Raw genomic sequence first — 57,268 nt, 5'->3', positions numbered from 1 at the left:
GCTCGAACTCGGGCGATCTCTCCCACGACGTTGCCGCAGCTCTTCTTGCTGCTCTCCAAGCACAGTCCGACGGTGTCGACGGCGTCATCGATATTGATGTGCGTGAGCCCGCCCCTCGCCTTCAGGACATTGTTGATCCGAAGGCGTTTAGCGACATGGAGATCACCGCCGACTTCGGCTACTGGTTCGATCCGAATCAGGAACTCACCCCCGAAATGCGTGACGCGCTCGAACAGAACCGCGCCGACGTTGTTCCCACCGTTGCAGTGCCCGGAACCGAGGGCATGTACTGGTGCGAAATGAACCGCAACTTCGTCCGCTACGTGTCTGCTGCCCCTGAGCACAAGCTTTTTGATGCACTTGCCCGCTTGCAGGCAGCAGGAAATGCGCGCTTGGGTGAAGGTTCGCGCTTCGTCGGAGCTTTCCGCGCATGCGGCCTGGCAATCCCGGTTTTCGAGCTCGCTGAGGGCGCTTCGGCCGAAGACGTAGCCCCGGAAGCGAAGGCTCTTGCCAAAAACGTTGAGAAGGCGCTGAAGGACACCACCCCGCTGAGTGCAGACGAACGTCGCGCGCGCCAGGGCCTCGTTTCGCGCCAGGTGACGATCCGCTAACCGATCCCGGGGGAAGGTCGGGATAAACTAGCAGGGTGACTCCCGCTCAATCCGTCGAACCCTCACCTTCCCAGAAGGTCGCGGCGATCATCTGCGCCCACAATGTCGGCCGCCAGATCGCCTCGACCGTGCGCGCATGCCGAGCAATCCCGGGCGTTGACCTGCTCATCGTCATTGATGACGGCTCCGATGATGAGACGGGAAAGTACGCACGCGCAGCAGGTGCGGTTGTCGTCCGCCATTCCGTTCCCCGAGGCCGGGCCTCGGCACGCGAAACGGGCGTCAAGGTTGCCGCAATGCGTGACCGCGTTGACGCACCCGGTCGACACATTCTCTTCCTCTCGGGAGACCTAGGGGAGAGCGCCGTGGATGCGGCTTTCCTTGTCGAGGCCATTTCCAGCGGCCGCGCGGACCTTGCCTGCGCTGTCCCCGCGGGCCTCGGCAGCGAGGATCCGAGCAGTGCGCGCAAAGAGACCGCCGCGCAACGCCTCGCACACAATACGATTCGCCGCCAAACGGGTTGGGATTCTCAAGCGCCCCTGTCCGAACAGCTGTGTATCACCCGCGAGGCGCTCAACGCGATCATGCCTTTCGCCAATGGTTATGGCCTAGAACTGGACATGAAGGTCCGGTTGCTCGCCTTGGGGATGACCGCTATCGAATTGCCCTGCGCTTTTGAGCACACGGGTGATGACCACAGCCTGGTCGCTTTGAACCGGCCGACAAGCCTTGCCGATGTCGCGTGGACTTCGACGATGCTTGCGCTGCGTAAAGTTCGCCTCCGTCGACGCTATCGCACTCCTGTTTCGGCCCAGCGCGTGGGCATTCCCTTCCCAGATCCCGAACACACTCCGGTTTCCCAATCACATCCAGGAGAAATCAGTTAATGTCTGAAAAAGGTACCCGTTGGCGCCCCTTAGAGCTGCTTTCGGCTTATCTTCCCGCGGCCCTTTCGGTCCTGCTCGGTGCCTGCTTATACATCACTTTCTCTGTGGGACAGTGGCGCTCGCTTGATGTCCCCTCGTGGGATCTGGCTATTTTCACCGAAGCCGCGAAATCCTATAGTCACTTCCAGGCGCCGATCGTTCCCGTCAAAGGCCCCGGATACAACCTGCTGGGCGATCACTTCCACCCGATTTTGGTGCTTTTGGGGCCGATCTATCGCCTCTTCCCCTCAGGATTGACCCTGCTGGTTGTTCAAGATCTTTTGATTGCGGTTTCAGCGTGGCCGCTGGTTCGCCTCGCGACGAAGCAGGCGGGATGGCTCCTCGCCTCGATTATCGGTATCGGCTACGTGACCGCATGGGGTTTCCAAGGCGCTGTCGCCTCCCAATTCCACGAAATTGCCTTCGCGCTCCCCATGCTTGCGTGGGCCTCGGCCGCTTTCGTTGAAGGCCGTTGGGTGGCAACGATGGCATGGTCTGCGCCGCTTGTTCTGGTTAAGGAAGACCTTGGCCTCACCATCATGATGATCGGCTTGATTCTGTCGTGGCGAGGCAGGGATTCAATCAAGAGCTTCGCGTACCCCCTGTTTTTTGCGGCTTTCGGAGTCATCGCTTTCGTCGTGACGATTAAGCTCCTGCTGCCCGCTTTCAATGCTTCAGGAACCTGGGCGTACAGCCTCGATGGCTCGCAGGGCCGTGGAAACGTGACCCTGATCGAAAGGGCCTTGTGGCCCTCACAAAAGTTCGGTGTTATCGCCATGGCCGTCTTGGGTGCGGGGATTATTGGCCTCGCCTCGCCCTGGTTCTGGGTGATCCTACCGACCATCGCATGGCGTTTCCTCGGTTCCGTCGACTACTACTGGGATTGGAAGCACTGGCACTACAACGCAATTTTGGTGCCGATCCTTCTGGGCGCTCTCTTGGACGCTCATCGCAGGTGGAGTGAGCGCGAGCAATCTGATATTTCACGAGGCCTGGGCTGGGTGATCAGTCGACAGCGTCCCTTCGTCGCCACGGTTGCCTTGGCGATTCCCTGTGCGGCCGCACTCATCACGGCCCCGCAGCTTCCCATGTGGAAGATGACGAACCCTGGGTTTGGAGCAGTGAGCTCTAGGATGGCTCAGGTTCAGGAGATCAATTCATTGATCCCGGAAAACGCCAATGTTGAAACGGACCTGACTCTGCTTGCCTACCTGATCCCCGATCATGAGGTCTACTGGGTGGGATCCGCGAAGGGTGTTGCCGTGGATTACGTGGTTGTTGATCAGCGCGGTGCCGCCTGGGGTGATCAGAAAAACGTTGAAGCAGTCTCCTATGCGCAGGGAGCACACCCTGGTTCGACCTATAAGTTGATTTACAACTCGGGAGGCTTCCAGGTCGCTCAGCGCGTCAACTAGAAATGCTCATGCGGATTGATTGAGCGTCATATCAGTCAAGACACACGGTGCCCCCGCGATTTTCGCGGGGGCACCTGCATGAGAGTGATACTTTTCAGTGCGCGCGACGCAGCCTCATGGAGTTGAGGACAACGCACACCGAGGACATGGCCATCGCCGCGGAAGCGAGCATCGGGTTGAGAAGCCCGAAGATCGCTAGCGGAATCATGATGACGTTGTAGAAGAACGCCCAGAAGAGGTTCTCTTTGATGACCTTGAGGGTCGCACGCGAAATACGAATCGCGGCGGCAGCCATCGTGGGATCTGAGCTCACTAGCGTCATATCTGCGACGGCGATCGCGCTATCCGCGCCCGAACCCATGGCAATACCCAAACCCTGAGTCGAGGCCTGTGCCAGAGCAGCCGCGTCATTCACGCCATCGCCCACCATGGCTACCTGGTGGCCTTCTTCTTGAAGGCGCATCACGGCATCGCGCTTATCTGCGGGAAGAACTCCTGCAATAACCGAGTCAATCCCCACCTGCGAGGCAACAAAACGTGCTGCAGATTCGTGATCACCAGTGAGCAAGGTCGGAGTAATCCCCAAGGCCTTGAGCTGGGCAATCGCATCCTTTGATGACTCTTTCACCGTGTCGCGCACAACGAAGGCACCTAGAAGCACGCCATCGAGGTGCTCGGGAAGTTCACGCGTTTGTGGAGTGAGAGTTGCGGCAGGTGCTTGAGCGGAAGCAAGCCGACGCGAACGAACCTGCGGCTCGTAGCCCGCTGCCTTGACGACCTCTTCAAGCTCAGCGTCACTGTAATCGTGCTTGAGGGTAATTCGAGCACTCTCAGTTGCCAGGTTAACCTGCGCATGAACGCCATCGAGCTTGCCCAGCTTGCGCTCAACCCTGCGGACACAGGAGGCACAGGTCATGCCGCCCACTGCCATGTCGACGATGATTCCGCCGTCCTCGTCCTCATCTGCGGGTTGTGAAGCCTGCGTCGAGGCCGTATCACCGGCGGAGGAAGTTTCCTGCCAGCCCTCAACGCGCGCACTGGCCACGACGGTCGCTCCCGTGGCCTCGGCCTCGGAAATGGCGGAAAGTGCGGACGGGGGAAGGGGAATACCCAGCTCACGCAACCAGCTCACGCGGCCGGCCAGGAGAAGCGCACCGTCCTCGCCAAGCGCGGAAACCCCAAGTCCGGGGTGGTTGCGCAGCTCGCGAACCGGGTGCGAGGAAAGATCGCGCTCGCGGGCGGCAGCAGTGAGCGCACGGGCAATCGGGTGCTCCGAGGCCGACTCCAGCGATGCGGTCACGCTCAGTGCGTCCTCGCTGGACTGGGAATCAGGAGAATTCGCGCTTCCGTCGGGAAGGATGACGGACTCCAATGACATCGCGCCCTTGGTCAAAGTGCCGGTCTTATCAAGGAGGATTGTGTCGATACTGCGCGTACGCTCAAGGACCTCGGCGGAAGAAATGAGGATACCCATCTGCGCGGCCTTACCTGAACCCACAAGAAGGGCGGTCGGAGTGGCCAGACCAAGCGCGCAGGGGCAGGCAACAACCAGCACGGCAACCGCAGCAGTGATTGCGCTTTGAACGCCAGATCCGGCAAGGAGCCAGCCCGCCAAAGTCAGTAGGGAAAGCGCAATGATCGTTGGAACGAAGACCGAAGAAATACGGTCGGCGAGGCGTTGGACGGGGGCCTTGGTTGCCTGGGCCTCAGTGATCATCTGGCCAATGTGCGCCAGCTGGGTCCCAGAGCCAACGGCGGTTGCGCGGACGATCAAGGCACCCGAGGTGTTGAGGGTTCCGCCGGTCACCGCACTGCCGGGGGATACTTCGCGAGGAAGAGATTCGCCCGTCATCAGCGAGGTATCCAGCGCGCTGGTGCCCTCTTCGACGATGCCGTCGGTGGCGATCTTGTCTCCCGGGCGCACCTGGAAGCGGTCGCCCACGGTAAGTTCCGAGGCCGCAATGGTGCGGTAGGTGCGCTCGCTGCCGCTTCCTTCAACGAGGATTGCGTCCTTCGCTCCGAGTTCGAGAAGGGAGCGCAGGGCATCCCCGGAGTGGTAACGGGTGCGTGCTTCCATCAGGCGACCGGCAAGGAGGAAAGTGACGATCGCGCAGGCGCCCTCGAAGTAGATTTCCGCGTGCGTTGCGTGGCTGCGCGCGGGGATCAGTGACATGTGCATGCGCATGCCAAGCATCCCTGCACCACCAAAAACGAGGGCGTACCACGACCATAGGCTCGATGCGATCACGCCGAGGGAGACCAGGGTATCCATGGTGGAAGAGCCGTGGCGGCCCGCCTGGAAGGCAGCGCGGTGGAAGGGGGCCGCACCCCAGATCACGACGGGCAGTGAGGCGAAGGCAACGACCCACTGCCAGCCCGAAAACTGGAGGGCAGGAACCATTGACAGGCCCAGAACGATGACGGTGAAGGGGAGAGTCACAAGGAAGCGGTTGCGCAGGTCCGCGGCGCGGCGTAGCAGTCCGTCCCCCAAGTGTTCACTTTCAGTTTCAGTTGATGCGCGGTGAGTTTCGGTAGTCATTCTGAGCGATCCTGTCATGTGTATTTGGGATATCCGGGGGCACCGCATGCGATGCCCCCGCTTGGTTAAGGATCAGAAGTCGCGGGCGATTCCGACCAGTTCGAAGCCGGCCTCGGAGACAGCGTCGCGCAGGGCGTTGTCGTCGAGTTCGGTGTTGGTGACGACGGTGGCCTTCGAGGTTGCGCCGGAGTTGAGGATGACCTCGACGTCAAGAACGCCGGGAACCTCCTTGAGTTCTTCGGTAACCGATGCGACGCAGTGTCCGCAGGTCATTCCGTTGATGGAGAGCTCAACAGTGCGATCAATTTCCTGTGCCATGATGGCGCCTTTCTTTGGTGGTGGAAATGGGGAAAAACGTGTGGTGTGCGCTCAGGACTTCACCAGTCGCGCGATTGCCTTTGTGGCTTCTTGGATCTTTTCGCGTCCTTCTTCCTCGCTGTGTTGGGCGGCGTGAAGAACGCAGTGGTTCATGTGGTCTTCAAGGAGGCCGAGTGCGACGGAGTCCAGAGCGGACTGCACTGCAGAGATTTGCGTGAGGACGTCGATGCAGTAGGTGTCCTCTGCAACCATGCGTTGCAGGCCCCTGAGCTGGCCTTCGATTCTGCGCAGGCGCTTGAGGTAGTGCTCGGTTTCTTCGGTGTATCCGTGAGCCATGGTGATCCTCCTTGTGCTTCGAAATATACCCCCGGGGGGTATGTGCGTCAAGAGAGGAAAATGTCTGTCCCCCCACTCCGAAACGGTGCCGGAGTGGGGGGACAGCGTGGTTATTGAGCGCCGAGGCCGCGGGCGCCTCGTGCGCGCAATCAGTTATGCGCGCCGACGCGTCGCAGCAACGGTCGCTGCACCTGCAACGGTAAGTAGGCCGCTGAGGGGCAGAATGAAGTCAGCTGCGCCCGTACGTGCCAGAGGGCTCTTCGGGTTCTCAGAGGGAGCCGCGGCGGGGATCGACGGAGAAGAAGTTGCACCCGGAGTGGGCGAAGACGTCTGCTTGACGGTCGGGGCCCACTTCGTGTTGTAGGTGACGCCACCGCAGGCGGACTGGGTGCGAGTCATGCCCGCGTTTGCCTTCCAATCCCACTGGATATCAGCGGTGTCGACAACAGTCTTTGCCGGGCGAGGCAAGTCAGTGACGGGAGCAGATCCGATCGCACCTTCTTGTGTGTACTCCATTGCGGTGATCTCCGCGGGAAGCGCATGTGCCGCATCATCGGAGGAGTAGGTGACCGTGAGTGAGGGTTGCTGCTTGAGCTCGATGGTGACAGGGGCACCCACACCGTTGGTGAAGTTCACGGGGCGCATGCCAGCGAGGAAAGGAACGCCGGCAAGGGCGGGAATATCCAAGCTACCGGTGACGCTGGGAGAGGTTGCCTGAATCGATGAGCTTGCCGAGGCATTCATACGCGCTTGAGAAACTGTCAGGCTTCCTTCGAGGCTTGGGAAGTAGACCTTGTTGGGGCGCATGGAAGCATCTTCCAAGGCGCCGGCAGTGGTTCCATCGACCCAATTTCCGCTGGCATCTTGGTGCATGAGGCGGTAGGTCGCAGAGAAGGTTCCATTGACGACCGAAACACTCTGGACGCGCATGGCCTTTGAGAAAGCCTCGCCAGTTGCGGCATTGGCCTTCTCGAATTGCTTCTGTACTGCCTCGACCGTGTAAGCGGAAGTATCGATATCGACGTCATTCGTATCAACAGTCATGCTGGTCGTCCACTCACCAGTGATGACCAAACGATTGAAAGCAGCGGCATTCGTGAGGCGGCCATAGGTAGCCATGTCTTCGTAATTCGTCCACACATTGGTCATATCGAGAACGCCCTGGAAGCCAATAGCGTAGCTGTCCTTGGGAGAAGCTCCACGGCAGACAAGGGCGGCAGGCTGTGCGGGATCAACATCGGCGGGCAGAGTCACGATGTCGCTTCCGGGAGTGTAGACCTCACCCGAGACCGAAATCGGGATATCAGTAGATGCCTGCGAACTGTGGAAACTGCCGCCGCCGACAAGAATCGCACCGGCGAGTACGGGAACACTGCACAGTGCGAATACACGATATGACGAACGCTTCATGGAGGTCTTCTTTCTACGGACTGCCAAATTTCGCGGAAAAGCGCGAAACATTCTGGAAAATTCTAACAGTCGATACGAGTATGAATCCAGTAGCATGACCTCAAACTATCCCCACCTGCACACATGCGGGTTTAGGCTATCGTGAAGGGAAGGAGGGACTCATGAAAACGCGACGCTATCGCAACTACTACGCACGCAGGCGCGCCCCGCACTCCCTCTCCTCCTTCTACCTGCGCGCAAAACTGATCCCACTTGCCCCCAAGCTCATTTCAGCGCTCGCGGTTGGTGCGGCCTCGGCAATGGGATTTCTCCCCACGGATATCCGCAGCCGGCTGCGCATGCAATCTGACCGCCTCGGCGAAGAAGTATCGGAGCAATCTCAATCGATCTTCTTCCGCGAACCCGGACTCGATGTTCTTTTCGTACATGTGCTCGCCTCAATCGCCGGAACAGCCGGTGCCATCGTTCACGCGGCAGCCGCATTCGATGCGATCGTGGGATGGGATCGAAGCGGGAAGCTCCAGCGCCTCGCTCAAGTCACACCACGCAATGGCTATGAGGCGCTGATGGCAGGGATGCTCATAGCGGGAACATCCCTGGGACAAATGACGGGTGGAGCCGCTCACGCGGACAAGTACTTTGACTCCGAGATGGGGTCGGACATCATCGAGTATCCCGGACACCCCAAATCTTCGGTCCATCGCCTGTGGGCTCCGCACTCCCTTCAGGATATGGCTGCGGACATTGATGACCTGTACTGGGCGGGAACGTACGGGCAATCAATCAAAATCACCAGGGTCGGCGAAGGTGAGCAACGGCGCTGGTTGGTGTCGATCCCGGGGACAAACCACTTTGATACGCCATCGACCCCTAACCCCGCGGATACGGAAACTAACATCCGCGAAGCTTTGGGGCTGAGCTCATCCATGCGAATGGGCATTATTCGCGCTCTTCACCAGGCAATGAGTGAAGACGGCGTTGATCCATCGGACTACGCAAGCGAGCCCATTATCATTGTTGCCCACTCGCAAGGCGGCCTCATTGCAGTCAATCTGGGAAGTTTGCCCCCAGAGGATGTCGGGGTCAATGTCCAGGGGATTTTGGGGCTCGGATCGCCGGGACACCGGGCATGTCTGCGTTCCGATGTCGTCATGGTGGATGTTGCACACGATCAAGATGTCGTCCCATCGACTGATGGAGCTGGCGCACGTATCCGCGATCACCGGGTAATGGTTGGTCGGAACCTCAATCAACCGCGCATGCAACCCCTCTACTATGCGCACTCCTCGTCGACCTACACCGAGACGGTTGGCCGTTTGGAGCGCAGATCAGAGGTGACACGATGGGACCGCGTGGGACAGGCAATCCGCGCACTGCAAGAAATGTTGCCCCATGATGGCGAACCCACGCGCGTTCGTATCTATGACATTTGGCAAGAACTCGATGACCCGCACGGAAGTGTCTGGGCAAGGGTTAATGTCCTTGAAGCCGCTCAATCGCAGGACACCGCAACTGATGGTGACAACAATTCTCACGGGGGGAACTGATGGCGCAGAATCGTTCAATTGCGCGAATCCTTGGGATTGTCCAGCAACGCGCAGAGCAGATTTCACTCCCTCGCGTATCCAACCGGCTTGGCCTTGCCGCTTTGGGCGTGGCAAGCCTCGGGGTAGGGGCAGCACTCACTCGCCTGCGTCCGACGGATCGAAGCGGGCGATCTGAGCGTTTCCAAGCCTTGATTGAAGATGCGCTTGATCAAAGTGCGCAGCCATGGGTGTGCACAAGTTGCCAGGTTCAGGTCAACGAAGGTTTTGGCAAACCGACCATGGTGAGCTTTTCGATCAACATGGAAGCAAAGCAGTCTATAGATGATGATCGCGTTGAATTTGCCCGAAAGCTCCTTGAGGCCGCGGTGCGCAGCGTGTGGAAGAACCCCGAAATTGCACCAATTGGCATCCAAGGACGCATGAGCGTCAACGGCGAAGACACAGTCAATATGCAGGACCTGGGCTACTCTGCGCTCCAGGTACGCCCCGAAGAACTATTTGAACGACTCGGGTCCCCGGCTATCGATCGAGGATGGACACCCGCCTAAATGAGCGGGAAGCCACTCTACTCGGCGCTGATCCACTCAACCATGTCCGGGGCATACCCGGTATAACTCGCGGGAGTCAGTTCCATCAGCCGGTCTTTCGCGTCCTGAGGAAGATCCAGCGATTCAACGAAATCGCGCAGGCGAGTGGCGTCGATATCGTGTCCGCGAGTGAGCTCCTTCATGCGCTCATAAGGGTTCTCCATCCCCTGACGTCCCTCAAGGGAAGCAAGACGCATCACCTGCTGAATGGCCTCGGAAATCACTTCCCAATGCTCATCGAGTTCGGCGGACATCACCTGGGCGTTCAACTCAATACCCTCAAGGCCGCGAGTCAAATTGTCGATTGCGACAAGAGAGTGGCCAAGGGCAACGCCAATATTGCGCTGGGTTGACGAATCCGTGAGATCACGCTGAAGTCGCGAGGTCACCAGGGTTGCCGCAAGCGTTTCAAGAAGAGACGAGGCGATCTCAAAGTTAGCTTCAGCATTCTCGAAGCGAATCGGATTGACCTTGTGAGGCATCGTCGAAGAACCCGTGGACCCCTGAGCACCCAACTTTTGGTGGAAGTAGCCCATGGAGATGTAGGTCCAGCAATCCGTTGCAAGGTTGTGGGCGATGCGGCCAAAGCGCGAAATATCGCTGTAGAGCTCGCTTTGCCAGTCATGGGACTCAATCTGAGTTGTCAGCGGATTCCACGACAGCCCGAGGCGCTCAACAAAGTCCTTCGTGAGGAGCGGCCAGGGGACAGTGGGCAAAGCAACGCGGTGCGCTGCCCAGGTACCCGTCGCACCGTTCATCTTCCCCAGGTACTCAGTGTCTTCGATGCGCGAAATTTGGCGGGAAAGTCGGTAGACAAAGACAGCCAATTCCTTACCGATCGTGACCGGAGTTGCCGGCTGACCGTGCGTTCGCGCAAGCATGGGGATTTCAGCGCCGGCCTCGGCAAGCTCAAGCAAGCGCGCGAGAAGTCCACGTGCGCGCGGCAACCAGACCTGGCGGATTGCGGCTTGAATGTTCAGCGCGTGTGCAAGGTTATTGATGTCTTCGGAGGTTGCGAAGATGTGAACCAGAGGACGCAGCTGGGGAAGGACCGTATCCGGACCAAAGAGGGAGCGCGCCTCCTCAAGTCGATTGTCGATGTAGTACTCAACTGCCTTGACATCGTGGCGGGTTTCGGCTTCGATGTGGGCGAGTTCGGCAATGGAATCAGCGTTGAATTCCCGCGGAAGTGCGCGCAAATAGTCAACTTCAGCGTCAGAGAGCAGGGGCGCGTGGGCAATGACTCCGCGGCGAAGTAGCTCAATCATCCATTCGATCTCAACGTAGATGCGGGTGCGGTTGAGCGCGGCTTCGGACAGGTACTGGGTCAGTTCCTGAGTGTGCAGGCGATAGCGGCCATCGAGGGGCGATAAAGCTTGGCCTGCTGCCGCCAAGTCTGCATATCCGGTCTCGGGTGAAAACATGGATTCCTGCTGCGCTGTCATGTCTTAATCATCTCAGACCTGCGGCATCGCGCCACGCGGGCACTCGCGTCAGAGGGAAGGTCTATCCACAGGGATGCAATGCCATCGGCGTTTTCCACAGATTTTTGGTGCGCTCTGTGGGGGTGGGCCGACATTTTTAGGCTGAGCTCATGTGGTTCATTACGGTGTGCCAGTCACTGAAGGTGATTGAAGACAATTGCGTGGCAATCAGCGAAGAAATGCGTGCTCATTCTTTTGATTCGTGGACGGGTCAGGGAAGCGAAGGGGCGCGCGCAGAAATTGAACAGATCCGCAATGACTGTCGGATGTGGGCGGCGCTGGCAATCGAAGTGCGCGACCTAGCCGAAATTGAGAGCGCGACGTTGGGAGGTCAGACATGAGTGGGCAGTGCGTGTCATGGATGGTGGTTTCTTCGGATACAACGCGCATTGATACCGAGGCGCTTGTCGGCGACGTTCTATTCCTGCGAAGGATTCGCGAGGCCCTTGATAGTCAGCTTGGCGCGGCACATTCGCTCAATCAGGAGTTGTGTGCACATCAGTGTGGGGGTGTTTTGCAGCGTTTGTGTGCCCTCGGTGCACAACTGAGCGAGCAGATTGGTAGTTGTGCGGACAGGCTTGCTTACGTTGCGTCCATCCATGCCGCTGCCGAGGCCGACGCTGCTTCCTATCAGAAGACCGTGCGCAGGCTGGGTGGCAGTATGGGCGAGCTTTCGTGGGCGGGAGGATTGACAGCATCGCGGAAGATCGCAGGCGTGGGGAAATACGTCAATCCTTATGCCCCTTTCCTCTTCGCACCGCTTGGCATCTTTCATGGGATAGCAACTATCAGCGCCCACGGTCTGTCTTTTGTTCGCCAGCCATCGGATGCGTCTTTGGGTTTGCGAACACAAATGGATGTTGCTGAGCTATCGCGACTGGTCAATGAGACTTCAACGCGCTCGGACGTCGAAGTTACTCGAGATGCTGCTGCACAAATGTCGACGCTGTATGCGGCAATGGGTTGGTTGATGTTTGGTCGCCATTCGGGGGTGAGGATTTCAGCGCAGAGCCTTCCCGATGGCGCACCGCCCGGGCCGGCAAGCCGAGTGCTTTCAGGCGTCGCGCAGGGAGGGCGCCCCACCCAATATTGCGGATCTTTCGGTGCGGTCATTTATGCGGTTAATGCTGTGGCGGCTTATCCACCGCATTCTTCCTCTCCTCAGTCGCAAGTCTTGCGCACGCAGACGGATCCTGGGAAGGAAGGGGTCGAAACCCCGCTGAAGGCCTCGGAGGCATTGGAACGTATCGGACAGCTTCGCTCCAGTGCAGACGAGGGGCAAATTGAGATCCTTCAGCACGTGACGGTGGACGCCGATGGGAGGGAACACCGCGCGTGGTCAGTCATGATCAGGGGGACGCAAAAGTGGGGGCCAGGCGAAGACAATCCCCAAGATATGCTGACGAATCTTCAAGCAGTTGGGCAATGCAATTCCGACCAGCTCAGGGCAGTGAAAACTACTATGGATATGGCGGGGATCAAGGCTGATGAGCCCGTTGAATTTGTGGGCCACTCTCAAGGCGGGATTATTGCCGCACAGTTGGCCGCAGATCCGCGGGTGCGCTCGCGCTACTGCGTTGCCTCGGTGCTAACCGCGGGTTCGCCGGTCGCGGGATTCCATCCCGACTCAAGTGTTCCCATGCTCAATATGGAAAACACGCGTGACATCGTCCCCGCACTTGACGGCGGAGCGAATGCTAATCGCGGCCATGCACTGACCTTGCATTTTGATAGTGAGCACTTAGAAAGAAAACAAGGGCAGGACAATCCCATTGCCGCTCACGATATTGCGACCTACACCGAAGCAATTCGAGAGTGCGAATCGGCGGAGGCGGGCCGCTATCGCAATATCGAGGACGTGCATCGCTGGGAAGAAGAAAGAAGAACTCGGCTGGGTATCACAGAGGCGACGCGCACGCGTTCCTACATTTTTGATACCCGCCGAGTTTCTTAAGAGAGTGGCTTAAGGCCAGACGGCGCTGGTGAGTTACTTCTTCTTAGCGCCCGTGAGTCCTCCAAAGAGCGAGGAGACAACAGCGGTGATGATGGCACCGATGACGGCCGCGCCAAGGCCAGACACAGAGAAGGGCAGGCCCATGGAGTCTGCAATCGATCCCGCGACCAGGAAGCCAATGCCATTGGTGATCAGTGCGAAAAGGCCGAAGGTGAGGATGTAGAGCGGGAAGGCAAGAATTTGAATGAGAGGCCGCACAATGGAGTTTACGACGGTGAATACCAGTGCAATCAAACCCAAGATGACGACGGTTTCCGTTAGGGATGTACCGCGCGCAATGGTAATTCCCGGGACAAGAGCAGCTGAGACCCATAGGCCCAGCGCCGTTCCAATGAGACGCAGAATAAAGTTCATACGCCCCATTATCGCCGATCGGGTAATAGTCGACTAGGCGACGATTGCCAGGACCGCCGAGAAGAGACAGGCACAGGAGACGTATTCCCCAAGACCGATGATCAGGGGAGGGATCTTGAGGTGCTTGATCTTACGCAGTGCGGGGATAAGGATCGCGCGCAGGGCGATCACGACGAAAGCCAGAAGTACTCCGCCGGGAAGAACATGCATGAGCACTCCGATCAGGCATGCGACCACAAGTGCCAAGTGCCAGGCAACGGAGACGATATACACCGATGGCTTATTTGCCCCGCGGATGAGGGAGCGGACGTAGACGATAGACCCCAGCATGTAGGCGGCGACGGCTACCGCTGCGCACCACAGTTTGTACTGCGAATAGCTCTCTGAGGTAATCCAGATCGACAGGGGGAGGGTGCACGAACTCGCAAGAACGCTCGACACATGGGAGGCAATGGAGCGGCGTCGCTTGCGGAAGGCCTCGTAAGTCGCAACTGCGCAAAAAAGGGTGATGGGAATGATGATCCGTGCGATGGCATGCGGGCGCATGACAATAATCGGAACCCCGCACACGACAGCTATGCTCGCCCAGGTGAGGAAAGCCGGAAGGTAGGTGCGGCGGCGCTTGGGAGAGGCTGACCAGTACAGGCTCAGAGCATGGAAGCTGCAATAGGCGGCGGTCCAGGCTGCAAGGAGTAGGAATTGAATGGGCTGGGGATGGACGGTGCATATTCCGACAGTGATCGGAAGAACGGTCATGATCCAGGCGCCGTGCTCGTTTGAGAGCCACCCGTGCCGGACCAAGCTTCGCATCTTCGAGCCACGTTGATTCATGGGCAACAGTGTAGTGGGCCTATTCACTTAGGGAAACCTAAGAAATGCGCGGAAAATGTGCCCGCGCTCACCGATATCCCATGCTCTGAGATGAAATTTTCGCGAACTGAATTCTCGGCGCAATGTTATAGGTATGTCAACAAACGATACACGCGAAGAAACCGTCCCATCCTCGGTTGCCGCTAAGCCCGAGCTTTCTCAAGAAGATCGTTCTGCCCGCATTGCGGTTACCGTATTTCCGCTCATCATTATCGCGGCATTCGCCCTGGGTCTGATTTTCCCGACCCATGCAGCAAAGCTCGCCTCGGGTGTGAACATCGGCCTGGGCATCATCATGTTCGGCATGGGCTTGACCCTGACCCTTCCCGACTTTGCCCTTGTCGTGAAGCGCCCCCTGCCCGTCATCGTCGGTGTTATCGCGCAGTATGTGATCATGCCTGGAGTCGCCTTCCTTCTGGCCAAGCTGCTCCACCTCGATCCGGCAATTGCAGCCGGCGTCATCCTGGTCGGTTGCGCCCCGGGTGGCACCGCCTCGAATGTCATCTCTTACTTGGCTAAGGGTGACGTTGCACTTTCGGTGACCATGACATCGATTTCCACTCTTCTGGCGCCCTTCATGACCCCCCTTCTCACCAAGTGGCTGGCCGGTCAGTACATGCCCGTTGATGCAAAGAGCATGGCGCTCGCAATCGTTCAGATCGTTCTGATCCCCGTCGTCGCAGGCATTGTCGTCCGTATGCTTGCCGGTCGCTACGTTGAAAAGATCCTTCCGGCTCTTCCCTGGATCTCGGTTCTTGGCATCTCCTACGTACTGGCAGCAGTCGTTGGTAAGTCCGCCGACAAGATCATGGAATCCGCACTCATCGTCTTCGTCGTGGTCATCCTCCATAACCTGCTGGGCTACTTCTTCGGATACTTCGCAGGCCGTATCTCGGGCGGCGATTACCGTGCAGCTCGTACGACCGCAATCGAAGTTGGTATGCAGAACTCGGGTCTGGCGGCCGGCCTGGCAACGAAGTACTTCAGCCCGGAGGCCGCGCTTCCCGGCGCAGTCTTCTCGGTTTGGCACAACCTTTCCGGTGCACTTTTGGCCATGTTCTTCCGCCGTTTCGGCAAGCAGGGCTGACCTAGATCTCACCAATAATCCCGCTCTTTGCGGGCACGAAAAAGTGGGCGACGCGCGCGAAATGCTGCGTCGCCCACTTTCATTGTCTGCGTTTACTTCCGGTTTCCCGGACGAGGCGAACGTGCCCCTTCCGTCGTGGTCCCAGCTGTCACCTGAGGGGCAAGCGGGCGTCCAGCTGCGGTCTCAGCGCGCAAGTGAGCGACGACGGCCTCGAGACTGCCAGAGCCATCGGCGACCGCTTTCTGACGCTGGTAACCCACGCCGATACTGCGCAGCGTGTGGATGAAATCGAGCTCTTCTTGGCACTGAAGATCATCAGCGATGGGCTCCAGTTCGCGCACGGTCTCATCAAGAAGATCGTCAATATGCCGTTCGTTGCCGTGGATGTCTTCGATGAGGACGGCATCCATTCCATATCGCGCTGCGCGCCACTTGTTTTCCGCGAGGAACCACGGCGATGTCCTCGGCAGTTCTTCGCCGCGGTCCAGGATGCGCGAACCATATTCGACGAGGCAGTGGATCAGTGCAGTGATCGCGCCAATTTCGGCGACATTGGAGGCAGAGTCGCATACGCGAACCTCGAGGGTCCCGAGCCTAGGCGAGGGGCGAATATCCCAGCGGATCTCATCGAACTTTGAGATGATTCCGGTCTTCTTCATGTCCTGGGTATAGCCCTCAAGTTCTTCCCACCTGGTGAAGAGCTGCGGAACCCCAGCGGTAGGCAGCTGCTGGAAGACCATCGCGCGGTTGTCGCAGTACCCCGTGTCCGTGCTTGCCCAGTAGGGCGACGAGGCCGAGAGTGCTTGGAGCCTGCCAAGGTGGGTTGCGAGGAACCCAAGCAGTGGAAGAACCTTTGAGCGGTCCTCGATCCCAACGTGGACGTGGGTGCCGAAGAGCAGCATTTGGCGACCCCAAAACTGCGTGCGATTCACGAGTTCTGCATAGCGCTCAGAGTCGGAAACACGCTGATGAGCGGGATTTGCAAATGGGTGCGAACCTGCGCCGGTCAGGTCCACGCGAAGCGCAGACGTCACGGGGCGTAAAAGATCGAGTCCCTCATTGAGATCTGCAATCGCGTCCCTCACTCGGGTCTGTTTGCGCGAGACCAACTCGATCGTATTGCGCAGCATCTCCCCGTGGATCAAGGTGTCATTGGGATAGCGAGCCGAAATCTCACCGAGGATGGCTTCCGCACACTGGCGTAGATCTTCTGAATCGACATCGATCAGCTGGAGTTCCCATTCCACGCCCAAAGTTGAACGCTCGGACTGAGCAAAAGAAATGGCCATAGCTCCCCCTCGTCAGGCTCGCTTGTAACGGTGGATAAACGATGCCAAAAGGTCGTGGGCGGGTTGTGTATCTGCCGCATCGCAGCGTGCAATAACGGCAGGCTTTTCTTCCGCAGGATAGTAGGTGTCCCCGTAGGTATCAATGCGAAGATGCATACCTTCACGCGTAATTTCGGGATGGAATTGAGTGCCGTAGATATTGTGGCCCCAACGCAAGATCTGAACGTGGCAACGTGAGCCCGTTGCCAAGAGCTCGGCGCCGGCGGGAATGGTACCGATGGCATCCGCGTGCCCGGTATATGCGTAGAAGCTTGGGGGAAGAGTGCCGGTGAGTGGATCCTTGAGCCCGGCCTCGGTCAAAGTGATCTCAGGTGCTTGAAGATCTTCCGAAAATCCTTGAACAAGGGGGGCCCCGGAAGCACGCGCAAGGGATTGGATACCGAAGCAAATTCCAAAGGTTGGGAAATCGCGCTTGAGGAGGATGGCTGCAAGAGCGTCGATCCGTTCTTCCACGCGCAGATGTTCATTAGTTTTTTCCTCGTGCGGATGCTCGAATCCGAAGGGGGACCCCGTGATGATCACGCCCGAGTACTGATCAAGATCAATGTCACTTGCCGGGTGGGGGGAGGCCGCGTCGACAAGGGGAAGAGGGTGAAGATCCCGATCGTCAAGACCGCCGATAGCCTTCATCGAGGCCAGTTCATCGCGCGCAAGAATGCCATCTGGACGGCAGACGGCCACCAGAAAGGGGCGGTGAGCTGGTTGAGAAGCGTTCATGGCGCCACGCTATCAGGGCAGGTGCCAGACGTGCGCGAACAATGAAGAAGTTGGGACTGTGTAACAGGTAAGAAAAAACCCGCAGCATCAAAAGATACTGCGGGAATCACGTCGGGGTGGCGGGATTTGAACCCACGGCCTCTTCGTCCCGAACGAAGCGCGCTACCAAGCTGCGCCACACCCCGTGACCGTATGAGTATAGCCGTCTGACGCTACTGCGCCAAATTCAAATGCGCGGCGCGCGCCAAAAGGGCACAACCACTGTGGTTTGGCGGAGGGAAAGCTTTACTAATCAGTCGTGAATCGTCAGAATCGATACTTCTGGACGCGTTGCAATCCGAACCTTGGCGTAGGGAGAGGTCCCAAGGCCTGCGGAAACATGCAGCCACGAACACTCATTCACTCCGGTTTCCCACACGTGCAATCCCTTGCCGAACTCGCGGGGAAGATCGCAATTCGTCACCAGCGAGGTTACGCCCGGAAGACCAATCTGCCCACCGTGTGTGTGACCGGCAAGGATCAGTTCGGTCCCCAAGTGGGTCATTGAATCGAGGACACGCGTATAAGGAGCATGCGTGACGCCAATACGAATGGCATCGGGGCTCAGCCAGCGCTGTGAGAGTCCATTGATTGAGTCGCGATTGATATGCGGATCGTCGACGCCGAGGAGGGCAAGAGGAGCGGGAAGTACCTTGGGGAGGTCAGGCTCGGCGATCCTTTCGTTTTCCGCCTGAAGATACGCCGAGGCGTTCGAGAGGTCCGCCCACCCCATCGAGCGCAGGTGCGCAGCCAGTTCCGTCCACGGCAAGTCCACCGCGCGATCCACCTTCGCCGATCCCCGAGGCCTGAGGTAGCGCGTCCAGCTCTTGCGCTTGGGGGAGTAGTAGTCATTTGAGCCGAAAACGAAGGCGCCGGGGAAGTCGGCAAAAATCTCATGTGCCTGAATAACCGCGCCAAGAGCATCGGGGCTTCCGAAGTTATCCCCGGTTGAAATGACGTAGTCAAATTCCTCGGTATCGCGAACTTGCTGAAGGAAATCGATGAGGAATTCCTGGCCGGGGAAGAGGTGAAGATCCGAAAAGTGAAGCACCTTCGCCATGCGGGTATGAGAACGCAGCATGGGGGTCGATAGTGCAGATAAAGGAACGTCGAAGTGACGGACTATGGGACGGCGTCGCTCGACGCTCCCCCAGGCGAGAGCAGCAGTACCGCCCAAAGCAAGGGCAGCTACGCCTCGGAAGGCGCTAGTGGCGAGGCGACGCGTACTCATCGGTCAGTCATCCCCTTCATCGTCATCATCCCCAGGCCCATTGCCTTCTCCCTGGTTCTGGGGAGCAGCGGGCGTGGCGCTGGGAGTAGGTGCTTGAGTTGCCCGCGTGACCGCCTGAGGCGCGCCAATGTTTGCATTCGGCATGGGCTTGTTGGGTGTTCCCTCAAGCGCCGTGCTCATGTACGGCGCCCAAATGTTTTGTCCAACGAAGGTTTCACCGAAAATCTGCGAGTAGTAGCGTCCGTTAATGCGAACGTTTTGGACAGGGGTTGTCGAGGCGTTGCCGTGGCCAACCCACGCCGCGGTGGTGAGCTCGGCGGTCGATCCGGTCAGCCACGTGTTTGCTGAGTAGTCGGTCGTACCAGACTTAGCGGCGAATTGGCGACCACCCGACAATCGCGTAGCCGTGTAGTACTGGCTTGCCGACTTCGTCAGGGTCGTTGCGACCTTTTGTGCGACCTGCGAATCAATGACCTGCTTGCAGTTTGCAGAACCTTCCTTGAGAACGTTCTCTTGGCGGTCAGTGACCTTCGCGATCGAATAGGGCTGGCACATCTTGCCATCGTTGATGAAGGTCGCGAAAGCGCGGGCCATGGTCAGAGGCGAAGCAGAACCAGAACCCAAGATGTTACCGGGAACGGCCAAGATCGGTTCGCCGTTTCCGTCATCAATGCCCATATCGGCCGCTACCTGGAAGATATTGCAGAAGTTGAGCTTGGAGGCCATGTTGACGAAGGAGTGGTTCACCGAAAGGCCGGTTGCACCGATGACATTGAAAGCACCGTCCTTGCCCGCCAAGTCGACGACGTTCCAGCTTTCAGTGTGGACGGGCTCGCCATCACACTTAAATGAACCATTGGGGAAGTTCGTCCGCCCATCGATGGTTTCGTAGCCGGATCGACCTTCCTTGTACCATTCGGCCAGGACGAAGACCTTGAAGGTCGAACCAACCTGGAATGAACCATCAGCGGAATAGTTCGACATAGTTTCGTCTTCACCCACGCCATACACGGTGTTTTGGGCCATGGCGACAACTTCGCCAGTCTGGGGAACCAGAGAGACCAAGGCATCGTCCAAACCGGAAGCATCGTTGGACGGAATGGTCTTCGTCAAGGATTCATAGGCCGCGTGCTGCTTCTTGGGATCCAAGGTCGTGCGGATGGTCAGGCCGCCGGTCTTGAGCAGGCGCTCACGTTCAATGGAGGTCTTCCCAAAGGCTTCATCGGCGAGGAATTGGCGCACGGCATAGGAACAGAAGTAGGCGTTCTCATCCCCTGCACCCGAGCAGCCTTCACGGATCTGCGTGGGGTGAAGCATGTCGGAGACACTGACGGCCTTAGCTTCCGCTTCTTCTTGCTCGGTGATGATGCCCTGGTCAGCCATCACGGAAAGCACGGTATCGCGGCGTTCTTGCGCGGCCTCGGGATGCTGAAGAGGGTTGTACTGCACCGGGGACTGCACGAGGCCGGCGAGGAGGGCGGCCTCGCCAGTGGAAAGTTCGCTGGCGGACTTGGAGAAGTAAAGCTTGGAGGCGGCTTCGACGCCGTAGGTGATGGGGCCGAAGGGAGCGATATTTAAGTAGCCAGTGAGGATTTGATCCTTGTCCATCTGCTTTTCGACAGCGAGGGCGTACTTGATTTCGCGAAGCTTACGTTCAGTGGTTTGCTCGGTTGCGGCCTCGACTTGGTCGGCATCGCCTTCCATGTAACCCTTTTCAGCCAAAGCATTACGCACGTACTGCTGGGTAATGGTCGATGCGCCTTGCTTACCGCCATCATCACCGAGGTTATTGACCATTGCGCGGGCAATACCCGTGGGGTCAACACCGTGGTGTTCGAAGAAGCGTCGGTCCTCAATGGCGACGATTGCCTTCTTCATGACGGGTGCGATTTTGTCCGAGGGGATAACAATGCGCTGCTTGTCGTAGAAACGGGCAATCACTTGGCCATTCGTATCGAGCATCGTGGACTCGGTCGCGGGAGAGACAACTTGGATGTCGGTTGGGATCTCGTCGAAGATCTCCATCCCTGCCTTCGCTGTGATTGCACCGGTTCCGACGGCCGGCACTAAGACGCCAGCACTGACCACGCCGATAAGTGCGGACGCGGCCAAGAATGACAGCAAAAGCGCCACCAGCTGTGCGGGTCGAACGAAGCGTGTATGCGACTGAGCCATAGGTACAGGATACGTGCCCGGCGCGGTGAAAGGCAGAGGAAGACAGGCAATGCCTTGAATATCAAGGACAAGGGGGCAATTGGATCGAGATAGTCCCAATTTCACTTATGTGAATTTCATGTGTAATCTCTTAAAGGGAGGTCAATGTTGACCGCAGATGTGGAGAGGGTGGAATCAATGATTGATGACCACAGCTGGGTGGAGTATGCATTGTGTGCCGAAAAAGAACCCGATGCACTATTCGTACAGGGTGCAGCGCAGAGGCAAGTTCGGATGCGTTGCATGGAATGTCCAGTTCGCCTCGAATGTCTTGCTGATGCGCTTCAATCGCGAATGACTTTCGGAGTGTGGGGAGGACTCACGGAACGCGAACGACGCATGATTTTGCGGGTGTACCCGAACGTTGATGATTGGTCGAAGTGGCTTAACTATTCTCCGGACCCCCTTGCCGTTGAGCTGCGTAAACCTAGGGTTCCGCAGAGTTTATCGATGAAAGCTATTCGAGCCTCGGCAAAGGTCCTTCGAGATAAGCCCATTCCAGTACCGCTTGGAGCATGAGCATTGCGGCGAGGGTGTCGTAGTATAGCGCTATGACTACTTGGGAATATGCAACAATTCCGCTTCTGACTCACGCGACAAAGGCAATCCTCGACCAGTGGGGTGCCGATGGTTGGGAACTCGTCCAGGTTGTTCCCGGGCCGACTGGTTCGGATAGCTTGGTGGCGTATTTGAAGCGACCGAAGAACGACTGATCCCGCTCAATTAAGCGGGCGACAAAACGGTGGGCTGAGCAGGTCATGTACCTGCTCAGCCCACCGTCACACGTAGTACTGAATCAGCGCGCGCGGCGTGCCAGGCGATCAACGTCCAGCAGAGTGACGGCGCGGCCTTCCAGACGGATCCATCCGCGGGAGACAAAGTCGGCCAGCGACTTGTTCACGGTCTCACGAGAAGCGCCAACGAGCTGTGCGAGCTCTTCCTGGGTGAGGTCGTGAGGAACGTGGATGCCCTTATCGGTTGCAGTGCCGAAGCGATCAGCAAGATCGAGGAGAGCCTTGGCGACGCGACCGGGGACATCGGAGAAAACCAGGTCCGAGAGCGATTCATTCGTGCGGCGCAGACGCTGAGCCAGTGCACGAAGCATGTGCTTTGCAAGGGTCGGGTTTGCCTCGACGATTTCCATGAGGTCGGTGTGCTGCAGGTGGAGCAGCGTCGCGGGAGAAACAGCAGTTGCGGTGGTTGAACGCGGGCCTGGATCAAAGAGGGTGAGTTCACCAAGAATCTCGCCGGGGCCGAGGACTGCAAGCAGGGACTCGCGGCCATCATTTGAGGTGTGCCCCAGCTTCACCTTTCCTTCGGTGACGATGTACAGGCGGTCGCCAAGATCGCCTTCATCAAAGAGGGTCTCACCGCGGCGCAGCGTCGTTTGACCCATCTTCTGCTGCAGCGATACCTGTTGGGCCTCATCAAGTCCGCTGAAAAGCGGCACTTGGTTGATGAAGTTTGCGTCTCCATACATAAAGCCGGAACTCCGTTCTGTTCGCAAGCGCCGCTAGCCAGCGCCGCCGACTCCTGAGCTGTCCTATTCCTCTAAGACGGCAGCCCAGCACGAAAGAGCCACCGTGTGATAGTCGTAACTATTATGCATGGTGAACGAGCTAAAACACAGATTTGCACACACTTTGCGTAAATTCGTAGCGATGCGTGCCAATTCTCTACTCCAGCGAGGCAGACTCGCGAATAAAGGGAAGGATTGCAGCGACGAGTGCGCGCGGATTTTCTTCCTGCGGGAAATGACCACTCTCAGAAAGCGCGCGCATGGTGAATTCGCCCGAGGTTGCCTGAACATCATCGGCGAAGTCGACGTGTGACCACAGCCCGTCATTACGCGTTTGAATCGACAAAACTGGAACCTCGACCTTGCGCGTTAAAACATCCTTTGACGCGAACGAGGGCCTAAAAGTGGCCTGAAGAGACTGCCACGCAGAGCGAATAGCAACGTGACGCGAAAGCGCCTCACGATACACACCCGCCTGCGAAAGCATGTGGTCCTGCGTGAAAGGCGCTGCCCACTGCGAAATCGAACGGTCTACCCACGCTGACTTTGACGCGAAGAAAGTCAGGCGCGGCCGGCGCGAGAGCAGGGTTGAGAACCAGCGGCCTCGGCCTCGTGAAGAAAGCCCCCGAAGGAAGTGCACACCCAGGGGGTGGGGAGCACACACGGGAACAATCGAGCGCAAACCGGCGGGTTCGAGGGAGCCGAGCATCCACGCGATTACCCCGCCCATTCCGTTACCGACGACCGTGTAGGAAGAAATTCCCAGCGCCGAGGCCACGGCCGCCACATCCGATGCAAGCTGAGTGAGCTCGACTTCCCCGGGAGTAAGATCCGAGGTGCCAAAGCCGCGGATATCCATGGAAATCGTGCGGATTCCAGCCTCGGTGAATGCGGGGATCACTTCGCGCCACGTCCACCACGTCATGGGGAAGGAGTGGAGCAAGATCACGGCAAAAGAGGAGTCCTCGGGACCCGCGTCAGCGACGTGGAATGAGGCCCCCGAGGCCGAAACCCGGCGGTGAACCCACGGGCCGGGCGCCTCGAGAAGGGTGCGAGAAACCTCGGGCTTCACCGCAGACCAGCTGCCTTTGCAGCGCGGCGGCGCTCGCGGGCGGTGTAGTGCGCGCCCGTCGGATTCACACGCTCGACCTGCTCACGCATGGCTTCTTCCGCGCGCCCACGTCGACGTGCCGAGTGAGACAGCGAGGCAATGCCCATCAAAACAATGCCCAGGATGAGGAGGCGACCAGAGTAGCCCGATGCCTGCAAGTGGTGGGCAAGGTTCGAGCCGAAGGAGCCGGCATTTTGCAGGAAATGCAGCAGGGAGACGGTGTGTGCGCTGGTGAAAGCCGGGGCGAAAACCCAAGGAATACCAGCGGCAAGGAAGCAGAGTCCCGCAATCCACGCTCCCAGGGAAGAACGCTTGAATGCTTCAAAAAGCGCGATGATCGCAACGAAAGCGATGGCCAGTTCCGTGATTGCCAGCCAGTTGATGACACCGGTCGCTGCCGGGTTGCCTTCGGGCAGGGTCATTCGGGCACCTGCGTCGGCGACGAGGTACCAGGTGATGGGCAGGGCAAGGATTCCCAAGATGAAGGAGAAGAGGTGCGCACCGGTGCGTGAGGGCATTTCGGGAACGATGGAGGCGCCCTCGAAGAGAACATCATCGAGGCTCTCAGGGGTGTCCTGAGGAACGCTGCGCTCAGCGGCGTCTTCACGAGGCTTCCATGCGGCCTCGGTGACGGGAGATTCTTCTTGCGGGGCAACGAAAGCGCGGCGACGAATGGTTGTGCTTTCGAGTTCGTCTTCTTGGAAATCGTCGGAAACTTCAGCTTGGTCGCCAAAACGACGCGAAAGCGCATCGGGAACTTCACCGACAGGGGCCGAGGCCTCGTCCACCTCGGGTGTTTCTTCGACCGCGTCGCTTGCGGCGGGGATCGTCGTGGTCGTGTGAAGATCCTCGGCTGCTTCTTCGACGGGGGCTTCTTCGGGGGAATCCTGAGCAGTTTCTTCAACTACCGCTGCTTCTTCCGAGGCCGGTGCTTCCTCATGTGAGTCCGCTGACGCTTCGGCCTCGTGGGTTTCGGGTGCCTGGGCGGGGGTTTCCTCGAGCGGAGCATCCTCGTGCTCAACAGTTACGGGCTCACCGTTGCTCTCCGGCTCTACGGGGGATTCGGCGACGGCCTCGACGCTCGGTTCAGCTTCTGCGGGCTCTTCGGTAGAAGCAGCTTCGTGCACGGGTTCTTCGGCGGGGGTCGCGGCCTGGGCCTCGTCGGAGGAAGAGTCCGTGGACTCCTCTGCGGGCTGGTCTTCGGAAGCGTTGTCCTCAGGCTGTTCGTCTTGCGCGCGCGAGGCAAGAACATCGTCGAGGGAAGTGGGGGTGACGCCCATATGAACCGGCTCAACCTGGCTGGTCTCAGTTACCGAGGCGCCGCCGATAATGTCTTCGGTAGCAGATGCTTCGCCCGGGAGAGTGACTTCTTCACCGGTCAGCGGCAATTCTTCGTTTTCGTTGCGGTGAATCGCTTCGTCCTTGACTTCTTCGGGCGATGCTTCGTTGTGTTCCTGGTCAGACATGAGGCCTCCTCTTCTCGTGCTGACGATAACGAGAAAACGATCAGGATGGGGGATTACCCGCCGAGAAGCGCCACATTTAGCGAATTAATCGTTTGAAGATGAGTCGTTTGTCGCGTAGCGGCGCGCCCAATAGATTCCCAGAGTCGAGGCCGCGAGGATCATTCCGTAGGCGGCGATCGTCGAAGCAGCCATGAGGACCTGCGTTCCCAAAGAGTGGCCCGGAGTCACAACGACACCGGTGAGGGTCGTACCCAGGGGGATCAACAAGAACCCGGGAATGATGTAGGTCCATGCGATGAGTTGGGGGCCGATCATTGACCAGCGGGAAGCCAGAGCGATAAGGCCAAGAACTTCAGCGACCGCGGCACTGAGGATTGGCTGAAGCGGAGTTTGCGCGACAACTCCGCTCAGGCCTCGTGCGGCCATAGGAAGAGAATCGGCAGGAGCGCAACGAATGAGCAGCGCCAGGGCACCAATACCCAAGGGTAGGGAAGCAACCGCAACCGCAATGCGCTCGCTTTGGTGGCGCTCGAAGGGCATGAGCTCCTCAACCTCTGGGTTCTTCGCACGGGCGCGGTGGGTCAGGGCCAACGCAACGCCCGAACCTAGAAGGATTGCGGCCACGCACACCGGGTAGAGATTCCAACGCTGAGCAGCGGACATGTCATCGGCTGAAAGGTTTGCCGCAACAAGGAAATGAATGCGGAAATAACCAAAAGTCTGCAGGAAACCGATGATAAGCGCCCAAGCGGCAGCGACGAACATTCCGATGGAATGACGCTCGCAGTTAATTGAAATCATGCCCAAAATGATGGCTGAGAACGCCATACCAATCATGCCCTCGACGGAGGCCAGGGGTACGCCGATAGCCGCACGTGCTTGAAGATCCGCAAGGGACATTCCCATGAGAATCAAGGCAACGGGCGCAAAGATGGCAGCGAAGAACGCTGAACGCAAAGCGGAGCCGGGCGGCAAGGACAGTTTGGACATATGTCAAGTATGCCGCTACTTGCTGGGAATTGAGCGGCGTGCCCAATAACCGATTCCGATCCCACCCACGAGCGCCACGGGAATCATGGCCAGCGTCATGCGCGTGCGCTTTCGACTGCGAATCCGAACGGTCTGGGTGAAAGTGTGGATCGGCCACTCGCGTTCGCGGGCGATTGCCGCAAGGGAACGGTCAGGGTTGACGGCTTGGGGATGGCCGACAAGCTCAAGCATGGGTAGATCCGAAACGGAATCGGTGTAAGCGTAGGACTCGCTGAGGTCCCACCCGCGTTCGTCGGCGAGTTTTCGACAGGCTTCGGCTTTCCCTGCGCCGTGGTTGAAGTGAGTGATCGTTCCGTCGACCAGGCCATCTTGTCCGCGTCCAACAATGGTGGATAGCGCATCGGGAATTGAGAGCAGGTGGGCGATCGGCCGGACAATCTCCATGGGCGAAGCGGATGCAATGACAACATGGTGGCCCAAGAGTCGGTGGTGGTCGATGAGCGCAAGGGCTTGGCGGTAGCACAGAGGCGCGATGCTTGAACTCGTGACACTGTTGACGATTTTCTCAACGTATTGAGGGTCCCAGCCGCGAGTGAGCTCACCGAGCGCATGCATCATCGATCGCATCCGATCATCGTCCGCACCAGTGAAGAGGTAGGGAAGCTGGACGATGGTTGCCCGCAGGGAATCCCAGCGACTCATGACACCCGCGTGGACCAGTGGGCTGCTCAGCGCCATTGCCGAGGCCGTGGCCAAGATGGTCTTATCGAGATCGAAAAATGCGGCGATGTGGCTATCTTCTGCGAGTGCTTGGCGATTTTTCCCCGGAAAAGGAGGTTTCGGGGAATCGATGTTTTCGTTGAGAGTGGACATCATCGGCACCTTCAGTTGGTGTGGATGCAACATTGCTATCCACAGAATTGGGGTTACTCCTAGTTTTCCACAGATTCAGATGGGGCACGTGCGTTCTGCGCAAGGAATATTCACGCTTGAGGAATGACGCGAATGGGAATCGTTGCGTGGAGTGGGCTTGAAGGGCGGGCAGTGGAATCGCTGCGTGCGGTGTGTGTCGTTCTTGGGATGAGCATGTGGCAGGGGAGCCCCCATGAACTCAATGATGGTCGAAACGGATCCTCACGCAGCACTTCGCGCGAGGAGGGAAGAAGGATCCAGGACCTCGTCAGTGTGGTAATCGCGGATCCCTCACAGCGCTCAGTCTGGGAACACTTGGGACTTCATGTCATCTGTGTGGGTGAGAGTGTTCAACTTCCCGGTGGTGAAAAGCTCCTTGGTCAGTTACTCGCGGCCGATATGGCGCGATGGATGGCTGCTCAAGGTTCCATGGCTGGCCGCATGTGCGTGGGGATTGCGGGATGGAGTGGGGGAGCGGGCGTATCCACACTCGCATGGGATCTGTGTCGCGATACTGGCAGTATTTGCGTCAATCTTTCTGGCCCCGGTCCTTTGCGTGCTTCACGAGGGACTCTTCTCACTCCCCCTGCCGAGGCCGCAACCTGGTCTGCGATCAGCGTCCGTGAGCGTTTCTTCCTTCCCTCACTGATCCGAGAACTTCCGGTGAGCCGCGGAGTCCCCTATTTGGGAGGGGATGCACGCGGCGGCGCATACGCAGACGATTCACGGGTACCCGCTGTGATTTCAGCGCTGAAGGGCGAAAAAAGCATCGTCTGTGATTTGGGACTGTGGGGACCAAGATGTGCGGAAATTGGGGAGTCCATCGATGTCCTCATTCTCCTTGGTCACGGTGACGCGCTTGGAGCTGCACGCTTATGTGCGCTCAGCGCTGCCAATCCTCCACCGTGCCCAACGTATGCACTCATTGCTCCACAAGCCTCGTCTTGCTTTTTGGCGCGCAGGGCGAGCATCGGTCTGATTTCGCTTTCGCAAATCACGCGTATCGTGCACACCAGTGCCCGTCCGGTCTATGCAGTGGGGATGCGGCCTCGTCAGGGCAGAAGGGGAAGGAAAGCGCGCGCACAACTGTGGGAACGCATGGAGGCGCAAGAATGAGTGTGGCTGACGCGCTCCTGATGGCGAGCACTGCGGGAGAAGCGCTCGATGAAGCGATTATGCGTCTCAAAGCCCCGGGGAAGGGCATAGGGGATGTCGGATCCGCGCTAGAAGAGCTCGATGCGCGCCTCAATGGACTCGGGGAAATCCTTGCACCCTTGCTTCGTCTTCCGGGAATCACCGATATTTTGGTCAATTCCACTCGGGTCTGGGTCGATTGTGGGCAGGGTGTAGAGCCTATCGACGATGGCTTTTCTAGTGAGGAAGAAGTGCGCGCCTTGGCCATCACAATGGCGGCGATCTGCGGCAAACGCCTCGATGATGCGGTACCGATAGTCGACGGAATCTTGCCTATGGGGGTCCGAGTTCATGCGGTGATTCCGCCTCTTTCTGGTGAGGGAACGATCATTTCTTTGCGTATTCCGGCTCGGGGCGGCCTCACTCTTGAACAGATGCGCAAGGGAGCGAGTATTGATGACACCACGCAACAAATTCTGAGTCGAATGCTTGAAGTGCGTTGCAATGTCCTCATTTCTGGGGCGACGGGGAGTGGGAAAACAACGCTGCTCTCCGCGCTTTTGAGCAGTATTTCGGTAAATGAACGCTTGATCTGTATTGAAGAAATTAGCGAACTGCACCCCGCGCACCCGCACGTCGTGCACCTTCAAGCACGTCAGGCCAACACTCAAGGTCGAGGCGAAGTCAGTCTTTCTGAGCTTGTGCGCGCTGCAATGCGAATGAGACCCGATCGCATCATTTTGGGAGAGTGTCGAGGTGGGGAGGTGCGCGACATTATGAGTGCCCTCAATACCGGGCACCGCGGTAGTTTTGCGACGATTCACGCCAATACTCCCGCGGAAGTTCCGGCCAGGCTCAGCGCTCTTGGAGCACTCGCGGGGATGAGCGCTGAAGCCACACACGTGCAGGCCCGTGCGGCTTTTGACCTTGTCGTACACATGGAAAGGAGCATGGGAAGTTATGGGAATACTGGCCGACGCGTTGCCCAAATTGGGGTTTTCGGGCTCGAGCGCGGGGAGCTCACCTGTTCTTGCGCGTACCGCATTGATCGCCGAGGCCGCGGTTCGACCGGTCCTGCTTGGGAAGAATTGCGTCGCGTGCTCAGTCGGGATTCGTAATGCGAGCGCGGCAGTTCACACGCGTTCAAGCCTGGGATCCGCACCCTGCGGAGAAAGTCGTGCGCTGGCCTCGTTCGGGAAGAAAGAACGAGGGCGGCCAAAAGACATCCATTGACGCCGAAAAGCTTGCGCAGAAACTTCGCAAAGTCAGTGCTTTGCTGCAGGTCGGTATTCCCGCGCAACAAGCGTGGCAGGAAGTGAGCCGAGTGAAGAGTTGCGGGGAAGGGGAGTGCGACGAGTGGGGAATTCCCAGGGAGGTCATCACTCAAGCTGGCGAACACTCTCGGAGTATTCGTGCGGCCTGTGGGATCTCAGCAGTTCTTGGAGCACCTCTTGCTCAGGTTTTGGATTGTCTTGCCGATAGTTTCGATGACCTTCACGAGGCGCAAGAAGCCAGGAGAATTGCGGGAGCCGGGCCCGCGCTCTCGGCAAAAATCCTCAATTTGCTTCCGATTGTGGCTCTGCTTGCGGTGAGCGTAATGGGAGTTGATCCTTTTCCTGTCCTTGCCGATGGAGGTGCGGGGACGGCGTGCGGCATCGTTGGATTGGCGTTTTTACTTGCCGGACGGTGGGTATCAGTGTCGATGATCCGAGCGTCCCAGCGCAGATGGGATCAAGACGGAAGTGAAGATACGGCGCTTGTCTGCGACCTCATAGCGGCAGCTTTGGATGCTGGAGCATCAATTCCTCGGGCATTGGAATGTCTTGGACGCTGCTCAGATCGTGAAGAGTTGAGTCTTGTCTCGAAGCGTTTGACTGTGGGACTCGAATGGGAACTTGCCTGGGAGGACTGCCCAGAGCAATACCTCGAGGTCGCTGAGGTCCTTCGCGAGGCATGGATGCGGGGTGCAGCAGTAGACGAACAATTGCGCCGTTTTGGCGCTACGGCCCGAAAGAAGCGTCTTACAGATGCGCGGGCGGGCGCCGAAGAACTGGGTGTGAGGCTTGTTGTGCCCCTTGGGCTTCTCATGTTGCCGGCATTTATCTGCTTAGGTGTCGTTCCCGTGTTAATCACGCTGGCTCACAGCGCAATCTGACAGCTTTCAAGGAAGTTATCCACAGTATTCGCGTGCTGACGATTCATCCACAGATTTGCGAGGTGGAAGAGATGAACGTGCTGAAAAAGAGCACTCTCGAAGACATGGGACAACACAGGAAGGAGACTCCCATGAAGAAGAACATGACAATGCACAGTGCTGACATGCGGGAAGAAGATTGCGACGCGGAAGAGGGCTCAACGACCGTTGAATACGCGATCGGTGCCCTTGCAACCGCTGGATTTGCCGGTTTGCTTCTCGTCGTACTCAAATCCGGTGTCGTTCAGTCGGCGCTGGAGCACCTCATTTCAACGGCACTGAGTTTTTCATGAGCAGGCGCGCTCAGCTCACCGTGCCTTCACCTGATCGAAAGGGAGATGAAGGCATGGTGAGCGTTGAAATTGCACTGGGAACCTTCTCAATCGTCGTCATGATCGCCATAGTCATTTCGGTGTTTGCGGCATCAATGACCACTCAGACACTGTGTTCTGCACTGGGAATTGGTGTGCGTGAAAGCGCTCGCGGAGGTGACGGTGTGCAAGCTGCCCAAGCAGTAGGTGCAGGACTGAGTAACCTTCACTTCGAATTCACCAGCGATGAGCGCTGGATCTATGGCTCAGCTGAGAGTTCTTATCGGGGTCCTGCTGGAGCACTGGGCTTTCACGCGCGCTGTCGCTACCAAGGCTTGCGTGAGAGCACGCTTGTCGGTGGTGAAGACTGATGTCTGGGGTGGATGAAGCCGCTGGGACCGATAGGACGAAAGGATGGAACGCTGACCAGGGCTCGGGAACACTGATGGTGATCGGAGTTGTCGCGCTTGCCATGGTGCTCGCCTGTGCGGGGATTGTCTGTGCAGCTTTCCTTGTGTCCTTGAATCGGGCTCAAGATATCGCGGATCTGAGTGCTTTGGCGGGTGCGGACATTTCTGCGACTGCTCAGTGGGAGGATGTTCAGGATAAAGCGTGCCAGGTAGCGCAAGAAGTTGCGGAAAGTAACGGTGCGCAGCTGAGTTCATGCCGGTGCGAAGGAGTCGATACCATCGTGAGCCTTCGTCTTAAAGGCGCGTGGGGATGGGTGATTGTGCGCTCTGCTCGAGCGGGTGTTGACCCCGTAGATGCACTTGAGGGGCCTGCCCCCCGGCTGGCCCCTCAAGTATCCCATCAACACAGTGCGAGTTTCCCGAAAAGTCTTTCGGTGTGGCATCCCCGCTTAAGCGGGGTCCAACTCTCGATGACTTAAATATAAGAAACCATGCTGTGTGGATACTATTTTGTATCTGGAAGTTTTCTGTGAATTTCTTCGAAGGGGGAATGCTCACAGAGGAACTCCAAGAGGCGACGTGCACCTTCCTTCGAAAGGGGTTCATTTCCGTTGCCGCACTTCGGAGATTGAATACATCGCGGGCAACCATCGTGGCACTGACACTCTGCGACAGCCTGGTAAGTACGCTCAATCCACTCCCTGGCATGCTTAAACCCAAAATGCGCATAACCCGCGCCACCCGGATACGAATCGTGGACGAAAACTGTCGGTAAGTTCGTATCCGTGTGCAGATTCGTTGACAATCCACCCAAATCCCATCGATCGCAATTCGCACACAATGGCAGTAGGGCGATAGATGCGTGCTCGGCAGCGTGAAGAGCACCCAAGACACTGCCTCGATCAATCCCTAAAGAGGCCATCGTTGATGGGGAGAGGGTGTACCAACACGCTTGGGTACGCAAAGTACGTTCGGGCATGGCGAGTTGAGTATTGGAAATGAACTCCAAGCCGGGAAGCCGAAGCAGGTCGAAATCCGTGACCTGGCGAGTCACATCGACGCTCCCTCGGTACCAATGAACCAAGCTGTCCCCGCTCACCCATTCCTCATCTACATCAACGATGCGAATGGAGACAGCGTCTTGTGCTCTGGTTCGTAAGGGTGTGCGAACTTCTTCAACGTATGCCAGCCTTGCGGGCCCCTCCTCAAGAGAAAGAACATGGAAGGTTCGTCCCTGATGTATGTAAATCGCATCAGGGAACACCTGTGAATCTGCAGAATCTTGGGGGACCGACCCGATGATGCTTCCACTTCGAGCATCAACGATTTGAACATCGCGACCACTGCCACGGATCTGAATGCGATCCCAGGGTTGCTCATCGGAGGTGATATTCCAGCGCCAGCCACCACTGCGGTTTACAAGCTGGCCCTCGGCGCCAAGTTGCGCTAAAAGTGCGGGCGCTCGCGGTCCAAATACTTCGGTGGCTTCCCTGTCAGAAAGAGGAATCTCTCCAGCTGCGGCGCACAGGTGATCGCGCAAAACCCAGGGGTTGTCGGGGTCAAGAACTGCGGCCTCGACAGGGGAGAAGATCTCATCGCTGTGGTGCACGAGGAAAGAATCAAGCGGGTTATCACCAGCAATCAGTACGGAAATACCCTCCGCACCGGCTCGTCCTGATCGACCAACCTGCTGCCAGAAAGATGCTCGCGTACCCGGCCAACCGGCAGTGATCGTGACGTCCAAACCGGAAATATCGATCCCCATCTCCAAAGCGGAAGTGGTTGCCAAGGCTCGAAGCTGACCGGAGCGGAGTGCGGCTTCCAAGGCGCGTCGCTCTTCGGGGAGAAAACCTCCCCGGTATGCGGCAACTGTAGAGGCAAGCTCGGGACTGTCGTGGAGATTCTCGCGAGTTTGAGCAGCGACAGTTTCCGCGCCGCCTCGAGAGCGGACAAAGGTCAAGAGGCGCGCATTATTGCGGACCAACTCGGCGGAGAGCAGAGCGGCTTCGGTTTGTGCAGAAAGGCGCTGAGTAGGTGCTTCAAGAACTGCTTCTTCGCCCGCCTCGGCGGCTTGCAGGGCAGAAAGGAAAGACTCAATTGAAACTTCATCTTCGCGAGGAACCTCGCGCCCCTCCCACATGAAAACGTGGTGGGTGCCGCGCCCCGATGTGTCTTCGGTGATGGCATCAACCTTCTCGCGTCCGATCATTGCTTGCGCAACAGACTGCGGATCTGACAAGGTTGCCGACATCATGATCACCTGAACGCGTGCGCCGAGGTGTCGTGCAATACGCAAGAGTCTACGTAAAACCAAGGAAATATGGCTTCCGCTCACACCGCGCCACTGGTGCATCTCATCAACAATCACGTAACGCAAAGATGCCAACACGCGCATCCAGCGTTCGTGGTTTGGAAGCATGATGTAGTGCAGATAGTCCGGATTCGTCAGGACAATGTCGGCGTGAGCGCGCGCCCAATTCTTGGCCTCGCGAGGGGTATCTCCATCAGCAAGCGCGACGGACAACTGCTCGGGGAGCGCCCCAATGAGCTCATTGAGCGAGTGGAGCTGATCCGCAGCCAGGGCCTTCGTCGGCGAGAGATATAGGCACGTGGGCCGATGGTGGATATCGGAAATGCGGCTCGAGACCTCGGCATTGAGGAGGTCAGAGAGGATGGGCGTCCATGCGACCAGGGATTTGCCTGAACCTGTACCCGTCGCAATGACAACATCGTGACCGCAGTGAATTGCCTGGAGCGCTCGGAGCTGGTGAAGCCATGGAGAATCTACGCCTTGTTTCTTCCATGCAGAAACAAGGGACGAGGGGAGCCAATCAGGCCAGGAACCATACTCAGCCGCGCGCGCGGGAAGAAAACGGTAATCAACGAATTGACCACTATTTCCGCGAGCGCGAATGATGTCAAGAAGGGCCTGTGAGTGAGTGCTCATCCCAAGCCGAAAGCCGCACCGGAGCGGGCGGGCGGAGCGCCGGCCTCGTCAGTTTGAGAAGGGAAGGGCACGTCAGTATCAGACTGCGTATAGGGAGCACTTTCGGGAGCGCTCCACCCAAGAGTCTGAGTCGCTGCCTCTTGCATGTAACGGATTGCGTCGATACCCGTCGAAATTCCGGCTCCCAGGTGGTCGGTCAATTGCTGATCTGACAATCCTGCGGAGGTATCAACGGCAAAATCTGCGCAGACCTGAAGGGAGCCCTCGGGGTCGAGCATCCAATACACGGTCGGGAAGTACTTCTCACGATTCCACGAATCTGCGGCGGCGAAAAGCGGGTGCCCCGCGGTTTCGGCATCAAAATCGGTGTCCCATACCGCGCGGATCGATAGGAAACGCTCGGCAGAATCCATGCTCAGCAAGAAGGGGATACCGTCGAAGACTGCACCGGCGGCCCGGTTTTCGGCCAAAACATCGGCCTGGAACTGGAGATCGGCCAAAGCGCGCATCAGACGATCAAAAGTCACCTTGTACGGAGTCGTTGAATCGTTCGGAATAGCGAAGGGGCCTGGAAGAGTGCTCATGCGTGATCTTCCTCCTCGTTCCACGTCACAAAGTCGGAGAGAGTCTCCTCAAGGTCGGAGAAGAACCCCATCATCATCGACATCGAGGTTTCGAAAAACGCATCGAGCTGAGCTTCTGAAAGCCCGTTCGTCGCCACAATGTCGCATTCGGCGATCAAGCCGTATCGGCGACCGTCCTCGAAAGGAGCGAGATACGCCTTCGGGCCGGTCCGCGTTGAATTGCAGCGCCGCACCTCTTCAACAAGGGAAGCGAACTGAGCGTCATCGGTTGCAATCCCACGCCAATGTGCGCGCAACTGAAGGATGTGGGGATTCGAGGTGTTCCAAAAATAGACGGCATTACGCGTCGGTACGGCGAGTTCTTCTTCCGAAGACTCTCCGAAATTCAGATCGTGGCCGTGGAGAACCGCGCGAATACGGTCGGTGTTGACCGGTGAAAGCGACACGTAGCACCCCTGATCGGAGTCGTAAGGTAGCGTTTCGTCACCGTGACTCACGCTTGTTGACTTCTCCACTTTAACCGACGCGCGGGGTCGAGGCTCGAGATAAGGGATGGGAAAAATTCGGCAAAGTCATCCCGGTCAACCAAGTAAAAACCAAGCATTCAGATAGATAAACCTCTGTATTGATGACTAAAATAAAGCCTTCGAAGACGGTGCCTAGAGGGAAGGAGTAGCCGATGACAGGGCGTCAGTCCCACCTTTCCGAAACTCCCTCCACCAATGGTGAAACCGAAGTCTTTTCCGCACCTTCCACGGGCGCGTCATCCGTGGGGGAGGGTGCAACGCGTACCCTTCCCGAGGCCTCGGCCCACCCCGAAGGACCTCGAGGTGCGCGTCCCGCATTTGGGCGCATCAACCGCCCGGCCTCGCCGCCGCCGGCAAAGACCGCCTCCAGGCGCTACCGCCCTCGCCTTTTCCGGCGCATTAGCGCCGCGGCAGGGTGCGCGTTCCTCAGCGCCATCATCGCTTTCCTCGCGATCTTTACCGTCAAGGGCCAAGCAATTGACACCTTGTCAATGGAAGCGGCAATGCGCTGGGCTGACCCGCTCGGCTCTCTTGGCCGCACGGTTACGCACATCATCTCTGTTCCGGCAATGATCATTATCGGGGTAGTGGTTGTTGTTATTGCCTGGCTGCGTCGTCGCCCAACTCTTGCGGGCCGCGCGCTTGGAATGGTGATCGCAGCCAATACGACGACCCAGGTTGCCAAGCTTCTGATTGAGCGCCCCGACTACCACATGTCCGCTGCGACAGTGAATTCTCTTCCCTCCGGTCACACGACTGTTGCGATGTCCCTTGCACTGGCCTTGGTGATGATTGCTCCCGAATGGTTCCGAGGCCCAGCGGCGTGGATCGGGTACCTGTGGACCTCGCTTGTGGGAATTTCCGTCATGATGTTTGGCTGGCATCGTCCTTCAGATGTGCTGGTGGCGATGGCCGTGTGCGGTTTTTGGGCGTTGATCCTGTGTCCTCTGGAGGACAGGCCTCGTCACGGGGTTCCTGTGCAAAAGGCGATGGTTGTTATTGCGCTTGCAAGTGCGATTGTCGCTGCCTTGGGCTTGGTGTATTCCCTGTGGGCATTGACTCCCAATGATTTGGCGCAGATGGGCTCCGGGGGTATTACCTATGCGGAGTTCTTGGATGCTTTGCCGCGCAGGGCTCATGTGCTTGCGGGGATTTCTTCTTTTGCGGTGATTGCAGTTGGTGGCCTCGTGATCCACGAGGTTGATCGCCTCTCAGGCGAGTAAATACGCAAAACTTATTCACAGTCTGTTCAGGGCTTTGATCGAGGCGTGCACCGCCGCGCGTAAATTGTGCATTTTGCGCGAGTCGCGACACTCCGCATGTCGCCCCCACCCCTTCAGTATTGCCACTAGATATTGTGGGATGCGTTCGTCTCAAGCACTAGATATTGTGCCTCCACAGCGATGATGCCAAGTAAGCCTGAAAGGTCAATCGTGACTACGTCTCCCTCAACACGCTACGAAATCGACGCGATCTCAACGATCGAGGAATACCTCGACCGCTCTGACTGGCGCGTCAACGCAAACGCCAACCAGGGATACTCACTGGGTGGTTTGATCCTCAACTCCGCCGGAAAGATGATTGCGAACTACTGGTTGGAGCGCGTCTATTCTCCCGAAGCGGGCGTGGCACACCGCAACGGTGACATTCACATCCACGATCTCGATATGTTCGCCGGCTACTGCGCAGGATGGTCACTTAAGCGCCTCATTCAGGAGGGCTTTAACGGGGTCAGCGGCGCGATCGCCTCGGCGCCCCCCAAGCACTTCTCTTCCGCGTGCGGTCAGATTGTTAACTTCCTTGGCACGCTGCAGAACGAGTGGGCCGGAGCCCAGGCCTTCTCCTCCTTCGATACCTACATGGCGCCTTTCGTTCGTCTGGACAATATGACCTACGACGAGATCCTTCAGTGCATGCAGGAACTGATCTACAACCTCAACGTGCCTTCGCGTTGGGGAAGCCAGTGCCCCTTCACCAACCTCACTTTCGACTGGACCTGCCCCGATGACTTGGTTGATGAGCACCCGCTGATCGGTGATGAGATCGTTGATTTCACCTACGGTGAGCTCCAGAAGGAAATGGACCTTGTTAACCGTGCCTTCATCGAGGTCATGACCGGGGGAGACGCCGATGGCCGCGTCTTCACCTTCCCCATCCCGACCTACAACATCACTCCCGACTTCGATTGGGAGGGCGAAAACGTTGAGGCCCTTTTCGAAATGACCGCGAAATACGGTCTGCCCTACTTCCAGAACTTCATCAATTCCGATCTGGACCCGCACATGATTCGCTCGATGTGCTGCCGTCTCCAGCTGGATCTTCGCGAGCTGCTCAAGCGCGGAAACGGACTTTTCGGTTCAGCAGAACTGACCGGTTCTATCGGTGTTGTCACCATTAACATGGCGCGCCTGGGCTACCGTTTCGCGGGAGACATGGACGGCCTCGTCAAGGAACTGGACCGACTGATCAACGTTGGTTCAGAGAGCCTGGAGGCAAAGCGTGAAACGATTCAGTACCACATGGATCACGGGCTCTTCCCCTACTCCAAGCGCTACCTCGGCCACCTGAACAACCACTTCTCCACCATCGGCGTCAATGGCATGAACGAGATGGTCCGCAACTTCTCGGGCGACGCCTACGACATCACCGATCCCGCGGGATTCGACATGTGCTGCGCAATCCTCGACCACATCCGTGAACGCATGGTCGAGCTCCAAGAAGCCACCGGCCACATGTACAACCTCGAGGCAACCCCCGCCGAAGGAACGACCTACCGTTTCGCGAAGGCTGACCGCTTGCACTACCCGGGAATCCTTCAGGCCGGAACCGAGGAACAGCCTTACTACACGAACTCCTCGCAGCTTCCCGTGGGCTACACCGACGATCCCTTCCAGGCTTTGGAAGATCAGGAAGTCCTGCAGGGCAAGTACACGGGCGGCACGGTCTTGCACCTGTACATGGGCGAGCGCATGAGCTCGGGTGCGGCCTGCAAGGAAATGGTGCGTCGTTCACTCACCGCCTTCAAGGTCCCCTACATCACCATCACCCCGACCTTCTCGATTTGCCCCGTACACGGCTACCTCGCCGGCGAACACTTCACTTGCGAGAAGTGCGCTCACGCTCACCCCGAGCGCGAACCCCAAGAGTGCGAGGTTTGGACCCGCGTCATGGGCTACTTCCGTCCCGTGAAGTCCTTCAATATCGGCAAGAAGGGTGAGTACGCCGAGCGCACGATGTTCTCCGAGGCTGCGGCGTCTGAGCATGGCGAACTGGTGAGCGCTTTCCCGCCCGTGGACCAGCGATGAACCTTGCAACCTTGACCGCCTCGGACCTGCAGATCGCGGGTCTGACCCCGATGTCCAGCGTGGACTGGCCGGGGAAGTTTGTGGCGACGGTGTTCGCCCAGGGGTGTCCTTGGGCGTGCCCGTACTGCCACAATCAGGCGATTATCGACCCGAAGATCCCGGGAGTGGTTTCTTGGGAGAGTGTCGAGGAACTGCTGGGTCGGCGTCGGGGTCTGCTCGACGGCGTGGTCTTTTCCGGTGGCGAGGCCACGCGCCAGTTGGCCGTCCTCCCGGCCATGCAACGCGTGCGTGAGCTTGGTTTCAAGGTTGGATTGCATACGGCGGGTCCCTATCCCGCGCGTCTGCGCGAGATCCTACGCACCGGCCTTGTGGATTGGGTCGGTATCGACATCAAGGCGATGTCTGGTCCCAATTACGAGGCCGTGGCTGGGCGCCCAAATGCGGGGCCGAAAGCGTGGGAGAGCTTGGGTGAAGTCCTCGATTCTGGGGTTCCCTATGAGGTGCGCCTCACGGTGTACCCCGATGGGCCTCGTGATGGTTACGAGGTTGCCTCTTGTGTGAAGGAGCTGGGGGCAACTCACTTCGCTTTGCAGCAGGCACGTGCATTGGGGACAGCCCAGGGTTTTAACGCCGGGGACGCTGCGTGGGACCTCGAGGTCCAATCCTTGGCCGATGACATTGAAAAACTTGGGTTTGAATCTTTTCAGTTCAGACCTGCCTAGAAAACGACGAGCTCGGTTGCTCCGTGTGTCATGGGGAGGAGCCGAGCGTGTCAATGGCCGCGATGTGCACTGAAGTGGGGTTGAGTGCAGCGGCTATGGGTTGTCGGGAGCGCGTGATATCGCGCTCCCGACAACTGCTATCCGGCGTAGACTCATTGAGTCTCAAACATCAACATGCGTGAGGAGCTTTCCCCATGATGATCGTTGCAATGGCTTTTGCCATTCTTTCCGCGCTGCTTCACGTTTTCATCTTCAATATGGAGTCAATCTCCTGGACCTCCGAGCGCACCCGCGCAACCTTCAACATGAGTGCAGAAGCGGCTGAAAACACGAAAGAAATGGCCTTCAACCAAGGCTTTTACAACCTCTTCCTCGCGCTTGAGGTATTCGTAGGGGTCCTCGTCTACGTGTTCGCGTCCCCGGCCGTTGGCCTCGCCCTCATGCTCTTTGGGACCGGCTCGATGCTCGCCGCAGCACTGCTCCTCTTCATCACCTCGCCGGATAAGCGAAGCGCAGCCATTAAGCAGGGAGCCCTTCCGCTTTTCGCCGTCATCGCCTTGGTTGCAACGATGACACTGATTTTCCTGGTCTAATTCGTGCACAAAGTAGCGTCGGTGAAGTAGGTTAGTTCTGTGAGTGCACCACAACCTCAACTGTCCCGACGCGAGCTCTACCGCCGCGAACGCCAGCTCAAGCAGAACTCGATCTTCTCGATCGTGTTCTCAGTCATGGCTGGCGTCAGTGTGTTGAGCCTTTTGGTGCTGACGGGAATCCTTCCCATCCCCTTCCTCAACGGTTTTTCCGCGAAGGTCGAGTACGCCTCGGCGGGCGATATCCCCTGCCCCAGCGAAGAAACCCAGCCCCTCGCGGCCTCGGGAATCAAGGTTCAAGTACTGAACACAACCTCGCGTTCAGGGGTTGCGCGCGACGCCTCGGACATGCTGAAGACCGTCGGTTTCCAGGTCGCTGACCCCTCCAACTCCTCACCGGAGTATGCGGGATCGGCACAAATCCAGGCAGGCCCGCAGTCAGTGGACCAGGCCTACACGGTGGCGCGTTTCTTCCCCTCATCGCGAGTGACCCTGACCGACAATACCGAACCCGGCGTCACGGTTCTTCTGGGTTCGCTCTACAACGGCGCACTGACCGCCGAAGATTTGCAGCGCGTGCAGGAAAACCACGACAACCTCAAAGGCCCCAGCACCTGTCTGCTGGTGAAGTCGACGAAGTAAAAGTTGCCGGCGCGCTGCTAAAAGCGAGCGTGTGAAAGGTCTGGAAGCGAGTCCAGATAGGCCAGAGCCGCAGAAATCAGCGCGCGGCGTTCCTGGGTGGTCAGATCGTAGGAATTGATGTGGTCGTGGACCCACAAACCATCGGCGATGATGTACAGCAGGTAAATGTCTGGATCCGCAAGGATTTCCTCACGCGGGAGCAGCCAGGGGCCCAAAATGTTGTCCCACACCTCGGCGCCTTCTTCGCTGGTGTGCGTATCCAAAGCAAGCAAGAGGTCTGCGCGGGTTGCGCTTTGCGAGAGTACCTCGACGACGGCGCGCAAGCGTTCGCGGGGGGAAAGTTCCTCGGGCGGGGCGCCCGCGGCCTCGAGCAGGCTTGCTTGCCACGACGAGGCCAAGTGCTCGTTGAGCGCCAAAAGCAGCGCCGCGCGCGAGGGGAAGTGGTAGAGCAGGCCGGACTTCGACATTCCTGAGGCCTTCGCCAGTGAATCGTAGGTCAGGGCGTCGAGGCTCTTCTTATCGATGATCTCGAGGGCGGCCTGAATGAGCAGGGATTTTTTACTCGTGCGCATACTTGGTCTCCTTCGGATTGTCTGTCAGAAGCGCGGCGGTGACGACGGCAGCAGTGAAAGAGACTGCAATCGCGATGCACAGCGTCCACGTGTAGGCGGTATCGATAGCGGCGGCGGCTATGGGGGCAAGAGCCGGATTATGAGCCGAGGCATCCATACTATGTGCAACCTCGGGTGCGGCGTTGATTGTGTAGAAAAGTGACATCAGCGAGCCGAGGATGGCAACCGAGAGCATGGTTCCAAATTCGTAAGAAACCGATTCAATTGCCGAGGCCATACCAGTGCGGTGCGCGGGAGCGGAGCCGATGATCGCGGTCGAGGTGACGCTCATGGCCAGGCCGGTACCCGTACCAACGAGGACTAGGGCAATCATGAAGAGCGGGAAGAAACCTTCGCGGATGGCAAAGAACGCAAGTATTCCAGCGATGGTCGCGATGACGTAGCCTCCCGAGATGACCGTCCGAAAACCGATGCGGTCAACGTAGCGGCCACCGAAGATTGCGCCGGGGAAAGCAGCGATTGCGACAGCGCCGGTCACGAGGCCGGCTTGGAGTGGGGTGAACCCGGCGGAGAGTTGGAAGCGCTGGGTTGTGAGGATTTCAATTCCCGAGACGACGAACATTCCAAGAAACGCACCGAGGAAACCGGCGGTGAAAAGGCGGCTCTTGAAGACGTCCAGGGTGAGGAGCGGAGTGTCAAGGAAGTGCTGGCGGTGGACGAATAGAGCGAGGCCGATCGCAAAGAGGACGACTCCCGTTGTCACCAAAGTCGTGTCGATGGGGGTGTGAGCCAGATTTTCGATGGTGAGGACCAGGCCAACCATGGTGACGGTTGCGTAGAGGGAGGACATGAAATCCCAATTTCGCTTGGGGTTGGGGAAATTGTCCGGCGCAATGAGGTAGGTGCCTACAAGAGCGATGATGACGATCGGAATGTTAATGAGGAAGACTGCGCCCCACCAGGTGTGGGTCAGGAGGAAGCCGCCCAGGAGGGGCCCGACGGCGGAGCCGACTGTCGCGACTGAGCCCCAGATCCCAATCGCGGTGTTGCGCTCGCGGGGTTCGAAGAAGGTCTGACGGATGAGGGCGAGTGTGGAGGGCATAAGGACTGCTGCTCCGGCTCCGAGGAATGCGCGAGCGCCGATGAGAACACCAACGTTGGGTGCGAATGCGGCGACCGCCGATGCGATGCCGAAAATCGTGAGTCCGATTTCGAACATGCGACGGTGCCCGATTTTGTCTCCGAGTGTTCCGGTTCCGAGGAGCAGGCCAGCGAGGACAAGGGGGTAGGCGTTGATGATCCACAGGCCTTGTTGGTGGCTCGTGTGGAGTTCGGCTCGAAGGGTGGGAAGCGCAACGTAGAGGATCGAGTTATCTGCAGCAACGATGAATAACCCGAGGGAAATGATCAGCAAGAAGGCCCAACGAGCTCGGGCCGATTCGGAGCGCATGCGAAGATGCTAGCACATAACTGTAACGGACGTCCGGTTTAGTTACTGGATGTGAGTGTAGACCGTTGTGGGTAAAAGCCGGGGCCGGGAGTGTCCTTTCGAACACCCCCGGCCCCGAGTAATCAGAGTCGATCAGGCTTGAGTGGAGCGATGCCGTGAAGCGTAGGGTTCGCTTTCGAGTTCGGATCCCGCGGGAGCCGAAGCGGGCGAGGCCTGCTCAAGGTTGGTTCCACGCAGCTTCGAGATGCCGCGCATGCCGTGGTAGACGATGATCGCAGCGCCGGTGCCCAGGGCGATACCGCCGAAGGTCATGCCGCTGATGTCCCAGGTGAAGTCTGCGATTGCGACGATCAGTGCGATAGCAGCGGTGTTGAGGTTGACCGGGTTGGCGAAGTCCACGCGGTTCTGGACCCAGATACGCACGCCGAGCATGCCGATCATGCCGTAGAGAACGGTACCGGCGCCGCCGAGGACACCGGAGGGAATCGTTGCGATGAGCGCACCGAACTTGGGCATGAGGGAGAGCAGGAAGGCGCAGCATGCTGCGACGATGTAGGCAGCCGTCGAGTAGACGCGGGTTGCGGCCATAACGCCGATGTTCTCGGCGTAGGTCGTCGTACCGGAACCGCCGCCCGCACCTGCGAGCATGGTGGAGACACCGTCTGCGAAGAGTGCGCGTCCGGTCAGATCGTCAAGGTTCTCGCCGGTCATTGCGGACACGGACTTCACGTGGCCGACGTTTTCGGCGATGAGGACGAAGACCACGGGGACGAAGAGGCCCAGAGTGGAGACGGAGAAGGAGGGGGTGTGGAATTGCGGCAGACCGAACCATGCGGCCTCGCGAACTGCATCGAACTTGACCTCGTGCTGGAACACTGCAGCAATGTAGCCAATGAGGACGCCGAAGAGGATGGAGAGGCGGCCGATGATGCCCTTGAAGAGGACCGTGATCAAGCAGATCGAGACGATCGTGATGACGGCGGTGATGGGGCCGGTCTTGACCCAGTTCCATGCGGCGGGCGCAAGGTTCAGACCGATGAGGGCGACGATTGCGCCGGTGACGGTCGGGGGCATGATGGCGTCAATCCAGCGCACACCTGCGAAGTGAACGATGATGCCGACAAGAGCCAGGGTTGCGCCGGTGGCAATGATGCCGCCCAGAGCGAAGCTCGGACCGAGATCCTGCATTCCGGAGACGGCCATGATCGGCGAAATTAAAGCGAAGGACGACCCCAAATAACTTGGGAGTCGTCCTGCAGTGATAAGGAAGAAGAGGAGCGTTCCGATTGCCGAGAAGAACAGCGTCGTTGACGGCGGGAATCCGGTGAGCAAGGGAACCAAAAAAGTTGCCCCGAACATTGCAACGACGTGTTGTGCGCCAATTCCAATTGTTCGAGGCCAAGAAAGACGTTCGCCGGGAAGAACTACGTCCCCGGGAGCAATACTGGTGCCATCGCCATGAAGTTTCCAGCGGAAGAATCCAGATTGTGCAACAGACATGCTGTTAAATCTCCGATCAGTTAAAAGGTCTGGGCCGAAACCGGTCGGAACACCATCATAGCCTTCTTTTGCGCTTGAACATAAAACCGCTCGCTATGTGGCGCCTCACATCAGAAGCCCTCGATGTGGCATCCTTGAGGAAGGAAGAACATGAAGGGAGCCTGATGAGTGCATTAAACCCCTATGCTCCCGGCGGGAGTGGGATCAGCGGGCAGGGCGCGGCAGCTGCAAACAGTGCCCCTGGGCAAGCTGGCGTAAACGGTGCCGCAATTCAGACGGCAACCGTTGGAATTGACGATCCCTATGGTCCAACCCCGCACCTTGAGACTCCAAAGCCCCAGCAGACACAAATGGTCTTTCCGGGTAGCGATGATCCGGCGCTGCTCTACGTATTTTCCTCGCCCGGTTATACCTCACCTAAGCCTCAAGTGAATTCCGTTGCCACTGCTGCCGCATGGTGCGGGTGCTTCTCTTTGCTCTTCATTCCCGCATTCATTGCAGTCATTTTGGGGACGATCGGGCTTGTGCAGTCAACGTCGATGAACGGCGTAGGGCGCAAGGCTGCGATGGGGGCAATTGGTGCTGGCAGCGTCGGCATTGTCTTCTGGGTTTTAGCTTGGATGCTTGCCTTTAGCGGGCTGAAGTAGGAAATTCACGCGCGTGCTATTCACCTATGGTGAGGGATTCCACGCTGGATAGTGGCATCAAAATTTCGCGATTTCGGCGAATTCCGCTAGCATTACGGGGTGCGTGTTTCACGCTCCGGAGGATTCGCCTAGTGGCCTATGGCGCACGCTTGGAAAGCGTGTTGGGTGCAAGCCCTCGGGGGTTCGAATCCCCCATCCTCCGCAGTTGAGCCCGGATTCCTTGAGAATCCGGGCTTTTTCGTTGCGTTCACTAGGGTTTCGCAGGGTCGCCGATCCTCTTAATGTGGACAAGAATGGACAGAAATGGACAACTATACCTAAATATTTAGGTACAGGTTAGGTACGCTCCTGTCGTACCTAACACCGCCAGGAGCAGATCATGCCCCCCAAATCTTCCCTTCCGTCCGGTATTAGCCAGCGCTCAAACGGCAAGTACTGGGTGAGAATCAGCTACGAGGGCAGACAGGTCTCCGTAGGACTCTTCGACACACTCACTGACGCGAAAGTCGCCCTCACCCTCGCAAAAGCAGACGCAGTTAAAGGCATGTTTATTCCTCCGGCTGAAAAGCGCCGCGCAGCCCGAGAAAAAGCAGCCGCAGAAGCGGCCCGCACACTCACCCTCGGACAATGGGCGCACGAATGGCTCGCCACGTTCGCAGGCTTTGTGGAAATCGGTCAACGATCCAAAGCCACCTACCGTGAGTATGAAAGCGTCCTCGGCCTCTACGTCCTCCCCGCGTGGGCAAAAACCCCGCTCTCACAAATCTCGCCCGCAGATGTGGAAAAGATCCTCGCCTCCATCCTGGCAAGGAAAGGCGCAAAAACCCGCAACAAAGTCCTGCGCACTATCCGCCCCCTCTTCAACGCCGCAGTCGAACAAGGCGCCGGGGGCCTCGATAAGTCCCCTGTGAAATCCAAGCCGCTAAAAGCAGTGGTCGACGAACGTGCCACCGCCAAACCTGAGCAGGTAAGCCCTCGCCGACGCCATGCCCTCGCGTCTCGCCCTAAGCGTCTACCTGGCCGCCTGGTGTGCCCTCAGACAAGGCGAAGCGCTCGGCCTGCAGCGCCGCGACTTCATTGGCCTCGACACTCCCCAGCCTATGCTCCGCGTGGAACGCCAGTGGAATCAGAAAACCAACCCACCCGGCTACACCATCACCAAGGGCAAAGACGCGCGCACCATCTCAATCCCCACTAGCCTCGCCCCACTCATCCTCACCCACCTCGACCAATACACCGGAGAGGACCTTGACGCCCCCGTCTTTGAATCCTCGATCCATCCGGGCCGCCCCACCTCGCAAACAACCCACAACAAAGCCTGGAAAACCGCACGCGAAACAACGGGCCTTACCACGCTCCACTTCCACGACCTCAGACACACTGGCCTCACCCTTTATGCGCAGCAGGGTGCGACCGTGAAGGAAATTATGGAACGCGGCGGCCACAAAGACATCGAAGTCGCCCTCAGATACCAACACGCCGCCTCTGAACGAGCCCGCGCGCTCGCGGACGCGCTACCCGTTGAGGTGTGATAAGTGTCAGATAATTTGTTTGAGCGCCAGAGGAGGTCTACTGTTTACAGAAAGTGTGACAGCGTGAGGAGGATGTCGTGGGCAACGCAATGAAGCGCAGGGTTCAAGTTCGGTTCACCTTCCAAGCGTCGGGACATTTTACCCTGTTCGTACAGTTTCGTTCAGCATTGATTCTCCTTGCGAAGTCCGCTGTTTACCAGGATGCAGGAGTGCTGAAAGTGGAGGCGTATCTCGAAGATGATTGGATGGAAGAGGCTGCGGGCTACCGGCTTGTGAGTGCTTCTGTCGAGATGAATGTCGCTTCCTGGGTGGAAGCTGAGACCCTTGCTCGCAGGCTGCTTGATGATGCTTTCACTCAGGCAGGGGTGCGCCTACTCGAGCAGGAGGAACCAGTGGACGCAGCGGCTAAAGAGGATTTGGTCGAGGCTAACTCCATGTTTGCTAACGCCTGAAATACCTTGTCTTTCGGGGAACAGCTAAAGCGCTTATGGCAAGACCATATACGCGAATGGACTGCGTCAATTTGCGTCTTGCTCTCTACCGTAGCTTTCACTGTCGCTGGTTTTTGGGATGCTTCTTGGAGATGGTACCTGTTCGCGATTGGGGTTCTTCTTGGTCTAATCGCAGTGTGGGTTCAGGTGACTCAAGTTGAGTCCTACAAGGAAATGCGTCACGAGTTGGAGGAGATCAAAAAGCGAGAAGAAGCTAAAAAGCGAGTGCTGACACGAACCTTGAGTGCCCTCGCTTATGAGATAAGCAAACAGCACACCCTATGGGATTCAGACACACGTGTGACAGTTTATGGCTATCACGAAGGCGAAGAGGTTTTTATTCCTCTGGTTCGCCGATCCTACAATCCGGTATATGAACGCCTCGGTCGCCCCAGATACGTCCAGAAACAGGGATACCTCTATGAGGCGTGGCAACTGGGGTTTTACAGTCAAACTTTCCGAAAAGAGCAGGCTCGGCGTGAAATGCTCAAAAATAAAGCTATGACGCGAGAGGAAGTTGAGGCTCTAACCATGTCCCCACGCGAGGTTATTGGTATGCGACTTGATTGTGATGGTAAGAAGCTAGGAGTCCTGCTATTTGAAACAATGAAGCCAGGTATTTTTTCTTCCACACTTAAGGATTCGCTTGAGCAGGCGAGCGAGGTTAGAACGCTGCGTGCGTTAATGTTTGCAGTCGCCGGCACCCCAGATAAGGTCATGGAATAGAGACTTACTCTGCCTCACCTCAATCGCACCACGAGGTGCAACCCTCATTAGCTCCACAAAACACCGTTACACTCGCGTAAACCCCTTAGCCCCCAATTTTCCTTCGGGGGTATAACGACCTTCACCACGCGTGCGTTAACCGGCTCCCCGCTCGTTTTAGATTCGTGATGATATCGACGCGCTCGGCGGGAAGATCGATGACGTTAGCGAGCTGCTCTCTGATGTCGCGCACACACAGCAGCTTCAGGGGCAAGAGATTAGCGCTCACGGGAAGGTCCTCGCGCAGTTGCAGGCAGCTCAGCAGCAGGACCGAGCCGAGCGGATCGCGCTCGACGCGCATGCCCATGATGAGCACGAGCGGATTTGGCAGGAGCTAGATCGGCTGAAGAAAAAGCTCTAGCTGCAGAAAAGTGCCCTCTATCTCCGAGAAATCGGGGGTAGAGGGCGTTTTTTGTGCGCTCAGGAGAAAAAATCGTCTGGGAGGTCTATTCTCGATAAAAATTATGTGATTTCGCCCGCTCAGGAAGCGTGCTGCCGGGTCATATAGATTGGCCCCATTAAGGCCCCAAAATCTTGAGAGAGCACGTTTATGCAGGTCAGATGGGGTCTAGGTACGTTTTCCCCCATCCTCCGCAATTGAGCCCGGGTTCCTTGAGAATCCGGGCTTTTTGTTGTTTTCATGGTGGGGATAAAAGACCCCGCCCGCCCGCAGTGTGCGGACGGGCGGAAAATCTATGTCGCCTTGAAAATCAGGCGCGACGCTTGCGAGCAGTCACGGCAGCGCCGCCAGCAGTTGCTACAAGAGCGGCTGCAACCAAAATTCCTGATTCGAAACCGGTCTTTGCCAGTGCAGGCTTCTTAGGCGACTGAGTCGTCGGCTGGTCAGGAGCAGGCGTGGTGGGAGCCGTTGTCGAAGGGCTCGGGGCAACGGTCGTGGGCGTTGCAGGCTGAGTCGGTGCCGGAGGCTGAGATGTGGAGGGCGCGGGAGTCGGTGTTGCTGCAATCTGGCGGATCACGATGTCAGTATCGCGACCAACTGCGCGTGCGTCAGCCGGATTGTTCGGATCCACGGTCTGCGCGGCCTCGTTGAAGCCGAAGACCGACTGGCCAGGAACGATTTCGTAGCCGCCGGGAAGCTGGGGGAGAGCGGTTGACGCTGCGCGAGAAGGATCCGTTTGGTCATTGGTATAGACCGTCGAAGCCAAAACTTGACCAGAGGGATCGACCAGACGAATCCGTCCGAGGTGTGAGTACTGAACCTCGCAGACAAAGTGCATGGCAGGATTGTCTGGATCAAAGTTCACGGCAGGCGCGGAGGTCTGCAGCGTGTACGACCCCGGGACGACGGGGCTGGGTGTTGAGGGGAGCGTCGCAGCGCCAGGGGCGGGCTGGTACTCCTGACGAGGCTCAAGAATGGTTTCGTTTTCGTCTGCGATGTAGCAGGTGGCGGGGCCCGCGACCTCGGCGGCCTGCGCCGACTGCTGAGCAAAGACGGGTACTGCTGCGACGAAGAGTAGTGCTGTCGCTGCACAAGTCAGTTTGGTTCGCATTGAAATTCCAACCAGCTTTCTACCTATATGTTCAAACGCGGTGATGGGGATACGCTCATTCGATTCAAGTTTATATCGAGTGGGTGAACTGGCCAAATATGCGGGGTTAGAGGGCAAGAGGAAGCGGAAGGAAGACTATATTCATTACCACGGGTCGCCGCGAAAGCTATGCTCCGTGTAGACTGTTCCCGGATCCTCCGTGTGACGGTATCATCCGAACCTCCCCAGGGCAGGAATGCAGCAAGGATAAGGGTGCGCTGCCGGGTACGCGGGGGGTTCTTTTGTATTTGGGCGCCAAAATGGCGGGATTTATCCTGTGTAACTACACACATATGGTTACGTAGCGACCTATTTTTGAGACCTCGAAAAACTCATCATTTTTCCAGCTGGAGAGCCAATTTCTTCGCCCTCAACATCCGGGCATTCGCGCAGGTCACTAGTTATTTGTCGATACAAATGTGAATCCGTATATACGTGTCACCTTATTACAAATAGAATCGACCTGATCCATCTCTACCTTCAACAGGAGAACACAGTGCATAACGTCGGTTCGCGCTCTATCTGGCGCCGCGCCGGTCAGATGTTGTCAGTCTTGATCGTCGCAACCCTCGTGGTTTTTGGACTGGGAAATAACCCCAGCCGCGCCGCAACTCCCGTCCTCAACGTCAGCATTACCCCGGAAAAGACTTCCTACAATTCCGGCGATACCCAGAAGTACACCGTCTCATGGTCGTGTACTTCGGTGACCGAGGACTGCGTGGACTCCGTGATTAAGGTGCGCATTCCCCATGCTGTGAACCAGGCGGGCGATGCCATCGATAAGGCAGTTGCAGCAAACCTTGCAGCAACTGCTGCTTCGGGAACGCCTGCGGTGAGCGCGAATATCACTCCGGGAAGAGCTACCACCGACGCTTACGTTACCTACAACATGGGACGTATTCCCGCGGGTAACTCCTACCAAGCTGTCATCACCTTCGAAATGCCGAACAGCTACACGCCTGATCAGTCGACAGTGTCGCCCGAGGTTTCATTTACTTCGGCAGATACGACGGTGACCGATGATACGAAGGTTACTAACCACGCGGAAACTACTCTTGCTCTGACAAAGAAGAAGCCCACCGCGATCGGTCCGAAGGGTAGCAACGTTACCTATTCCTTGACACCGACGATTACCTCCGGAACTCTTGGTCCGAACCGCGGCAAGCTCGCGGTTGTCAACACCAAGCTGGTCGATAAACTGCCGAGCTGTGCTGTCTACGTCAGCGCAACTTCCCAGGGCTCAACTGATGGATCTGAGTTCACTGGAGCAGAACCGACCTACGACGCAGCGACACACTCCCTTACTTGGGATCTGGGAACAATGGTTCCGAATGTCGTGACTCTGACAATCAACGTCACGCTCAACTACCCGACGACCTGTGCAGATACGACGGTTACCAATACCGCAACCGTTACGGGTAGCCCCTACGGTGATCCCACGAAGACCGCAGCCGCTAATTCCTCGGTCTCACACGACTTTGCCGACAGGGTCACCTATGGCGGTACCTTCTCCAAGAATGCCCTGCAACAGTTCAAGCGCGGTCAAAACGGCATGTGGCTCTACTGGTACAGCAACACCTCAAACATGCCGATTGTTCTTGAATACACCGACTACCTCAGCTGCGCACTGACCTCGCCAACTGATGGATCAACCGACTGTGCGAACCCTCTGATGTTTGCTCGCGGGGCAGAACTCAACACGACTTCTCCGGTCGAATTCACCTACTGGACCAATAAGGGCAATACGGGCACTCAAACGCTTACCGCCTCGAAGAAGTTCGATTCAACTGTCCTGGCAACAGACGAATACATCACGAAGTTCCACTACAAGCAGACCCTGAACCCCTCGGAAAACGGACGTTTCATCGTCCAGGGCCAGATCAACGCAAAGACGCCCACGACTGAAGCCGGGGCCGACTACGTTCGTGCCGACACGAATTCAAATGCATGGAAGGCCGGAACAGATCCCTCGTGGGTTCGCGTTCAGAACTGTGTGACCGACCTGTCGATGAAGTCCGAAGACGGGACTCAGTCCATTGGTATTCCGGCGGATAACCTCTGTGACATCCTCCTGCTTGAGACCTCGCGTCCCTCGTACTACAACGCAAAGTCGACCATTGCGAACTCTCAAGCAGCTCCGGGCCAGGAAGTGACCTTCTCCATCATTGCCAACAACCGGACGATGTCTGCACCGGCTCAGCCGATCATTGCCGACCTCCTTCCCTGTGGCATGACCTATGTCGAGAACTCGGTTGCGGGTGGACCACGAGGCTTCAACGCAACCGTCGACTCCTCGCGTTGGGTCACGGACGCAAGCGGATGCTCGCGCCAATTGGTGACCGTTACGTGGCCCGGCTTCAAGGGTGTTGACGCTACAGGCGTCACCTTGCGAGGCCTCGTCACCAACAAGATGAAGCCCGGAACCTACACGAATCAGGCGTTCATCTCCCCTGCAGAGCGCGAATACCAAAACGCTGATCCCTGCTTCTACTCGGGCACCACCGATATCTACGACATCAATGCCAATGGCTCTGTCACCGATAAGGTCTGCCCCGTAACCTCAGGCATGAGCGTCAACGAGCTGGCTGCAGCAGGCGTTGTTCTTGAGAGCCTCGGCTCAGTCCCCGGCTCGGTGTACATGAAGTACAACGACGGCACCTCACTGATCCGTCAGGGTGAAAACGGCACCTTCCGCATCACCCCGACCAACACCGGTAACGCCAACCTGTCGGATATGACCGTCTACGGCACCCTGCCGCACGTCGGCGACACGGCAGTTCGCACCAGTGCAAGCCGTGGTTCCGAGTGGGCACCCATCATGACCGGACCGATCCAGGTTCAAGCCGGAGATGGAATTGACCCCTCTCAGGTCAGCATCGAGTACTCGACCTCGTACAACCCTTGCCGCGGTGAGGTCATGGAACGCGGAAAGGCCAAGGCGGACGGACCTGCTGGATGCGATAACAACTGGACCTCGAACCCGGCTTCGTGGAGCGATGTCAAGTCCTACCGCATCTACATCAACGGCAAGACCACCCCGATCGAGGGTGGCGCATCGATCCCCCTGATCGTCCCGATCAAGGCTCCCGATAACGCCAATGGTGTGGCCTACGAATCGGTTGCAATCGCAGCAACCCAGGCTTCCTCGAACCAGGCGGTCTTCCCCAGCGAACCCTTCAAGGTCGCTATCGCCTCGGCCTTCGACGTGGCACTCAACAAGAGCGTTACTTCCGATGCCTCGGCTCTCTCGCCCGGCGATGAAGTAACCTTCCGCGTCGACGCCGCAAACACGGGGCAGGGCCTGTCCGCGAACACCAAGGTTTTGGAGAAGCTGCCTGACGGCGTCACCTTCGTGAAGTCCGAATCCTTCATGTGCCCCACCGGCTACGTGTCGGGTACCCCGGATGCGTGCGAGGCCGGTGCTGCGGCCGGTACTTACGACGCGAACAGCGGAGTGTGGACCATTGGCGACCTGACCGCGGGAAGCCACGCCTCGCTGTACGTGACAGTTCGCTTGAATGACGGAACCGATGGCAAGACCATCACCAACAACGTCGAATTCAAGGACCTGCCTCCCTACGACGTCAACCTGAACAACAACAAGGCAAGCACGTCGATCACCGTCAAGCATCGCCTCGCGGGCAAGGTGTACTTCGATAAGAATGACTCCTCGTCCTACACCGCCGGTGAAGAGGGCTTCAACGGTGTGACCGTGAACCTCGTGGACGCAGCCGGAGCAGTTGTTGCCACCACCACGACTGACGCGGATGGTAATTACTCCTTCGCTAAGCTTGGCGCAGGCACCTACACGGTGAAGGTCGTCAAGGATGGCGATCTCGCCAACCTGACTCAGACCGAAGACCCTGATGGCACGAAGGACAATGCCTCCGGTGCAATCACACTCAACGCGGACAACCCCGTTCGCGAGAACGTGAACTTCGGTTACGTGAAGAAACACGCGATCTCGGGCAACATCTACCAAGATGAAAACCGCGATAAGACGAAGAACGGGGATGACATCAACCTCTCCGGCGTGACTGTCACCCTGGTCGACGGCTCGGGCAACGTTGTCGCAACCACCACCACTGACGCCTCGGGAAATTACAACTTCCCCGGCCTGCTGGACGGTACCTACACGGTCAAGGTGGATACGACGGGCAAGCTCGCTGGCTTCGAGCAGACCGAAGACCCCAGCGGTGCGGCAAACTCGCAGTCCAACCCCATTACCTTCACGCGTAATGATCCGGATGTCGCCGATGTGAACTTCGGTTACGCAAAGAACTACACCGTGACGGGTTCGGTCTACTACGACAAGGACCGTAACTCGTCGATGGGTACGGGCGAGCAGGGATTCGGCGGAATCACCGTCAACCTGCTGGACAAGGATGGAAACATCGCCGCAACCACCACGACTGCGGCCGATGGTTCTTACTCCTTCGGCAAGCTTCCTGCAGGAAAGTACTCTGTGGAGGTTGAGCAGTCTGACCTGCTCAAGAAGCTTGAGCAGACCCAGAACTCGACTGCACAGTTCACCCTGAACAATGCCAGCCCCTCCAAGGACAAGGTCGATTTCGGCTTCGCAACCAACTACACCCTCAAGGGCACGGTTTACCGCGATGGCAATCGCTCCGAGGCACTGGACGCTGGCGAGAAGCTCTACCAGGGCGTGACTGTCGAACTGCTGAACTCGACAGGTAACGTTGTGGCCACCACGACCACCGATGCGCAGGGCGCCTACAAGTTCCAGAACCTGGAAGCGGGCGACTACAAGCTTCGCGTCGTCAAGGATGGAGCGTTGGCTGACCTGGTGCAGACCGAGGATCCGGATGGAACCGCGGACAATACCTCTGGCGTGTACACGCTCAAGCTTGAGGATCCGATCCACGAGAACATCAACTTCGGTTACGTTTCCAACAACACTATTGAGGGAAGCGTCTACCGCGATGACTCGCGCAACGGTAGCCAGAACGGCAACGAGCCGGGCTACACCGGAGTCACCGTTCAGCTGCTGGATAAGGACGGCACCGTCATCTCTACCGTGACGACCGATGCCAACGGCCACTACTCCTTCTCCAACCTGCCCGATGGGGAATACTCCATCAAGGTTGTGAAGGATGGTGCGCTCACGGATACCGAGCAGACCGAGGATCCGGACGGAACTAAGGACAACGCCTCGCAGAAGATCACTCTGAGCGAGGCCACCCCGAAGAAGTCGGGCGTGAACTTCGGTTACGTTCCGGACTACTCGATTGCCGGTAATGTCTACCGCGATTCGAACCGTTCCGAATCCAAGGACGCAAGCGAAACCGTCTTCCAGGGTGTCACCGTGAACCTGGTCGATGCCTCGGGCAACATCGTTGCAACGACCACGACCGATGCTGACGGAAACTACTCCTTCTCCAAGCTGCCTGCCGGTGACTACACCGTGAAGGTCGTCAAGGATGGCGCCATCAAGGATATGGACCAGACTGAGGACCCGGATGGAACCAAGGACAACGCCTCGGGGAAGATTTCGATCGGCGCGGACAACCCGACCCAGACCGGTGTGAACTTCGGATACAACCCGAACAACATCATCAAGGGTTCGGTCTACCGCGACGATAACCGTTCCTCTTCCCTGAACTCCGGCGAGGAGGGCTACGAAGGCCAGACCGTCCAGCTGCTGGATGAAAACGGCAACGTCATTGCGACGACTCAGACCGGCGCGGATGGCAGCTACTCCTTCGAGCACCTGGCTGATGGCACCTACTCGGTGAAGGTCGTCAAGGATGGTGCCCTTGCGGACACCGAGCAGACCGAGGACCCGGACGGTACGAAGGACAATGCCTCCGAGCCCATCACCCTGGATCCGACCCAGAGCGTGAAGGAAGGCGTTAACTTCGGTTACGTTCCGGATTACTCGCTCTCCGGCACGATTTACCGCGATGGAAACCGCAGTGAATCCCACGATGCCAACGAGAATCCCTACGCGGGTGTCACCGTGAACCTGCTCGATTCTGCGGGCAATGTTGTGGCGACAACGACGACGGATGCCAATGGCGCCTACAGCTTCTCCAAGCTTCCCGCCGGTGACTACCGCGTCAAGGTCGATACGACCGGAACGCTCAAGGGCCTGGACCAGACCGAGGATCCCGACGGCGTTGCAGATTCGACCTCTGGAACGATCTCCCTGAGCAACGCGAACCGCACTCAAAGCGGTGTGAACTTCGGTTACATCGAGAACAACTCGATCAGCGGCACGATCTTCCGTGACGAGGCCCGCAACGGCGTCAAGGATCCCAGCGATCCCGGCTTCCCCTCGGTCAAGGTGACCTTGCTCGATGAGAACGGAAACGTCGTGGAGACCACCACCACGGATTCCAACGGCGCGTACAAGTTCTCGCACCTGCCCGATGGCAAGTACCGCGTGAAGGTTGATACGACCGGTGTCTTGAACGGCCTCGAGGTCACTCTTGATCCCGATACGCTCAAGGATTCTCAGTCCGAGCTGATCGAGCTTGGTGAGTCGAACCCGACCGTTGAGAACGTCGACTTCGGATACATGGAGAAGGAAGTTCCTCCGGCTCCGCAGCCCGCGAAGCAGTCGAACCCGAAGGCTGTGCCCTCGAAGTTGGCGCGTACCGGCGCTGAGTCCGGGGTTCTGGGCTGGGGTGTTGCCGCACTGGTTGCCGGTGGTGCGCTCCTTGCACTCCGTCGCCGAGGCCGCATCTCCTAATGCGCGTTGTCGCCGCTGAGTCGGCGGCATAGACGTGAGTGAGTGGAGGTCCAAGTGGGAAACTACTTGGGCCTCCACTTTTATGATTTTTGCGGTGTTCTTGCGGCTTCGGGCGAAAACAGGACGCAAATGAGCGCGCGGGGCCGTAAAGTTCAAGTGTGACGACAGCTCTTTATCGCCGGTACAGGCCCGATACCTTCGAACAGGTCATCGGTCAAGAACACGTGACCGAACCTCTTCGTGCGGCTCTTCGCGCCCACAGGGTGAACCATGCGTACCTGTTTTCTGGCCCTCGTGGGTGCGGTAAGACAACCTCTGCGCGTATTTTGGCGCGATGCCTGAACTGCGCTGAAGGCCCAACGGACACTCCCTGCGGCCAGTGTGAATCCTGTCGTGAACTGGCAACTGGTGGCCCGGGTTCGCTTGATGTTGTCGAAATCGACGCCGCCTCCCACGGTGGTGTGGATGATGCACGTGACCTACGTGAGCGCGCCACTTTTGCGCCGGTGCGTGACCGCTACAAGGTCTTCATCATCGACGAAGCCCACATGGTCAGCCCCCAGGGCTTCAATGCTCTGCTCAAGCTCGTGGAAGAGCCGCCCGAGCACGTGAAGTTTATCTTCGCAACGACCGAACCTGAACGAGTGATCGGAACCATTCGTTCCCGCACGCATCACTATCCTTTCCGCCTGGTACCACCGGATATCTTGGAGCCCTACCTGCACACCCTGTGCGATGAGGAGAACATCCGCGTCGGTGAAGGTGTTTTGCCTCTGGTTATTCGAGCCGGTGGTGGTTCTGTACGTGACTCGCTATCCGTGCTGGATCAGCTCATGGCCGGCGCTATCGAGGGTGAAATTGCGTATAAGACCGCAGTTGCACTGCTTGGCTACACGGATACCGCGCTTTTGGATGAGAGCGTTGATGCTCTTGCCGGTGGTGATGGAAGCGCAGCGTATCGCGTCATTGAAAAAATGGTGTCCTCGGGGCATGATCCGCGTCGTTTTGTTGAGGATTTCCTCCAACGTCTGCGCGACCTGCTGATCATCGCTGTTGCGGGTGACGGCGCCAGTGATGTTCTGGTTGGCACCCCACACGATCAATTTGAACGCATGAGCATCCAGGCAAAGAACTGGGGGACTCAGGCGCTCTCGCGCGCCGCTGATCTGACCGATCAGGCTTTGCGTTCTATGACGGGCGCAACCTCGCCCAGGCTTCAACTTGAACTCTTGATCGGCCGAATCTTGGTACCCGCCCCAAGCGCACACTCTGACGCCGGATACGTTGCTTCTGCGCAAGGGCAGCCCGGTGGAGGCTCTGGTCCGCTTTCTGGCGGAGTTGGCCTCGTTGGGGGAGGGGCGCCTGCAGAAAAGCCTGCCGGTGCGGGTTCTTTTGGTGCTCGTCAAGCGCGGGAGGCCTTGGCTCGAAAGAAGGCCGAAAAGAGTGGGGAGCAGGACGTTCCTCAGGATCAGCCGCAGACTCAGATTCAGCCGCAGTCCGTTCCCGAAGCTCGCGCGGAATCTCCTGTTTCTTCCGGCGGCTGGGATGTCGCTCAGCCGGCGCAGCGTGGGGGAGACGGCCCTGCGCCTCAGGCAGCGCAGCGTCAGGCCGAACAGCATGCTCCGCTTCCCCAG

Annotated in this window: 51 protein-coding genes, 2 tRNA genes, 1 other RNA gene and 1 pseudogene (1 of these 55 cut by a window edge); 30 read left to right on the top strand and 25 right to left on the bottom strand. The window is 58.0% G+C overall.

Annotated elements, in window-relative coordinates; translation table 11 throughout:
- The 3 genes in view from ACWNMW_RS04645 to ACWNMW_RS04635 are tightly spaced (at most 35 nt apart) and all read left to right on the top strand, a layout consistent with a single transcriptional unit that may run on beyond the window.
- Window positions 1–611 carry the 3' portion of a DUF5926 family protein gene (locus ACWNMW_RS04645; RefSeq protein ID WP_449490193.1) on the top strand. 271 nt of this gene lie to the left of the window's left edge, so 611 of the gene's 882 nt are visible here — the last part of the coding sequence; its start codon lies off the left edge, out of view; the stop codon is at window positions 609–611.
- Window positions 612–646: 35 nt separating this feature from the next.
- Complete coding sequence (locus ACWNMW_RS04640; protein ID WP_449490192.1) at window positions 647–1,498, top strand: glycosyltransferase family 2 protein; 852 nt, start codon at window positions 647–649, stop codon at window positions 1,496–1,498.
- Window positions 1,498–2,952 carry a DUF2079 domain-containing protein gene (locus tag ACWNMW_RS04635; protein WP_449490191.1) on the top strand — a complete coding sequence of 485 codons (1,455 nt, stop codon included), beginning with the start codon at window positions 1,498–1,500 and terminating at the stop codon, window positions 2,950–2,952. The genes ACWNMW_RS04640 and ACWNMW_RS04635 overlap by 1 nt, the downstream gene beginning before the upstream one ends.
- 94 nt (window positions 2,953–3,046) lie before the next feature.
- Here the strand turns inward: ACWNMW_RS04635 and ACWNMW_RS04630 are convergent, their stop codons facing one another.
- The 4 genes from ACWNMW_RS04630 to ACWNMW_RS04615 form a co-directional block, all read right to left on the bottom strand.
- Complete coding sequence (locus ACWNMW_RS04630) at window positions 3,047–5,491, bottom strand: HAD-IC family P-type ATPase (RefSeq protein WP_449490190.1); 2,445 nt, start codon at window positions 5,489–5,491, stop codon at window positions 3,047–3,049.
- 72 nt (window positions 5,492–5,563) lie between these two features.
- Entirely contained in the window at window positions 5,564–5,809 is a 246-nt protein-coding gene (locus tag ACWNMW_RS04625; RefSeq protein WP_034501046.1) for a heavy-metal-associated domain-containing protein, read from the bottom strand.
- A 51-nt stretch (window positions 5,810–5,860) separates the two neighbouring features.
- Window positions 5,861–6,145, bottom strand: a complete 285-nt coding sequence (locus ACWNMW_RS04620; protein WP_019126729.1) for a metal-sensitive transcriptional regulator — start codon at window positions 6,143–6,145, stop codon at window positions 5,861–5,863.
- 153 nt (window positions 6,146–6,298) lie between these two features.
- Window positions 6,299–7,555, bottom strand: coding sequence for a hypothetical protein (locus ACWNMW_RS04615; protein ID WP_449490189.1), 1,257 nt, complete (start codon window positions 7,553–7,555; stop codon window positions 6,299–6,301).
- Window positions 7,556–7,716: 161 nt separating this feature from the next.
- Here ACWNMW_RS04615 and ACWNMW_RS04610 point away from each other — a divergent pair, with 161 nt between their 5' ends.
- Complete coding sequence (locus ACWNMW_RS04610) at window positions 7,717–9,102, top strand: hypothetical protein (protein ID WP_449490188.1); 1,386 nt, start codon at window positions 7,717–7,719, stop codon at window positions 9,100–9,102.
- The gene (locus tag ACWNMW_RS04605) at window positions 9,102–9,650 is read left to right on the top strand and encodes a hypothetical protein (RefSeq protein ID WP_449490187.1); all 549 of its coding nucleotides are present in this window, start codon (window positions 9,102–9,104) and stop codon (window positions 9,648–9,650) included. The genes ACWNMW_RS04610 and ACWNMW_RS04605 overlap by 1 nt, the downstream gene beginning before the upstream one ends.
- Before the next feature lie 17 nt (window positions 9,651–9,667).
- On the opposite strand, the gene purB is transcribed toward ACWNMW_RS04605, so the two are convergent.
- Entirely contained in the window at window positions 9,668–11,134 is a 1,467-nt protein-coding gene (gene purB, locus ACWNMW_RS04600; RefSeq protein WP_449490186.1) for an adenylosuccinate lyase, read from the bottom strand.
- A 149-nt stretch (window positions 11,135–11,283) separates the two neighbouring features.
- Between purB and ACWNMW_RS04595 the strand changes: the two genes are divergently transcribed.
- Window positions 11,284–11,514: a hypothetical protein gene (locus tag ACWNMW_RS04595; protein WP_449490185.1), complete on the top strand. Its 231-nt coding sequence runs from the start codon at window positions 11,284–11,286 to the stop codon at window positions 11,512–11,514.
- Complete coding sequence (locus ACWNMW_RS04590; protein WP_449490184.1) at window positions 11,511–13,127, top strand: hypothetical protein; 1,617 nt, start codon at window positions 11,511–11,513, stop codon at window positions 13,125–13,127. The genes ACWNMW_RS04595 and ACWNMW_RS04590 overlap by 4 nt, the downstream gene beginning before the upstream one ends.
- Window positions 13,128–13,160: 33 nt before the next feature.
- On the opposite strand, the gene ACWNMW_RS04585 is transcribed toward ACWNMW_RS04590, so the two are convergent.
- Together ACWNMW_RS04585 and ACWNMW_RS04580 are read right to left on the bottom strand one after the other, a co-directional pair.
- Entirely contained in the window at window positions 13,161–13,541 is a 381-nt protein-coding gene (locus tag ACWNMW_RS04585; protein WP_299059653.1) for a phage holin family protein, read from the bottom strand.
- 33 nt (window positions 13,542–13,574) lie between these two features.
- On the bottom strand, window positions 13,575–14,372 hold the full coding sequence (locus tag ACWNMW_RS04580; RefSeq protein ID WP_449490183.1) for a YwiC-like family protein: 798 nt from the start codon (window positions 14,370–14,372) through the stop codon (window positions 13,575–13,577).
- A 133-nt stretch (window positions 14,373–14,505) separates the two neighbouring features.
- On the opposite strand from ACWNMW_RS04580, the gene ACWNMW_RS04575 reads away from it, so the two are divergent.
- On the top strand, window positions 14,506–15,498 hold the full coding sequence (locus ACWNMW_RS04575; protein ID WP_034501061.1) for a bile acid:sodium symporter family protein: 993 nt from the start codon (window positions 14,506–14,508) through the stop codon (window positions 15,496–15,498).
- 92 nt (window positions 15,499–15,590) lie between these two features.
- Here the strand turns inward: ACWNMW_RS04575 and ACWNMW_RS04570 are convergent, their stop codons facing one another.
- The 5 genes from ACWNMW_RS04570 to ACWNMW_RS04550 form a co-directional block, all read right to left on the bottom strand.
- The gene (locus ACWNMW_RS04570; protein ID WP_449490182.1) at window positions 15,591–16,787 is read right to left on the bottom strand and encodes a glutamate--cysteine ligase; all 1,197 of its coding nucleotides are present in this window, start codon (window positions 16,785–16,787) and stop codon (window positions 15,591–15,593) included.
- A 12-nt stretch (window positions 16,788–16,799) separates the two neighbouring features.
- Window positions 16,800–17,564, bottom strand: a complete 765-nt coding sequence (locus ACWNMW_RS04565; protein ID WP_449490181.1) for a glutamine amidotransferase-related protein — start codon at window positions 17,562–17,564, stop codon at window positions 16,800–16,802.
- A 111-nt stretch (window positions 17,565–17,675) separates the two neighbouring features.
- Window positions 17,676–17,749 (bottom strand) — tRNA-Pro (locus ACWNMW_RS04560).
- A 107-nt stretch (window positions 17,750–17,856) separates the two neighbouring features.
- On the bottom strand, window positions 17,857–18,834 hold the full coding sequence (locus ACWNMW_RS04555; protein WP_449490180.1) for a metallophosphoesterase: 978 nt from the start codon (window positions 18,832–18,834) through the stop codon (window positions 17,857–17,859).
- 3 nt (window positions 18,835–18,837) lie between these two features.
- Window positions 18,838–21,009 (bottom strand): transglycosylase domain-containing protein, encoded by a 2,172-nt coding sequence (locus tag ACWNMW_RS04550; RefSeq protein ID WP_449490179.1) that lies wholly within the window; start codon window positions 21,007–21,009, stop codon window positions 18,838–18,840.
- A gap of 177 nt (window positions 21,010–21,186) precedes the next feature.
- On the opposite strand from ACWNMW_RS04550, the gene ACWNMW_RS04545 reads away from it, so the two are divergent.
- Both ACWNMW_RS04545 and ACWNMW_RS04540 read left to right on the top strand, forming a co-directional pair.
- Window positions 21,187–21,567, top strand: coding sequence for a WhiB family transcriptional regulator (locus ACWNMW_RS04545; protein WP_449490178.1), 381 nt, complete (start codon window positions 21,187–21,189; stop codon window positions 21,565–21,567).
- A 32-nt stretch (window positions 21,568–21,599) separates the two neighbouring features.
- Window positions 21,600–21,761, top strand: a complete 162-nt coding sequence (locus tag ACWNMW_RS04540; protein ID WP_072456996.1) for a DUF4177 domain-containing protein — start codon at window positions 21,600–21,602, stop codon at window positions 21,759–21,761.
- An 83-nt stretch (window positions 21,762–21,844) separates the two neighbouring features.
- Here ACWNMW_RS04540 and ACWNMW_RS04535 read toward each other — a convergent pair whose 3' ends face one another.
- From ACWNMW_RS04535 to ACWNMW_RS04515, 5 genes are all read right to left on the bottom strand, one after another.
- Window positions 21,845–22,528, bottom strand: a complete 684-nt coding sequence (locus ACWNMW_RS04535) for a Crp/Fnr family transcriptional regulator (RefSeq protein WP_034501070.1) — start codon at window positions 22,526–22,528, stop codon at window positions 21,845–21,847.
- A gap of 196 nt (window positions 22,529–22,724) precedes the next feature.
- Window positions 22,725–23,639 carry an alpha/beta fold hydrolase gene (locus ACWNMW_RS04530; protein WP_449490177.1) on the bottom strand — a complete coding sequence of 305 codons (915 nt, stop codon included), beginning with the start codon at window positions 23,637–23,639 and terminating at the stop codon, window positions 22,725–22,727.
- Complete coding sequence (locus ACWNMW_RS04525) at window positions 23,636–25,144, bottom strand: hypothetical protein (protein ID WP_449490176.1); 1,509 nt, start codon at window positions 25,142–25,144, stop codon at window positions 23,636–23,638. Before ACWNMW_RS04525 ends, ACWNMW_RS04530 begins: the two co-directional genes overlap by 4 nt.
- An 84-nt stretch (window positions 25,145–25,228) precedes the next feature.
- Window positions 25,229–26,134: a hypothetical protein gene (locus ACWNMW_RS04520; RefSeq protein ID WP_448751078.1), complete on the bottom strand. Its 906-nt coding sequence runs from the start codon at window positions 26,132–26,134 to the stop codon at window positions 25,229–25,231.
- A gap of 15 nt (window positions 26,135–26,149) precedes the next feature.
- The gene (locus tag ACWNMW_RS04515) at window positions 26,150–27,007 is read right to left on the bottom strand and encodes an HAD family hydrolase (protein WP_299059624.1); all 858 of its coding nucleotides are present in this window, start codon (window positions 27,005–27,007) and stop codon (window positions 26,150–26,152) included.
- Between the two features lie 132 nt (window positions 27,008–27,139).
- Between ACWNMW_RS04515 and ACWNMW_RS04510 the strand changes: the two genes are divergently transcribed.
- The 6 genes from ACWNMW_RS04510 (at window position 27,140) to ACWNMW_RS04485 (ending at window position 31,574) form a co-directional block, all read left to right on the top strand.
- The gene (locus ACWNMW_RS04510) at window positions 27,140–28,162 is read left to right on the top strand and encodes a hypothetical protein (protein WP_449490175.1); all 1,023 of its coding nucleotides are present in this window, start codon (window positions 27,140–27,142) and stop codon (window positions 28,160–28,162) included.
- A complete protein-coding gene (locus tag ACWNMW_RS04505) occupies window positions 28,159–29,298 on the top strand; it encodes a TadA family conjugal transfer-associated ATPase (protein ID WP_449490174.1) in 1,140 nt (379 codons plus the stop codon). The genes ACWNMW_RS04510 and ACWNMW_RS04505 overlap by 4 nt, the downstream gene beginning before the upstream one ends.
- Before the next feature lie 59 nt (window positions 29,299–29,357).
- Window positions 29,358–30,335: a type II secretion system F family protein gene (locus ACWNMW_RS04500; protein ID WP_449490173.1), complete on the top strand. Its 978-nt coding sequence runs from the start codon at window positions 29,358–29,360 to the stop codon at window positions 30,333–30,335.
- Window positions 30,336–30,466: 131 nt separating this feature from the next.
- The gene (locus tag ACWNMW_RS04495; protein ID WP_081940748.1) at window positions 30,467–30,667 is read left to right on the top strand and encodes a DUF4244 domain-containing protein; all 201 of its coding nucleotides are present in this window, start codon (window positions 30,467–30,469) and stop codon (window positions 30,665–30,667) included.
- Window positions 30,664–31,056 (top strand): hypothetical protein, encoded by a 393-nt coding sequence (locus ACWNMW_RS04490; protein ID WP_449490172.1) that lies wholly within the window; start codon window positions 30,664–30,666, stop codon window positions 31,054–31,056. Before ACWNMW_RS04495 ends, ACWNMW_RS04490 begins: the two co-directional genes overlap by 4 nt.
- Window positions 31,056–31,574, top strand: coding sequence for an Rv3654c family TadE-like protein (locus ACWNMW_RS04485; protein ID WP_449490171.1), 519 nt, complete (start codon window positions 31,056–31,058; stop codon window positions 31,572–31,574). The genes ACWNMW_RS04490 and ACWNMW_RS04485 overlap by 1 nt, the downstream gene beginning before the upstream one ends.
- A gap of 26 nt (window positions 31,575–31,600) precedes the next feature.
- Here the strand turns inward: ACWNMW_RS04485 and ACWNMW_RS04480 are convergent, their stop codons facing one another.
- The 3 genes from ACWNMW_RS04480 to ACWNMW_RS04470 are packed head-to-tail and all read right to left on the bottom strand — an operon-like array spanning window position 31,601 to window position 35,072.
- Window positions 31,601–34,042 carry a DEAD/DEAH box helicase gene (locus tag ACWNMW_RS04480; protein WP_449490170.1) on the bottom strand — a complete coding sequence of 814 codons (2,442 nt, stop codon included), beginning with the start codon at window positions 34,040–34,042 and terminating at the stop codon, window positions 31,601–31,603.
- Complete coding sequence (locus ACWNMW_RS04475) at window positions 34,039–34,626, bottom strand: type III secretion system chaperone family protein (RefSeq protein WP_034501087.1); 588 nt, start codon at window positions 34,624–34,626, stop codon at window positions 34,039–34,041. The genes ACWNMW_RS04480 and ACWNMW_RS04475 overlap by 4 nt, the downstream gene beginning before the upstream one ends.
- Window positions 34,623–35,072, bottom strand: a complete 450-nt coding sequence (locus ACWNMW_RS04470) for a YbjN domain-containing protein (RefSeq protein ID WP_034501088.1) — start codon at window positions 35,070–35,072, stop codon at window positions 34,623–34,625. The genes ACWNMW_RS04475 and ACWNMW_RS04470 overlap by 4 nt, the downstream gene beginning before the upstream one ends.
- Window positions 35,073–35,305: 233 nt before the next feature.
- Between ACWNMW_RS04470 and ACWNMW_RS04465 the strand changes: the two genes are divergently transcribed.
- The 5 genes from ACWNMW_RS04465 to ACWNMW_RS04445 all read left to right on the top strand — a co-directional run bounded on the left by ACWNMW_RS04465 (window position 35,306) and on the right by ACWNMW_RS04445 (window position 40,412).
- On the top strand, window positions 35,306–36,376 hold the full coding sequence (locus ACWNMW_RS04465; protein WP_052040813.1) for a phosphatase PAP2 family protein: 1,071 nt from the start codon (window positions 35,306–35,308) through the stop codon (window positions 36,374–36,376).
- A 210-nt stretch (window positions 36,377–36,586) separates the two neighbouring features.
- On the top strand, window positions 36,587–38,458 hold the full coding sequence (locus ACWNMW_RS04460; protein WP_034501090.1) for a ribonucleoside triphosphate reductase: 1,872 nt from the start codon (window positions 36,587–36,589) through the stop codon (window positions 38,456–38,458).
- Window positions 38,455–39,180: an anaerobic ribonucleoside-triphosphate reductase activating protein gene (locus ACWNMW_RS04455; protein WP_449490169.1), complete on the top strand. Its 726-nt coding sequence runs from the start codon at window positions 38,455–38,457 to the stop codon at window positions 39,178–39,180. The genes ACWNMW_RS04460 and ACWNMW_RS04455 overlap by 4 nt, the downstream gene beginning before the upstream one ends.
- Window positions 39,181–39,374: 194 nt before the next feature.
- Window positions 39,375–39,773, top strand: coding sequence for a DUF1304 domain-containing protein (locus ACWNMW_RS04450; protein WP_449490168.1), 399 nt, complete (start codon window positions 39,375–39,377; stop codon window positions 39,771–39,773).
- 39 nt (window positions 39,774–39,812) lie between these two features.
- Window positions 39,813–40,412: a LytR C-terminal domain-containing protein gene (locus ACWNMW_RS04445; RefSeq protein ID WP_034501097.1), complete on the top strand. Its 600-nt coding sequence runs from the start codon at window positions 39,813–39,815 to the stop codon at window positions 40,410–40,412.
- Window positions 40,413–40,429: 17 nt separating this feature from the next.
- Here ACWNMW_RS04445 and ACWNMW_RS04440 read toward each other — a convergent pair whose 3' ends face one another.
- From ACWNMW_RS04440 to ACWNMW_RS04430, 3 genes are all read right to left on the bottom strand, one after another.
- A complete protein-coding gene (locus tag ACWNMW_RS04440) occupies window positions 40,430–40,984 on the bottom strand; it encodes a TetR/AcrR family transcriptional regulator (RefSeq protein WP_314213105.1) in 555 nt (184 codons plus the stop codon).
- The gene (locus tag ACWNMW_RS04435; protein WP_449490167.1) at window positions 40,971–42,434 is read right to left on the bottom strand and encodes an MFS transporter; all 1,464 of its coding nucleotides are present in this window, start codon (window positions 42,432–42,434) and stop codon (window positions 40,971–40,973) included. Before ACWNMW_RS04435 ends, ACWNMW_RS04440 begins: the two co-directional genes overlap by 14 nt.
- A gap of 132 nt (window positions 42,435–42,566) precedes the next feature.
- Entirely contained in the window at window positions 42,567–43,934 is a 1,368-nt protein-coding gene (locus ACWNMW_RS04430) for a uracil-xanthine permease family protein (protein WP_034501103.1), read from the bottom strand.
- 164 nt (window positions 43,935–44,098) lie between these two features.
- On the opposite strand from ACWNMW_RS04430, the gene ACWNMW_RS04425 reads away from it, so the two are divergent.
- The 6 genes and pseudogenes from ACWNMW_RS04425 to ACWNMW_RS04400 all read left to right on the top strand — a co-directional run bounded on the left by ACWNMW_RS04425 (window position 44,099) and on the right by ACWNMW_RS04400 (window position 47,330).
- Window positions 44,099–44,581, top strand: a complete 483-nt coding sequence (locus tag ACWNMW_RS04425) for a DUF4190 domain-containing protein (protein WP_034501186.1) — start codon at window positions 44,099–44,101, stop codon at window positions 44,579–44,581.
- A gap of 117 nt (window positions 44,582–44,698) precedes the next feature.
- Window positions 44,699–44,783, top strand: a tRNA-Ser gene (locus ACWNMW_RS04420).
- Between the two features lie 177 nt (window positions 44,784–44,960).
- Window positions 44,961–45,452, top strand: a pseudogene (locus ACWNMW_RS04415) (hypothetical protein); the annotation flags it as partial.
- 115 nt (window positions 45,453–45,567) lie between these two features.
- The gene (locus ACWNMW_RS04410) at window positions 45,568–46,113 is read left to right on the top strand and encodes a tyrosine-type recombinase/integrase (protein ID WP_449490166.1); all 546 of its coding nucleotides are present in this window, start codon (window positions 45,568–45,570) and stop codon (window positions 46,111–46,113) included.
- A gap of 77 nt (window positions 46,114–46,190) precedes the next feature.
- Window positions 46,191–46,565: a hypothetical protein gene (locus ACWNMW_RS04405; protein WP_448751119.1), complete on the top strand. Its 375-nt coding sequence runs from the start codon at window positions 46,191–46,193 to the stop codon at window positions 46,563–46,565.
- Between the two features lie 186 nt (window positions 46,566–46,751).
- Complete coding sequence (locus ACWNMW_RS04400) at window positions 46,752–47,330, top strand: hypothetical protein (RefSeq protein WP_448751118.1); 579 nt, start codon at window positions 46,752–46,754, stop codon at window positions 47,328–47,330.
- Between the two features lie 121 nt (window positions 47,331–47,451).
- Here the strand turns inward: ACWNMW_RS04400 and ACWNMW_RS04395 are convergent, their stop codons facing one another.
- On the bottom strand, window positions 47,452–47,685 hold the full coding sequence (locus ACWNMW_RS04395; protein WP_448751117.1) for a hypothetical protein: 234 nt from the start codon (window positions 47,683–47,685) through the stop codon (window positions 47,452–47,454).
- Between the two features lie 394 nt (window positions 47,686–48,079).
- Entirely contained in the window at window positions 48,080–48,880 is an 801-nt protein-coding gene (locus tag ACWNMW_RS04390; RefSeq protein ID WP_449490165.1) for a hypothetical protein, read from the bottom strand.
- A gap of 188 nt (window positions 48,881–49,068) precedes the next feature.
- Between ACWNMW_RS04390 and ffs the strand changes: the two genes are divergently transcribed.
- The 3 genes from ffs to ACWNMW_RS04375 form a co-directional block, all read left to right on the top strand.
- Window positions 49,069–49,165, top strand: an RNA gene (gene ffs / locus ACWNMW_RS04385) — signal recognition particle sRNA small type.
- 250 nt (window positions 49,166–49,415) lie between these two features.
- Complete coding sequence (locus tag ACWNMW_RS04380) at window positions 49,416–55,634, top strand: SdrD B-like domain-containing protein (RefSeq protein ID WP_449490164.1); 6,219 nt, start codon at window positions 49,416–49,418, stop codon at window positions 55,632–55,634.
- A gap of 158 nt (window positions 55,635–55,792) precedes the next feature.
- On the top strand, window positions 55,793–57,268 hold a 1,476-nt coding region (locus ACWNMW_RS04375; protein ID WP_449490163.1), incomplete at its 3' end, for a DNA polymerase III subunit gamma and tau.

The organism is Actinomyces sp. Marseille-QA0893, from assembly GCF_976954355.1.
The sequence above is the reverse complement of the archived record's forward strand: the minus strand, read 5'-3'. Positions and strand labels throughout refer to the sequence as shown.

Bases quoted from the DNA above. Each gene is read 5' to 3' on its own strand.
- ACWNMW_RS04515 (WP_299059624.1), bottom strand. From the start codon at position 27,007: ATGTCCACTCTCAACGAAAACATCGATTCCCCGAAACCTCCTTTTCCG.
- ACWNMW_RS04490 (WP_449490172.1), top strand. From the start codon at position 30,664: ATGAGCAGGCGCGCTCAGCTCACCGTGCCTTCACCTGATCGAAAGGGA.
- ACWNMW_RS04585 (WP_299059653.1), bottom strand. From the start codon at position 13,541: ATGAACTTTATTCTGCGTCTCATTGGAACGGCGCTGGGCCTATGGGTC.
- ACWNMW_RS04565 (WP_449490181.1), bottom strand. From the start codon at position 17,564: ATGAACGCTTCTCAACCAGCTCACCGCCCCTTTCTGGTGGCCGTCTGC.
- ACWNMW_RS04410 (WP_449490166.1), top strand. From the start codon at position 45,568: ATGCCCTCGCGTCTCGCCCTAAGCGTCTACCTGGCCGCCTGGTGTGCC.
- ACWNMW_RS04620 (WP_019126729.1), bottom strand. From the start codon at position 6,145: ATGGCTCACGGATACACCGAAGAAACCGAGCACTACCTCAAGCGCCTG.
- ACWNMW_RS04635 (WP_449490191.1), top strand. From the start codon at position 1,498: ATGTCTGAAAAAGGTACCCGTTGGCGCCCCTTAGAGCTGCTTTCGGCT.
- ACWNMW_RS04545 (WP_449490178.1), top strand. From the start codon at position 21,187: ATGATTGATGACCACAGCTGGGTGGAGTATGCATTGTGTGCCGAAAAA.
- ACWNMW_RS04555 (WP_449490180.1), bottom strand. From the start codon at position 18,834: ATGAGTACGCGTCGCCTCGCCACTAGCGCCTTCCGAGGCGTAGCTGCC.
- ACWNMW_RS04495 (WP_081940748.1), top strand. From the start codon at position 30,467: ATGAAGAAGAACATGACAATGCACAGTGCTGACATGCGGGAAGAAGAT.
- ACWNMW_RS04390 (WP_449490165.1), bottom strand. From the start codon at position 48,880: ATGCGAACCAAACTGACTTGTGCAGCGACAGCACTACTCTTCGTCGCA.
- ACWNMW_RS04485 (WP_449490171.1), top strand. From the start codon at position 31,056: ATGTCTGGGGTGGATGAAGCCGCTGGGACCGATAGGACGAAAGGATGG.
- ACWNMW_RS04505 (WP_449490174.1), top strand. From the start codon at position 28,159: ATGAGTGTGGCTGACGCGCTCCTGATGGCGAGCACTGCGGGAGAAGCG.
- ACWNMW_RS04480 (WP_449490170.1), bottom strand. From the start codon at position 34,042: ATGAGCACTCACTCACAGGCCCTTCTTGACATCATTCGCGCTCGCGGA.
- ACWNMW_RS04570 (WP_449490182.1), bottom strand. From the start codon at position 16,787: ATGGCCATTTCTTTTGCTCAGTCCGAGCGTTCAACTTTGGGCGTGGAA.
- ACWNMW_RS04630 (WP_449490190.1), bottom strand. From the start codon at position 5,491: ATGACTACCGAAACTCACCGCGCATCAACTGAAACTGAAAGTGAACAC.
- ACWNMW_RS04450 (WP_449490168.1), top strand. From the start codon at position 39,375: ATGATGATCGTTGCAATGGCTTTTGCCATTCTTTCCGCGCTGCTTCAC.
- ACWNMW_RS04615 (WP_449490189.1), bottom strand. From the start codon at position 7,555: ATGAAGCGTTCGTCATATCGTGTATTCGCACTGTGCAGTGTTCCCGTA.
- ACWNMW_RS04595 (WP_449490185.1), top strand. From the start codon at position 11,284: ATGTGGTTCATTACGGTGTGCCAGTCACTGAAGGTGATTGAAGACAAT.
- purB (WP_449490186.1), bottom strand. From the start codon at position 11,134: ATGACAGCGCAGCAGGAATCCATGTTTTCACCCGAGACCGGATATGCA.
- ACWNMW_RS04520 (WP_448751078.1), bottom strand. From the start codon at position 26,134: ATGTCCAAACTGTCCTTGCCGCCCGGCTCCGCTTTGCGTTCAGCGTTC.
- ACWNMW_RS04535 (WP_034501070.1), bottom strand. From the start codon at position 22,528: ATGTATGGAGACGCAAACTTCATCAACCAAGTGCCGCTTTTCAGCGGA.
- ACWNMW_RS04440 (WP_314213105.1), bottom strand. From the start codon at position 40,984: ATGCGCACGAGTAAAAAATCCCTGCTCATTCAGGCCGCCCTCGAGATC.
- ACWNMW_RS04435 (WP_449490167.1), bottom strand. From the start codon at position 42,434: ATGCGCTCCGAATCGGCCCGAGCTCGTTGGGCCTTCTTGCTGATCATT.
- ACWNMW_RS04590 (WP_449490184.1), top strand. From the start codon at position 11,511: ATGAGTGGGCAGTGCGTGTCATGGATGGTGGTTTCTTCGGATACAACG.
- ACWNMW_RS04610 (WP_449490188.1), top strand. From the start codon at position 7,717: ATGAAAACGCGACGCTATCGCAACTACTACGCACGCAGGCGCGCCCCG.
- ACWNMW_RS04625 (WP_034501046.1), bottom strand. From the start codon at position 5,809: ATGGCACAGGAAATTGATCGCACTGTTGAGCTCTCCATCAACGGAATG.
- ACWNMW_RS04580 (WP_449490183.1), bottom strand. From the start codon at position 14,372: ATGAATCAACGTGGCTCGAAGATGCGAAGCTTGGTCCGGCACGGGTGG.
- ACWNMW_RS04550 (WP_449490179.1), bottom strand. From the start codon at position 21,009: ATGGCTCAGTCGCATACACGCTTCGTTCGACCCGCACAGCTGGTGGCG.
- ACWNMW_RS04465 (WP_052040813.1), top strand. From the start codon at position 35,306: ATGACAGGGCGTCAGTCCCACCTTTCCGAAACTCCCTCCACCAATGGT.
- ACWNMW_RS04540 (WP_072456996.1), top strand. From the start codon at position 21,600: ATGACTACTTGGGAATATGCAACAATTCCGCTTCTGACTCACGCGACA.
- ACWNMW_RS04525 (WP_449490176.1), bottom strand. From the start codon at position 25,144: ATGTCTGACCAGGAACACAACGAAGCATCGCCCGAAGAAGTCAAGGAC.
- ACWNMW_RS04475 (WP_034501087.1), bottom strand. From the start codon at position 34,626: ATGAGCACTCTTCCAGGCCCCTTCGCTATTCCGAACGATTCAACGACT.
- ACWNMW_RS04430 (WP_034501103.1), bottom strand. From the start codon at position 43,934: ATGTCTGTTGCACAATCTGGATTCTTCCGCTGGAAACTTCATGGCGAT.
- ACWNMW_RS04575 (WP_034501061.1), top strand. From the start codon at position 14,506: ATGTCAACAAACGATACACGCGAAGAAACCGTCCCATCCTCGGTTGCC.
- ACWNMW_RS04605 (WP_449490187.1), top strand. From the start codon at position 9,102: ATGGCGCAGAATCGTTCAATTGCGCGAATCCTTGGGATTGTCCAGCAA.
- ACWNMW_RS04425 (WP_034501186.1), top strand. From the start codon at position 44,099: ATGAGTGCATTAAACCCCTATGCTCCCGGCGGGAGTGGGATCAGCGGG.
- ACWNMW_RS04510 (WP_449490175.1), top strand. From the start codon at position 27,140: ATGGGAATCGTTGCGTGGAGTGGGCTTGAAGGGCGGGCAGTGGAATCG.
- ACWNMW_RS04455 (WP_449490169.1), top strand. From the start codon at position 38,455: ATGAACCTTGCAACCTTGACCGCCTCGGACCTGCAGATCGCGGGTCTG.